Origin of the sequence: Acinetobacter sp. TSRC1-2 (genome assembly GCF_049895885.1) — a bacterium.
GTDB lineage: Bacteria > Pseudomonadota > Gammaproteobacteria > Pseudomonadales > Moraxellaceae > Acinetobacter.
The window spans coordinates 57672-115342 of the sequence record NZ_JAFCTF010000007.1 but is presented as its reverse complement, the minus strand read 5'-3'; the positions used below and the strand labels follow the sequence as shown (position 1 = coordinate 115342).

The 57671-nt window shown below is 37.6% G+C and carries 57 protein-coding genes (2 of these 57 cut by a window edge); 36 read left to right on the top strand and 21 right to left on the bottom strand.

Annotated features, from left to right (window positions below; all coding sequences use genetic code 11):
* The 4 genes in view from bioA to bioD are tightly spaced (at most 9 nt apart) and all read left to right on the top strand, a layout consistent with a single transcriptional unit that may run on beyond the window.
* Window positions 1–619, top strand: partial view of an adenosylmethionine--8-amino-7-oxononanoate transaminase gene (gene bioA, locus ACP69Y_RS09325; RefSeq protein WP_425918120.1) — the end only. 707 nt of this gene lie to the left of the window's left edge; 619 of the gene's 1326 nt are visible here — the last part of the coding sequence; its start codon lies off the left edge, out of view; its stop codon occupies window positions 617–619.
* Window positions 616–1773, top strand: coding sequence for an 8-amino-7-oxononanoate synthase (locus ACP69Y_RS09320; RefSeq protein WP_425918118.1), 1158 nt, complete (start codon window positions 616–618; stop codon window positions 1771–1773). Before bioA ends, ACP69Y_RS09320 begins: the two co-directional genes overlap by 4 nt.
* Window positions 1774–1782: 9 nt before the next feature.
* Window positions 1783–2553, top strand: a complete 771-nt coding sequence (gene bioC / locus ACP69Y_RS09315) for a malonyl-ACP O-methyltransferase BioC (RefSeq protein ID WP_425918116.1) — start codon at window positions 1783–1785, stop codon at window positions 2551–2553.
* Window positions 2550–3200: a dethiobiotin synthase gene (bioD, locus tag ACP69Y_RS09310; protein ID WP_425918114.1), complete on the top strand. Its 651-nt coding sequence runs from the start codon at window positions 2550–2552 to the stop codon at window positions 3198–3200. Before bioC ends, bioD begins: the two co-directional genes overlap by 4 nt.
* 75 nt (window positions 3201–3275) lie before the next feature.
* On the opposite strand, the gene rluB is transcribed toward bioD, so the two are convergent.
* Genes rluB through ACP69Y_RS09295 form a run of 3 tightly spaced genes read right to left on the bottom strand, consistent with a single transcriptional unit; the run spans window position 3276 to window position 5808 of the window.
* Window positions 3276–4385, bottom strand: coding sequence for a 23S rRNA pseudouridine(2605) synthase RluB (gene rluB, locus ACP69Y_RS09305; RefSeq protein WP_425918112.1), 1110 nt, complete (start codon window positions 4383–4385; stop codon window positions 3276–3278).
* 41 nt (window positions 4386–4426) lie between these two features.
* Window positions 4427–5017 carry an SMC-Scp complex subunit ScpB gene (gene scpB / locus ACP69Y_RS09300; RefSeq protein ID WP_425918110.1) on the bottom strand — a complete coding sequence of 197 codons (591 nt, stop codon included), beginning with the start codon at window positions 5015–5017 and terminating at the stop codon, window positions 4427–4429.
* Window positions 5014–5808 carry a segregation and condensation protein A gene (locus ACP69Y_RS09295; RefSeq protein WP_425918106.1) on the bottom strand — a complete coding sequence of 265 codons (795 nt, stop codon included), beginning with the start codon at window positions 5806–5808 and terminating at the stop codon, window positions 5014–5016. Before ACP69Y_RS09295 ends, scpB begins: the two co-directional genes overlap by 4 nt.
* A 668-nt stretch (window positions 5809–6476) precedes the next feature.
* Here ACP69Y_RS09295 and ACP69Y_RS09290 point away from each other — a divergent pair.
* Both ACP69Y_RS09290 and ACP69Y_RS09285 read left to right on the top strand, forming a co-directional pair.
* The gene (locus ACP69Y_RS09290) at window positions 6477–6812 is read left to right on the top strand and encodes a GNAT family N-acetyltransferase (RefSeq protein WP_425918104.1); all 336 of its coding nucleotides are present in this window, start codon (window positions 6477–6479) and stop codon (window positions 6810–6812) included.
* Between the two features lie 116 nt (window positions 6813–6928).
* Entirely contained in the window at window positions 6929–7387 is a 459-nt protein-coding gene (locus tag ACP69Y_RS09285) for a hypothetical protein (protein WP_425918102.1), read from the top strand.
* A gap of 127 nt (window positions 7388–7514) precedes the next feature.
* Here ACP69Y_RS09285 and ACP69Y_RS09280 read toward each other — a convergent pair whose 3' ends face one another.
* The gene (locus ACP69Y_RS09280) at window positions 7515–8132 is read right to left on the bottom strand and encodes an L-threonylcarbamoyladenylate synthase (protein ID WP_424620131.1); all 618 of its coding nucleotides are present in this window, start codon (window positions 8130–8132) and stop codon (window positions 7515–7517) included.
* Between the two features lie 84 nt (window positions 8133–8216).
* Window positions 8217–8879 (bottom strand): elongation factor P hydroxylase, encoded by a 663-nt coding sequence (locus ACP69Y_RS09275; RefSeq protein ID WP_425918100.1) that lies wholly within the window; start codon window positions 8877–8879, stop codon window positions 8217–8219.
* Window positions 8880–8976: 97 nt separating this feature from the next.
* Here ACP69Y_RS09275 and ACP69Y_RS09270 point away from each other — a divergent pair, with 97 nt between their 5' ends.
* From ACP69Y_RS09270 to lysM, 6 genes are all read left to right on the top strand, one after another.
* A complete protein-coding gene (locus ACP69Y_RS09270; protein ID WP_425918098.1) occupies window positions 8977–9534 on the top strand; it encodes a YceD family protein in 558 nt (185 codons plus the stop codon).
* Window positions 9535–9610: 76 nt separating this feature from the next.
* Complete coding sequence (gene rpmF / locus ACP69Y_RS09265) at window positions 9611–9796, top strand: 50S ribosomal protein L32 (RefSeq protein ID WP_067870197.1); 186 nt, start codon at window positions 9611–9613, stop codon at window positions 9794–9796.
* Window positions 9797–9952: 156 nt separating this feature from the next.
* Window positions 9953–10939: an ACP S-malonyltransferase gene (gene fabD, locus ACP69Y_RS09260; protein ID WP_425918096.1), complete on the top strand. Its 987-nt coding sequence runs from the start codon at window positions 9953–9955 to the stop codon at window positions 10937–10939.
* Entirely contained in the window at window positions 10936–11670 is a 735-nt protein-coding gene (fabG, locus tag ACP69Y_RS09255; RefSeq protein ID WP_424620138.1) for a 3-oxoacyl-ACP reductase FabG, read from the top strand. Before fabD ends, fabG begins: the two co-directional genes overlap by 4 nt.
* 86 nt (window positions 11671–11756) lie before the next feature.
* Window positions 11757–11993, top strand: coding sequence for an acyl carrier protein (acpP, locus tag ACP69Y_RS09250; RefSeq protein WP_004651013.1), 237 nt, complete (start codon window positions 11757–11759; stop codon window positions 11991–11993).
* Window positions 11994–12189: 196 nt separating this feature from the next.
* Window positions 12190–12672, top strand: a complete 483-nt coding sequence (lysM, locus tag ACP69Y_RS09245; protein ID WP_425918094.1) for a peptidoglycan-binding protein LysM — start codon at window positions 12190–12192, stop codon at window positions 12670–12672.
* Between the two features lie 42 nt (window positions 12673–12714).
* Here the strand turns inward: lysM and ACP69Y_RS09240 are convergent, their stop codons facing one another.
* A complete protein-coding gene (locus tag ACP69Y_RS09240; protein ID WP_425918092.1) occupies window positions 12715–13302 on the bottom strand; it encodes a hypothetical protein in 588 nt (195 codons plus the stop codon).
* 439 nt (window positions 13303–13741) lie between these two features.
* Between ACP69Y_RS09240 and rutD the strand changes: the two genes are divergently transcribed.
* The 8 genes from rutD (at window position 13742) to ACP69Y_RS09200 (ending at window position 20785) form a co-directional block, all read left to right on the top strand.
* A complete protein-coding gene (rutD, locus tag ACP69Y_RS09235) occupies window positions 13742–14563 on the top strand; it encodes a pyrimidine utilization protein D (protein WP_425918090.1) in 822 nt (273 codons plus the stop codon).
* 338 nt (window positions 14564–14901) lie between these two features.
* A complete protein-coding gene (rutA, locus tag ACP69Y_RS09230) occupies window positions 14902–16017 on the top strand; it encodes a pyrimidine utilization protein A (RefSeq protein WP_425918089.1) in 1116 nt (371 codons plus the stop codon).
* On the top strand, window positions 16014–16775 hold the full coding sequence (gene rutB / locus ACP69Y_RS09225; RefSeq protein ID WP_425918087.1) for a pyrimidine utilization protein B: 762 nt from the start codon (window positions 16014–16016) through the stop codon (window positions 16773–16775). The genes rutA and rutB overlap by 4 nt, the downstream gene beginning before the upstream one ends.
* Window positions 16776–16795: 20 nt before the next feature.
* Complete coding sequence (gene rutC / locus ACP69Y_RS09220; protein WP_425918085.1) at window positions 16796–17176, top strand: pyrimidine utilization protein C; 381 nt, start codon at window positions 16796–16798, stop codon at window positions 17174–17176.
* Between the two features lie 170 nt (window positions 17177–17346).
* Window positions 17347–17856 carry an NADH-dependent FMN reductase RutF gene (gene rutF / locus ACP69Y_RS09215; protein ID WP_425918191.1) on the top strand — a complete coding sequence of 170 codons (510 nt, stop codon included), beginning with the start codon at window positions 17347–17349 and terminating at the stop codon, window positions 17854–17856.
* 33 nt (window positions 17857–17889) lie between these two features.
* Window positions 17890–19245 carry a pyrimidine utilization transport protein G gene (gene rutG, locus ACP69Y_RS09210; protein ID WP_425918083.1) on the top strand — a complete coding sequence of 452 codons (1356 nt, stop codon included), beginning with the start codon at window positions 17890–17892 and terminating at the stop codon, window positions 19243–19245.
* 9 nt (window positions 19246–19254) lie between these two features.
* Entirely contained in the window at window positions 19255–20127 is an 873-nt protein-coding gene (locus ACP69Y_RS09205; protein ID WP_425918081.1) for an NAD(P)-dependent oxidoreductase, read from the top strand.
* Between the two features lie 244 nt (window positions 20128–20371).
* Window positions 20372–20785 (top strand): TM2 domain-containing protein, encoded by a 414-nt coding sequence (locus ACP69Y_RS09200; RefSeq protein WP_425918079.1) that lies wholly within the window; start codon window positions 20372–20374, stop codon window positions 20783–20785.
* A gap of 209 nt (window positions 20786–20994) precedes the next feature.
* Here the strand turns inward: ACP69Y_RS09200 and ACP69Y_RS09195 are convergent, their stop codons facing one another.
* The 4 genes from ACP69Y_RS09195 to ACP69Y_RS09180 form a co-directional block, all read right to left on the bottom strand.
* Window positions 20995–21603 carry a DUF805 domain-containing protein gene (locus ACP69Y_RS09195; RefSeq protein WP_425918077.1) on the bottom strand — a complete coding sequence of 203 codons (609 nt, stop codon included), beginning with the start codon at window positions 21601–21603 and terminating at the stop codon, window positions 20995–20997.
* Between the two features lie 539 nt (window positions 21604–22142).
* Window positions 22143–24134 (bottom strand): hypothetical protein, encoded by a 1992-nt coding sequence (locus ACP69Y_RS09190; protein WP_425918075.1) that lies wholly within the window; start codon window positions 24132–24134, stop codon window positions 22143–22145.
* Complete coding sequence (locus ACP69Y_RS09185) at window positions 24131–24814, bottom strand: hypothetical protein (protein ID WP_425918073.1); 684 nt, start codon at window positions 24812–24814, stop codon at window positions 24131–24133. Before ACP69Y_RS09185 ends, ACP69Y_RS09190 begins: the two co-directional genes overlap by 4 nt.
* A gap of 43 nt (window positions 24815–24857) precedes the next feature.
* Window positions 24858–26510 carry a VPA1262 family N-terminal domain-containing protein gene (locus ACP69Y_RS09180; protein WP_425918071.1) on the bottom strand — a complete coding sequence of 551 codons (1653 nt, stop codon included), beginning with the start codon at window positions 26508–26510 and terminating at the stop codon, window positions 24858–24860.
* Between the two features lie 140 nt (window positions 26511–26650).
* Here ACP69Y_RS09180 and ACP69Y_RS09175 point away from each other — a divergent pair, with 140 nt between their 5' ends.
* From ACP69Y_RS09175 to ACP69Y_RS09150, 6 genes are read left to right on the top strand one after another with little or no spacing between them, the layout of a single operon-like run.
* Entirely contained in the window at window positions 26651–26923 is a 273-nt protein-coding gene (locus ACP69Y_RS09175) for a hypothetical protein (protein ID WP_425918069.1), read from the top strand.
* A 1-nt stretch (window position 26924) separates the two neighbouring features.
* Window positions 26925–28346, top strand: a complete 1422-nt coding sequence (gene hxsB, locus ACP69Y_RS09170) for a His-Xaa-Ser system radical SAM maturase HxsB (protein ID WP_425918067.1) — start codon at window positions 26925–26927, stop codon at window positions 28344–28346.
* A 29-nt stretch (window positions 28347–28375) separates the two neighbouring features.
* Complete coding sequence (gene hxsC, locus ACP69Y_RS09165; RefSeq protein ID WP_425918065.1) at window positions 28376–29539, top strand: His-Xaa-Ser system radical SAM maturase HxsC; 1164 nt, start codon at window positions 28376–28378, stop codon at window positions 29537–29539.
* Between the two features lie 55 nt (window positions 29540–29594).
* Entirely contained in the window at window positions 29595–30257 is a 663-nt protein-coding gene (gene hxsA / locus ACP69Y_RS09160) for a His-Xaa-Ser repeat protein HxsA (RefSeq protein WP_425918063.1), read from the top strand.
* 23 nt (window positions 30258–30280) lie between these two features.
* A complete protein-coding gene (locus ACP69Y_RS09155) occupies window positions 30281–30727 on the top strand; it encodes a hypothetical protein (RefSeq protein ID WP_425918062.1) in 447 nt (148 codons plus the stop codon).
* 2 nt (window positions 30728–30729) lie between these two features.
* Entirely contained in the window at window positions 30730–31227 is a 498-nt protein-coding gene (locus ACP69Y_RS09150; RefSeq protein WP_425918058.1) for a hypothetical protein, read from the top strand.
* A gap of 26 nt (window positions 31228–31253) precedes the next feature.
* Here the strand turns inward: ACP69Y_RS09150 and ACP69Y_RS09145 are convergent, their stop codons facing one another.
* The 5 genes from ACP69Y_RS09145 to ACP69Y_RS09125 form a co-directional block, all read right to left on the bottom strand.
* On the bottom strand, window positions 31254–33209 hold the full coding sequence (locus ACP69Y_RS09145) for a TniQ family protein (protein ID WP_425918056.1): 1956 nt from the start codon (window positions 33207–33209) through the stop codon (window positions 31254–31256).
* Window positions 33210–33220: 11 nt separating this feature from the next.
* A complete protein-coding gene (locus tag ACP69Y_RS09140) occupies window positions 33221–34162 on the bottom strand; it encodes a TniB family NTP-binding protein (RefSeq protein ID WP_425918054.1) in 942 nt (313 codons plus the stop codon).
* Entirely contained in the window at window positions 34149–36029 is a 1881-nt protein-coding gene (locus tag ACP69Y_RS09135) for a Mu transposase C-terminal domain-containing protein (RefSeq protein ID WP_425918052.1), read from the bottom strand. The genes ACP69Y_RS09140 and ACP69Y_RS09135 overlap by 14 nt, the downstream gene beginning before the upstream one ends.
* A gap of 1 nt (window position 36030) precedes the next feature.
* The gene (locus ACP69Y_RS09130) at window positions 36031–36735 is read right to left on the bottom strand and encodes a TnsA endonuclease N-terminal domain-containing protein (protein ID WP_425918050.1); all 705 of its coding nucleotides are present in this window, start codon (window positions 36733–36735) and stop codon (window positions 36031–36033) included.
* A 241-nt stretch (window positions 36736–36976) separates the two neighbouring features.
* Window positions 36977–37243 carry a hypothetical protein gene (locus ACP69Y_RS09125; RefSeq protein ID WP_004753992.1) on the bottom strand — a complete coding sequence of 89 codons (267 nt, stop codon included), beginning with the start codon at window positions 37241–37243 and terminating at the stop codon, window positions 36977–36979.
* A 164-nt stretch (window positions 37244–37407) separates the two neighbouring features.
* Here ACP69Y_RS09125 and ACP69Y_RS09120 point away from each other — a divergent pair, with 164 nt between their 5' ends.
* Entirely contained in the window at window positions 37408–38277 is an 870-nt protein-coding gene (locus ACP69Y_RS09120; protein WP_425918048.1) for a hypothetical protein, read from the top strand.
* A 65-nt stretch (window positions 38278–38342) separates the two neighbouring features.
* Here ACP69Y_RS09120 and ACP69Y_RS09115 read toward each other — a convergent pair whose 3' ends face one another.
* Window positions 38343–38585, bottom strand: a complete 243-nt coding sequence (locus tag ACP69Y_RS09115) for a transposase (RefSeq protein WP_425918046.1) — start codon at window positions 38583–38585, stop codon at window positions 38343–38345.
* Window positions 38586–38703: 118 nt separating this feature from the next.
* On the opposite strand from ACP69Y_RS09115, the gene ACP69Y_RS09110 reads away from it, so the two are divergent.
* Window positions 38704–38952 carry a helix-turn-helix domain-containing protein gene (locus ACP69Y_RS09110; RefSeq protein WP_425918044.1) on the top strand — a complete coding sequence of 83 codons (249 nt, stop codon included), beginning with the start codon at window positions 38704–38706 and terminating at the stop codon, window positions 38950–38952.
* 19 nt (window positions 38953–38971) lie between these two features.
* On the opposite strand, the gene ACP69Y_RS09105 is transcribed toward ACP69Y_RS09110, so the two are convergent.
* From ACP69Y_RS09105 to ACP69Y_RS09090, 4 genes are all read right to left on the bottom strand, one after another.
* A complete protein-coding gene (locus ACP69Y_RS09105) occupies window positions 38972–42745 on the bottom strand; it encodes a hypothetical protein (protein ID WP_425918042.1) in 3774 nt (1257 codons plus the stop codon).
* 224 nt (window positions 42746–42969) lie between these two features.
* Window positions 42970–44253 (bottom strand): ribonucleotide-diphosphate reductase subunit beta, encoded by a 1284-nt coding sequence (locus ACP69Y_RS09100; RefSeq protein ID WP_425918040.1) that lies wholly within the window; start codon window positions 44251–44253, stop codon window positions 42970–42972.
* A 143-nt stretch (window positions 44254–44396) separates the two neighbouring features.
* A complete protein-coding gene (locus ACP69Y_RS09095; RefSeq protein WP_425918038.1) occupies window positions 44397–44528 on the bottom strand; it encodes a preprotein translocase subunit YajC in 132 nt (43 codons plus the stop codon).
* 186 nt (window positions 44529–44714) lie between these two features.
* Window positions 44715–47549, bottom strand: coding sequence for a ribonucleoside-diphosphate reductase subunit alpha (locus tag ACP69Y_RS09090; RefSeq protein WP_425918036.1), 2835 nt, complete (start codon window positions 47547–47549; stop codon window positions 44715–44717).
* A 589-nt stretch (window positions 47550–48138) separates the two neighbouring features.
* Here ACP69Y_RS09090 and bfmR point away from each other — a divergent pair.
* A complete protein-coding gene (gene bfmR / locus ACP69Y_RS09085) occupies window positions 48139–48855 on the top strand; it encodes a response regulator transcription factor BfmR (RefSeq protein WP_067870229.1) in 717 nt (238 codons plus the stop codon).
* A 31-nt stretch (window positions 48856–48886) separates the two neighbouring features.
* A complete protein-coding gene (bfmS, locus tag ACP69Y_RS09080) occupies window positions 48887–50545 on the top strand; it encodes a sensor histidine kinase BfmS (RefSeq protein ID WP_425918034.1) in 1659 nt (552 codons plus the stop codon).
* A gap of 44 nt (window positions 50546–50589) precedes the next feature.
* Here the strand turns inward: bfmS and ACP69Y_RS09075 are convergent, their stop codons facing one another.
* Window positions 50590–50946, bottom strand: a complete 357-nt coding sequence (locus ACP69Y_RS09075) for a hypothetical protein (RefSeq protein ID WP_425918033.1) — start codon at window positions 50944–50946, stop codon at window positions 50590–50592.
* Window positions 50947–51568: 622 nt separating this feature from the next.
* Between ACP69Y_RS09075 and ndhC the strand changes: the two genes are divergently transcribed.
* The 6 genes from ndhC to nuoG form a co-directional block, all read left to right on the top strand.
* Complete coding sequence (gene ndhC / locus ACP69Y_RS09070; protein ID WP_131214226.1) at window positions 51569–52117, top strand: NADH-quinone oxidoreductase subunit A; 549 nt, start codon at window positions 51569–51571, stop codon at window positions 52115–52117.
* A gap of 6 nt (window positions 52118–52123) precedes the next feature.
* Entirely contained in the window at window positions 52124–52801 is a 678-nt protein-coding gene (locus ACP69Y_RS09065) for a NuoB/complex I 20 kDa subunit family protein (protein WP_086199188.1), read from the top strand.
* An 88-nt stretch (window positions 52802–52889) separates the two neighbouring features.
* Window positions 52890–54677 (top strand): NADH-quinone oxidoreductase subunit C/D, encoded by a 1788-nt coding sequence (gene nuoC, locus ACP69Y_RS09060; protein ID WP_425918031.1) that lies wholly within the window; start codon window positions 52890–52892, stop codon window positions 54675–54677.
* Between the two features lie 14 nt (window positions 54678–54691).
* Window positions 54692–55201: an NADH-quinone oxidoreductase subunit NuoE gene (gene nuoE / locus ACP69Y_RS09055; protein WP_425918030.1), complete on the top strand. Its 510-nt coding sequence runs from the start codon at window positions 54692–54694 to the stop codon at window positions 55199–55201.
* Window positions 55198–56529 (top strand): NADH-quinone oxidoreductase subunit NuoF, encoded by a 1332-nt coding sequence (nuoF, locus tag ACP69Y_RS09050; protein ID WP_425918028.1) that lies wholly within the window; start codon window positions 55198–55200, stop codon window positions 56527–56529. Before nuoE ends, nuoF begins: the two co-directional genes overlap by 4 nt.
* A gap of 11 nt (window positions 56530–56540) precedes the next feature.
* Window positions 56541–57671, top strand: the start of a protein-coding gene (gene nuoG / locus ACP69Y_RS09045; protein ID WP_425918026.1) for an NADH-quinone oxidoreductase subunit NuoG. The gene runs 1554 nt beyond the window's last position; 1131 of the gene's 2685 nt are visible here — the first part of the coding sequence; the start codon lies at window positions 56541–56543; its stop codon lies off the right edge, out of view.

Here is a 57671-nt window from a genome sequence, read left to right as displayed (position 1 = left end):
TCCTGAATATTTACGTCAAGCCAAATTACTCTGTGAAAAATACCACGTGCTGTTAATTTTTGATGAAATTGCTACGGGTTTTGGGCGTACCGGCAAGCTGTTTGCATGGGAACATGCACAAGTTGAACCGGATATTATGTGCATCGGAAAAGGATTAACTGGCGGTTATATGACGCTTTCGGCAACCTTAACGACAAAGCATGTTGCGGAAACCATTAGCCAAGGTGAGGCGAGTGTGTTTATGCATGGTCCAACCTTTATGGCCAATCCACTGGCATGTGCGGTCGCATTGAAAAGTACCGAAGTTTTATTGGCACAAGATTGGCAAGCGAATATTCAACGTATTGAAAAACAATTAGATCAGCATTTACAGCCTCTGTCACAACTTGATTATGTACAGGATGTGCGGATACTGGGCGCCATTGGCGTGGTTGAACTGAGCTTTAATGTCGATATGAAAACCCTGCAACAAAAGTTTGTTAAGCGCGGTATCTGGATACGTCCATTTGGTAAATTGGTTTATGTGATGCCACCGTACGTAATTAGTGAGCAAGAGCTGAATACTTTGCTAGAACAATTGGTTGATGTGGTTGAGCAGATGCAAGAGGTTTCAGCATGAAACTGTTGGAGAGCTATGCAGCAAAACTGGATGAATTAAAGCAACAGGGCAATCTGCGCCAATTTACTTCCAATGTTCAGCATGGTCGTATGATCGAAATTAATGGTCAGAAGATGCTCAATCTTTCATCCAATGATTATTTGGGTTTGGCCTCTGACTTGAGTTTACGTGAGCAGTTTTTTGATGAAACACCAAATGAGCTGCGTATCATGAGTTCATCATCTTCACGTTTATTGACCGGTAATTTTCCTGAATATGAACAGCTAGAGGCCAGCTTAAGTCAGGCTTTTTATGGCCGCGCTGCGCTGTTATTTAACAGTGGTTATCATATGAATATCGGAATTCTACCTGCGCTGAGTGACAGTAAAACACTCATCCTGGCCGATAAATTGATACATGCCAGCATGATTGACGGTATCCGCTTATCTACGGCCAAATATGTGCGTTACCGCCATAATGACCTACATCATCTAACCCAACTTTTGCAAAAGTATCATGCAGATGAATCATTTGATCGCATTATTGTGGTGACTGAATCCATTTTTAGTATGGATGGTGATGAAACAGATTTGGCTGAACTGGTTCGGATTAAAAAGCAATTTTCTAAAGTCATGCTCTATGTTGATGAAGCGCATGCCATTGGTGTTCGAGGCGAGCAAGGCTTAGGATGTGCTGAACAATATGCTGTCATTGAGGATATTGATTTACTGGTGGGGACATTTGGTAAAGCGCTTGCATCCGTTGGAGGCTATCTGATTTGTCATCCGATCATCCGTGAATATTTGATTAATTCAATGCGTCCGCTGATTTTCAGTACTGCGCAGCCACCGATCTGTATGGCTTGGACCGATTTTATTTTTCAAAAAGTTTTAACTTTAAAAAATGAGCGCCAGCATTTAAAGAATATTAGTCAGTCCCTACAGCAAGCGGTTTTAAGTAAAGGTTTTGATTGTCCGTCAACCTCACATATTGTCCCAGTGATTATCGGGGAATCACAAAAAACCGTAGATAAAGCAATGCAGTTACAGCAGGCCGGTTTTTACATCATGCCTGTTCGTCCACCGACTGTACCCAAGCATGGCTCAAGATTACGTATTTCACTGACTACACAAATTAGCCAAACTGACCTTGATCAGCTTGTGACATTGTTGTGAGTTTGCAGGGTGAATATTGATAAATTACAAGTCGCGCAGCGCTTTGAGAAAGCAGGGCAAAGCTATACTCAACATGCAGTAGTGCAAAAACAGATTTGCCAGAATTTAATTCGGTTGATGCAAGAACATTTATCCACAAACAGTTTAGATTGTGTTTTTGAAATTGGCTGTGGTTCGGGAAATTTAAGTCATTTGCTGATGCAGCATTTTGCAATCAGACAACTGTTTTTAAATGACCTGTATCCTGAAGTTCAGCAGCATTTTCAAGCCAAAGAAAATTTGCAATGGCTGATTGGTGATGTAGAACAACTGAATTTTCCACAATCACTTGATCTGATTACGTCCAGTTCAGCTTTACAATGGATTGGTGATCTGGATGCTGTTTTTAAAAAATGTTCTGAAACTTTAACGCAGCAAGGATATTTGTGTTTTTCGATTTTTGGTCAACAGAATTTAAAAGAAATTAAGGCATTGACTGGACAGGGTTTGGATTATCTAAGTATTGAATCTATTCAGCAAAAGTTGATGCAGCGGGATTTTGAAATTTTACATCTTTCAGAAGGTATGGAAACATTAGCTTTTTCACATCCTAAAGAAGTACTGCAACATTTAAAAGCCACAGGCGTTACTGCAACCGCATCGCAGCATCGCTGGACCAAACAGTCGTTACAGCAGTTCTATCAAGATTATTTGCAATTTTCAGAAATTGAGCAGAGTGGTCGACGCCATTATCAGCTGAGTTATCATCCTATTTACTGTATTGCACGGAGCAAGCCATGACCGCAGCGGTTTATTTTATTAGTGGTATTGATACCAGTATTGGCAAGACCTATACCACGGGTTATCTGGCAAAGTTATGGAATGAGCAGGGCAAAAAAACCATTACCCAAAAGCTGATCCAAACCGGCAATACTGATATTTCTGAAGATATCGAACGGCACCGTGACATTATGCAGATGGGCTGGTTTCCGGAAGATGAAAGCAAACTCACGATGCCAGAAATTTTTACTTATCCCGCATCACCACATTTGGCGACTAAAATTGATGGTCGTGAAATTGATTTTCAGAAAATTGAAGATGCCACTCAGCAACTGGCTAATAAATATGAAGTGGTTTTGCTCGAAGGTGCTGGTGGCTTGATGGTGCCTTTAACCACAGAATTACTGACGATTGATTATGTAGCAAAAAAGAAATTTCCTGTAATTTTGGTCAGTTCGGGGCGTTTGGGCAGTATTAACCATACTTTACTGAGCTTGGAGGCTTTGAAAAGCCGTGGCTTGGAACTTTACGCTTTGGCCTATAACCTAAATGACGAATCACAAGATGAGCTTATTTCTAAAGATACCTCAGAATATTTAAAAGCATATTTGGCGAAAAATTTTCCACATGCACAATGGATGGATATACCCGTTTTACCGTCCTTTTAATCCTTTTTCATGCAAAGCGGAAATAATGGAAGCCATAAAAAACCACTCGAATGAGTGGTTTTTTTACTTTAGAAATTAAAACTTCTTAAAGCCTTTATTGATGCCGAATGGTTTGCGTGGTGCATTTTCATCACGGCGTTCACGTTGGCCATAAGTCACTTGGTTACCAAAGTTTTCCGGGCGACGTTCGCGCTGTGTAGATGTATTGGCAGTAGTGTCTTGGCGAGTTTCACGCTGCGCATATGTACCTTTGCTATTGTCTTGACGACGTTGACCAGAGCCATTTGGGTTTTCACGACGTTCACGGTTGAAAGCTGGCTTTTGAACTTCTTCTTCGTTATCACGACGTTGCTGACGTAAATAACCACCACGACGTGCTGCCATTGGTTTTTCTTGCATACGTTCGTTACGACGTTTTGCCATACCGAACAAGCCCGTACCTTGACGCGGTTTTAACTCAACCGATTTGGTCAAGTTGTCGATGTCGCCTTTATCAAGCTCCATCCAGCGACCTGTACGAAGTTCGCGAGGTAAAATGACAGTGCCATAACGGGTACGAAGCAAGCGGCTAACTTTAAGACCTTGAGATTCGAAAATACGACGAACTTCGCGGTTACGACCTTCTTTTACCACCACTTGATACCAGCGGTTAATCCCTTCACCACCAATTTCAGAGAATGATTCAAATTTTGCCGGACCATCATCCAGAACAACGCCATTGGTCATATTGTTTTTAAGTTGTGGTGTTACTTCACCCATCACACGCACAGCATATTCACGTTCAATTTCGTTTGAAGGGTGCATTAGGCGATTCGCCAACTCACCATCATTCGTGAACAATAAAAGACCAGTCGAGTTAATATCCAGACGGCCGACCATCACCCAGCGATCACCTGGAATTGCTGGAAGCTGTTCGAATACGGTCGGACGTGATTCAGGGTCATTGCGTGAACAAATTTCACCTTCTGGTTTGTAGTAAATCAGAACACGACGACGAATTTCGTCTTCAATTTGGAATTGGACTTTACGACCATCGATGCGAAGCTCATCACCTGGTTCAATGCGTTCACCCACTTGGGCAACACGTCCGTTGATACTAACACGACCAGCGGCAATGACTTCTTCCATATAACGGCGAGAACCCAAACCAACGCGTGCAAGTACCTTTTGTAATTTTTCACTCATGACAGCATAACCTTAGAAATTATCATCAACAGTTCACCTATCTATGACTTCGGTGCGTGAGCATCGAGTACCATAAAAGCTTCCTTGGCATCCTGCAGGGGAGGCAATTGACCTAAAGACGCCAGGCCAAAAGCATTTAAGAATTGTGGCGTTGTAACTAACAACGCGGGTTTTCCCGGTAGTTCTCTAAAACCGGACTCTTTAATCCAGTTCCAGTCAAACAACGATCTCAGTATCTGACTATTATTTGAAACTCCACGAATTTGTTCAATATCTGCTCGGGTTACTGGTTGATGGTAAGCAATCACAGCAATGGTTTCGAGCATGGTTGGCGATAAGCGAGTTGGTCGCTCTGGCCAAACTTGGGTAATGATATTACGATATTTAGCACGAACCTGAAAACGGAAACCTTGTGCTGTTTCCACCAGTTCGATCGATCTGCCATGTTGTAGCATAGCAAGTTGTTGCAAGAATTGACGCAATTCTTGTTTAGAATATAGATTCTGGAACGCTTCTTTTAAACGTGCAAGTGAAACTGCTGCTTCACTTGCAAAAATAATTGCTTCCAGTTGCATCAAAACTTCATGTTGGTTATCAGCGACAGATAAAGGAGAAGCTTGATGATCAATCATGCGAGTACTCCTTGAATCGCAAGTGGCGCTTCAATACCTGTCGCAATAATATTCACTTTTTGTTGACGGGTCAGTTCTAAAATGGCCATAAAGGTGACCACCATCCCCATACGTCCCTGACTCGGTTTCAATAAGGCTTGAAAATGTAGAATTTCACCGGAGCCTAAACGATTTTCAATAAAGGCAATCCGTTCTTCAAGCAGTACCGGTTCTTGTAAAATTTGATGGGTCATCGGTTCTGGTCGGTTAAACACGCAAAATAAAGCATCACGTAAAAGACCAATATTATAGCCTTCATTATTCTGTGCAATCTGACCTAAACTGACATTGGTGGGGAAGGTATCGCGTTCTAAAACGGGCATTTGCCCCAGACGTTCAGCTGCCTGTTTTACCCGTAAATAAGTTTCCAGACGATCAATGAGTTGTTGTTTTGGATCTTTTTCAATCACAATGGATGTATTTGCTTTGGGTAGCAGCAAGCGTGATTTAAGATCGGCCAATAACGCCGCCATCACCATATAGTCAGCTGTTAATTCAATATTGAGTGACTTCATTGCATCCATATAGGACAAATACTGGGCTGCAATCGGCGCAATATCTAGTTGTAATAAGTTAAAACCGCTTTTTTGAATCAGATAAATCAGAAAGTCGAGTGGTCCTTCGAAATGCTCTAATAGAATTTCAAATGCTGCAGGAGGAATATACAAATCCTCTGGAATAGATTCTTGCCACTCATCCAAAACACGGATGGGTGAAGCTTGCTCCATAGGATTATGGATCGGTTGATTCATTACAGTTATAGGCCACGCGAATTTTCAAAGGCATGAAGATGCTATTTCAGATCAGCTTTCAGGATAGGTGCTGTGTGAAGAGAAAAAGCACATAATTAATCTGCGTAGTCTAAAGGAAAATGACCTTCAAATAAATTACAAAAGCTAACAAATGACAAAAAAACCTAAAATAAATAGGGATTTTTTATTGAAGGGAAAATAATGTAATTGATGTCATTGTTAAATATGTATTTTTTACTGGTATAAAACAAATTTTTTACGCAATATAAAATTAAGAAACTGGGGTGTGATCAAAGATGAAAAATTATCAAAAAGTACAAGAAAATGAATAGGGTCAAATTATCGGTATACCTGTGTCCACTTCTTTAGTAGTGCATCTTTTAGCAAAAAATCTATATGGGATAGGGTCACATTACATGATTTTTCTGTAACTACACTCAATGAAGAGCATTTTCAGCAAATTTGGCAATGTGTAAATATGGAAGTGGATCGCAGTTGTTGGACCTATTTGCCTGATTCAGGCTTTAAAACTGAAGATGAATTACGAATCGCTCTAGGCAATTGTTTTGGCTTTAAGGGAAGCATCCATTATTTAATTAAAGTTAATGCTAGGGTGGCGGGATGGGTGAGGGTTAATTAATCAATCTCCTGCGGATCAGGTCATAGAAATGGGTAATGTTTATTTTTCGCATCAAATGAAACAGTCTACCGCCTCGACCGAAGTGATCTATTTATTATTGCAAGCATGTTTTGAGCAAGGCTTTCGCCGGGTTGAGTGGAAATGCGATGAATTGAATCAACCGTCAAAACGTGCGGCTGCACGGTTTGGATTTCAGTATGAAGGAACCTTTCGTCAACACCGTATAGTAAAAGGTCGAAACCGCAATACGGCATGGTTTTCAATATTAGATGAAGAATGGATCAATCTTCAAGAAGCTTATCAGAATGAGTTCGAGCTAAATAATCTTGATGCAGAGGGAGAACAGAAAAAAGTGTTTAACTAACTTACAAACTCAATAAAAAAAATAACATAACAATAGGTTTTGTCATTAAGTAAAATAAAAAAGAGTGATACGGTTGGCATAATAATAATTTTTTGATAAGTATAAGTAGACTGAGAATGAATATTAAATTTGTGATTACAGGTGTATTTATCATTGCAGTGTTATTTGGAGGGATTGAACTGTATTGGAAGCATAAGTTTCAGCAGCAAGTGCGTGAGACATTAAAAAATATCCGTATGGATGATACGATGCGCCAGCAAATGAAGAGTACAGGATTGCCGATCAATGATGGGGATATCTTAAATCACTATCCCAATATTATTACTTATATGTATTTGACAGAATTTAATGGTAAACAAGTTCCGGATCCTATAAAAAACAGTGTCAATCAGCTCGGCTGTTCAATTCTGGAGAAGTTAAAAGGACAGAAACCGGATATGGTAGATGCTTATTTAACGGTCTATAAAGACGATAACGTGACGGCAACTTATATTATTCAGAATAAATTTAGACAAGAAATTTATCAGACCAAGCAAACTCTTACTGAATGTCCAAATTTCAATCAAGCTGTATAAACCAATGCAATCACATTTACAGAGACATCTGAATATCGCTCGTCTCTGAGAAAACGTTGACATGCAATAAAAAAATGGAAGAGTGGCGCTTGATTTATTCTGTATTCAAGGATGCAGAATAAAGGGCTTATTCAAAAGCGCTTACATCTCCGACACCACGACGGATCACTTCCGGATGCTCACCGGATAAATCAACAATACTGGTGGTATTTAAAATTCCTAGACCTCCATCCACAAACACATCAATCCGTTTACCCAGTTCCATTTCAATATCATATGGATCATCTAAAGGCTCTGTATGATTGGGAAGAATCAGCGTACTGGTCAACAGGGGTTCATCCAATTCCTTCAATAACATTCGACAAATCGGATTACTCGGAATACGCAGTCCGATGGTTTTCTTTTTTGGATGCATCAGTCGTTTGGGGACTTCACTGGTTGCAGGTAATATAAAGGTGGTTACAGCAGGGGTATTATTTTTCAGCAACCGATACATGGCATTGTCCACCTTGGCATAGGTGGCAATATCGGATAAATCACAACACAGAATGGCATATTGATGCTTCGGTCCTAAGCCACGAATTTGTGCAATACGCTCCATGGCATTTTTATTGCCGATTTGGCAACCAATTGCATATGCGGCATCGGTCGGGTAGACCACCACGTCACCGGCTCGGATACGTTCTACCGCCTGAGTGATTAAACGGGGTTGAGGATTATCAGGATGTACTCTTAAATGAAGCATATTTATTTTCTCCCGACTTGTTTTTAGACATTATCTGTTGATTTTACAAAGTCTTGCAATCATGCTTTGATGCGTTTATGTAATTCAATCCAGAATTTCGCGTTGAAACTCATCACTTTGTAATGTTTTGCCACCTCTAACACAGGCACAGATACACTGAATAAAGCGTGCTGCATCGCGGGGAAGTTGGGCTTCGCCATTAAAATATTGCTGAACTTGGGCATATACATTGTCTTTAAAAGTTGCGCCATCACCGCTATCACCGGTTAAATTATCTAAAGATACGCGGAATTTTCGATCGAAAGCTTGAGAGAATAACCATTCAATGGCTTGCGGTTTAATTTCCACCTGTTCAAATAATGCTTGTTGATCAGCAGTTCGACCATCCGGGGCATACCAATAGCCCAAGTCTGCCACTAAGCGTCTTTGCTCGCCGGCAATGCTCCAGTGGCTGATCTCGTGTAACGCACTATTAAAGAAACCATGCGCAAACTGAATGCGGGCAGGGATGTCTTTATTCGCTGGAAAATATTCAGGTTCAAAATCACCACGAACAAGCGTCACATTTAGGTGGGAAAACCAGTGATTAAAGTGTAGTATAAGCCAATCTACTTGTTGAACTTCTGTTTGCAAATTAGCCCACGGTGAAAGTTGCACATGGTCTAAAAAAACCGCGGAATCTGAGGTTGAATGAGTGGTAAACCGTAATGAAGTAGTGACTTCAGGTTGCGGCTGCAACTGATGCATGACTTGTATTACCCAAATGATCTGTCTAAATAAGTACAAAATTGTATCTTAATCTTTGACAGAGTACCCATGAATTTGTAGAATTGCCGCCTTAATTATGTCAGCAAATACCTTTCCGGCACAGATTGAGCCGTTTAAATGGGCTGAACAAGGCTTTACATGGTCAGGTACCCTGCCATTGTCTCGCTTTGTTCGTATTTCCCGTGAAGCTGTTGGATCAATTGATCATCAATTGATTAACATAGACTGTAAGCTATCAATGGATGCGTATCATCGTATCGTATGGTTAGATGGTCATGTTGAAACGAAAGTTCCAATGGAATGTCAACGTTGTTTGAATACCGTTGAAATTCCTCTCGTTTCAGACTTTCATTTAGCGCTTGTGGATGATGAATCACTGATAGAGCGCTTGGATGAGGATGCTGATTTCATCGTCCTAGGTGAGAGTGAAGCAACGACCAAAGGTAGCTTTGATGCACCTGCGACAGCTGATTTACTCGCACTGATAGAAGATGAATTGTTATTGTTGATGCCTTTGTCTCCTAGACATGACGTTTGTGAGCATAAGCATCAACCTGCTGCTGATGACATTGCCGAAGAAAAACGGGATAATCCGTTTGGTGTTTTGGCAGGTTTGAAGGGCAAACTTAACTAATTTTTGTGTTATACTGTAAAGTATAAGACAACTGAATTTGTTCTGATCCATTTTTCGATCTTTGTAAGGAGCCATCATGGCCGTTCAGCAAAACCGTAAAAGTCGCTCTCGCCGTGACATGCGCCGTTCACATGACGCTTTAACCGAGAATGCATTAACTGTAGACCAAACATCTGGTGAAATTCACCGTCGTCACCACGTGACTAAAGATGGCATCTACCGTGGTCGTCAATTATTCGCTAAAGCAGCTGCTGCTGAATAATTGGTGATATTAAGCGTCAAGCTTAGTAGAAAAAATGGGAGCGAAAGCTCCCTTTTTTTGTTGCCGTTTTTTGTTGTATTTGGCAATTACCAAAACAAAAATTAAGTGTTAAATTTCGCTTCGTAAAAGAGCTTAGACTCATGAAAGGATTTTGATATGTCTGCTAAACGACTCGAGCAAGCAGCTCAAGCGATAAAAACTGCATTTGTTTTTCCTGGTCAAGGTTCACAGAAAGTTGGCATGTTAGCTGAACTTGCAGAACAGTTTAGTGGTGTGACCGACACTTTTGCCGAAGCTTCAGAAGCGATTGGTTTTGATTTATGGCACATTGCCCAAAGTGGTGAAGGGTTAAACCAAACAGAATTTACACAGCCTGTATTGCTGACTGCAAGTATTGCCTTGTGGCGTGTGTGGTTGGAATTGGGTGGTGTTGCACCAAAATATCTTGCAGGTCACTCATTGGGTGAATATAGCGCATTGGTTGCAGCTGGAGCGATGAGTTTAGGCGATGCCGTTAAACTGGTACATTTACGCGGTAAACTTATGCAAGAAGCTGTTCCACAAGGACAGGGTGCGATGGCCGCTATTTTGGGCCTCGAAGATGCCAAGGTGATTGAGCTTTGTGAGCAAGTCAATGCACAGGCGAACGGTTCAGTAGAAGCCGCAAATTACAATGCACAAGGTCAAGTGGTCATTGCTGGTGATAAAGCAGCAGTAGAAGCGGTAATGGCTGCGGCAAAAGAACAGTCAGGTAAAGCGATTGCCTTACCGGTCTCTGTTCCATCACATTGTTCACTGATGAAACCTGCTGCGGAAAAGTTTGCGGCAGCTTTGGAACAAACTGCCATTGAGCTACCTGACCTTCCTGTAATACAAAATGTGAACGCAGAAATCGCAACTGATGTGGCAGGCTTGCGTCAGGCATTGACTGCACAATTGTATCAATCAGTGCAATGGACCAAGACCATGCAGTACCTGCAAGATCAAGGTGTAGAGTATGTGGTTGAATGTGGTCCGGGTAATGTCCTTGCCAATCTTGCAAAGCGTTTGCCAAATATTAAAAAAGCATTTCCACTGGACAGTAATAGCCGTCTAGAAGATGCATTAAATGCCATTTTAGTGGCTGAAGGGAAAATTGCATGACACAAGAACGTAAAGTCGCCTTGGTAACAGGTGCGAGCAGAGGGATTGGAGCAGCCATCGCTCAGCAATTAATTCAAGACGGTTATTTTGTCGTTGGTACGGCAACTTCCGAAGCAGGCGCAGAAAAATTATCTGCAAGTTTTGCTGAAAATGGGGCCGGTGCGATGCTTGATGTACGAGATGCTGCTGCCATTGATGCCTTAGTTACAGATATTGAACAAAAATATGGTCCTGTTTTGGCACTCGTCAATAATGCCGGAATTACCAAAGATAATTTGTTACTACGTATGTCTGAAGATGACTGGGATGACATTCTCAATATTCATCTGAAAGCCGTATATCGTCTATCTAAGCGTGTTTTAAAAGGCATGACCAAAGCACGTTTTGGACGCATTATTAATATCAGTTCTGTCGTTGCCCACTTTGCAAATCCGGGACAAGCCAACTATTCTGCTGCAAAAGCAGGTATAGAAGCGTTTGGCCGTAGCCTTGCAAAAGAAATGGGTAGTCGCCAAATTACTGTGAACGCTGTTGCACCAGGTTTTATTGCAACAGAAATGACAGAACAGTTAAGTGAAGAAATTCGTAAGAAAATGAGTGAACAAGTGGCATTGAACCGTTTAGGGGATCCACAAGATATCGCAAATGCAGTGAGCTTTCTGGCTAGCGAGAAAGCGAATTACATTACTGGTACTGTTTTACATGTGAATGGCGGTCTATACATGAGCTAATTAGCTGATGTATAAACTTTCAAAAAATTAGATATTCAATTAAACTAACGGCATTAAAAACGCCACAAGCAATGAGGAGAATTCCTGTGAGCGATATCGAACTACGTATCAAACAAGCGGTTGCAGAACAACTTGGTCTTAAAGCTGAAGAGATTAAAAACGAAGCATCTTTTATGGATGACTTAGGTGCTGACTCTTTGGACTTAGTTGAGCTTGTTATGTCTTTCGAAAATGATTTTGACATCACTATCCCTGATGAAGATTCTAACGAAATCACAACTGTTCAATCAGCTATTGACTATGTTTCTAAGAAACTAGGTTAATTGTTGTTTCAGCTTTGCTGAAAATGAAAGCCACCTTTTAGGTGGCTTTTTTAATGAAAAATTAAAATGCTTGTTGGGTCTTTTATTACATACCGTTACCTTTACATGACCAAAGAGCATCTTTTTGAAGCAGAATTTTAGGTATAAAAATAGAACACTATTTTTAATAGCATAAATAACAAGATGGAGAACTAAAATGGGTCTTTTTGATTTTATAAAAGGTATTGGTAAAAAAAATACTGCACCAGCAGAACCACAGGCAACTCCAGCAGCTTCAACTACTCCAGCAGAGCCCTCTGCACAAGAAATCGCAAATAAACTACTCGGACATATCAAGGCTTTGGGCTTACCTATAACCGGTTTATCTGTGAGTTATAACAGCACTTCTGATCTGGCGACCCTTAAAGGGCAAGTGCAAAGCCAGGCAGACCGTGAAAAAATTGTATTGGCGGTAGGGAATGTGGATCATGTCGCAAAAGTTGATGATCAGATGACTGTTGCGACGCCTGAACCTGCAAGTAAGTTTTATACAGTTAAATCGGGCGATACCCTGTCTAAAATTTCAAAGGCATATTATGGTGATACCAATCAATATAACAAAATTTTTGAAGCTAACCGTCCATTGTTAAAAGACGCTGATGATATTTATCCAGGACAAGTACTTCGTATTCCTGCTTAAGTAGAGAATAATAAAAAAAGGCGCTATGAGCGCCTTTTTTTATTAAAATTTGTGCTGTAATTTTCTTCTGGCAAGTTGTTCTCTGCCTAGAAAGAATTTAGGATTTAAATAATAATGCTGCATTAAAATCTGGATCAGTTGTTGTCGGTTGTCTTTGTTTAACATATTCAGATCAAGATGTGCCATTTTATATTTCTTTCGAAACTCAGGTTTTAAAATAAAACCGATAGAGCACTTTTTTTGGTCTAATGCCTTTGTTGTGAGCGGCTTAAGCACACGATACCTTGAGGCATGCGAGGAATAAAGCTGGGCTTTGAACAACATATTATGCTGCACCATGTTATTGAGCTTTATTCCCATACTTTGTATGGAGATAGTCTGGCGGCTAACTACAAGTTTTATGTTCATGGCAATACAAGCCAGCAGAATGATCAGTATCACTAATAACCAACCCGACAGGGGTTGATGTAATAAATACTGAATCAGACTACTAAGATCTTGAACCCTATTGAAGCTACTGAGTGAGTGCTGTGCTAAAACAATAAATAGCGCAGGGATGAAGATCAGCCCAATAAAATAACGCGGCAGATAGTGACATTGAAATAGTGGATCTTCAGTTGCTATGTCCATGAACCATCACCTTTCAAGAAAAGTATAGGTAGGAATCGCCATTTCTAGCGCACTGACTGTTCTATTACCAGACAGTGAGTGTTGGGGGGGTGTTATAAATTTGACTCCAATTAAATTGCATATTAATTTTTTGATGCTTGTTTTAGCATCTTCTTTTCTTACATTTTTTCTTTTATTCGTCTTTGTTGTATTCATCTATTTTAAGTTTTTGGTTTGACTTGGGTTTAGCTATTTTTGTTGTAGATTTGAGTATGAAAGTAAATCTTGTTAGGCAATTTTTTAGATTCAAATTTTTACTTTTTCTTGTTTTTATAAAATTTTATTCTCTATATTTTACTGCAACGTGGATTTGATATTGATGAGATAGACTCAGTTTATTTGATTATTTAGGCACAATTCTTGCTGTTTGTTATTAAATTTATTTTAATGAATGGTAAAAATGAGCTATCAAATTCATCGATGTACAGGAAATTCAGCAGCTGAGTATATAATTTTAGCTTCAGGTTTGGGGGGGCATGGCAGTTTCTGGAAACCTCAAATTGCAGCTTTAACAGAACATTTTCATGTTCTAACTTATGACCAGGAAGGTTGTCATGCCGCTTCAGCTCTTCTGCCAGATAAGTATTCAATTACTAGTCTGGCATTGCAGTTACTGGAAATTATAAAATTAGAAAAAATTCAGTGTTTTCATTTTATTGGACATGCGATTGGCGCGTTTATTGGTGCAGAACTGGCTATATTAATAATGTCATCTGAAATAAAACTATTAAGTTTGACTTGTATTAACTCCTGGGATGAACTCGATCCGCATACCCAAAAATGCTTCGAAGCACGAGTTCATTTATTAAAATCCGCAGGTGCTGAAGCCTATGTGCGAGCACAGGGGCTATTTCTATATCCACCCGCCTGGATTTCAAAAAATCATCAGCATTTAAATACGCTGGAAAATATTCAGCTTGAAGATTTCCCACCGGTTCAAAATGTACTGAAACGTATTCAAGCTGTTCAACAATTTAAAATCAACAATCAGCATATACAAGCATTGCTGCATAGCCAACTGCATTTCATTGCCAATCAGGATGACTTTTTAGTGCCAGTCCACAAGTCGAGTGATCTACAACAGCGACTCGGTCATGGGCAACTCAGTGTGCTTGTTACAGGGGCACATGCATCTACAGTTACACAGCCAGAGTTATTAAACAAAACCATGCTGCAATTTTTTCACAATCATTTTTTAAAAGTGGTTTCATTCTCGAATTAAGCAGGCTTATTTATAGCAATAACCGGTAAATTTTTTATCAAACCGTGATTTTAAGATCACGGTTTTTTATTAATTTTTACCTAGAAAATTCCAGCATTACTCAAAAATTAATTTATCAAATTTTTAAGATTATGCATTTTTTTGGAGCCCTTATCGCTATAACAGTGCACATGCTTTATTGATTATTTTACTGTTTGTTAAAATAATATATTTATAAAATATTGAAAAATATAAATTAAATATAGTTGGCATAGCATTTGCTAAATATTAATTATAAAAAATCAAGTTGAATGCTTGAAGCATATTTATAACCAAATGGTAAAAATGAGGTGTTAATAATGAAAATAGGTGTCTTTTGTCCAATCGGAAATAATGGCTGGTTGCTGTCTGAAAATGCACCGCAATATAAACCTAGTTTTGAAATGAACAAGCAAATTGTGCAACGTGCAGAACATTATGGTTTTGACTTTGCACTCTCGATGATCAAGCTACGTGGCTTTGGCGGGAAAACCGAATTTTGGGACCATAACCTCGAAACATTTACCTTAATGGCGGGTCTTGCTGCGGTGACCAGCAAAATTAAAATTTATGCCACAGCGGCAACTTTGGTTATGCCGCCTGCAATTGTGGCACGCATGGCTTCCACCATTGACTCCATTTCCAATGGTCGTTTCGGTCTGAATGTGGTGACTGGCTGGCAAGCACCTGAATATAAACAAATGGGCATGTGGCCGGGTGATGAATACTTTGCGAAACGTTATGACTATTTATCTGAATATGTCGAAATTTTACGTGAGCTTTGGGCGACTGGACAATCGGACTTTAAAGGCGAACATTTCCAAATGGATGATTGCCGCGTAAGTCCAGTTCCACAAGCCGATATGAAAATCATTTGTGCAGGGCAGTCCGATACGGGGCTAGAGTTTTCGGCTAAATATGCAGACTACAACTTTGTCTTTGGTAAAGGTCTAAATACACCTAAGGCTTATGCAGATATTAATGATCGCTTAAAGGTACATACCGATAAAACCGGCCGTGATGTGCAAACTTATGTGTTGTTCATGGTCATTGCGGCAGAGACCGATGAAGAGGCTTTTGCAAAATGGCAAAGCTATAACGATGGGGCAGATGTCGAGGCGATTAACTGGCTGATGAACCAAGGCGGTAAAGATACCAAATCTGGTGCAGATACCAATATTCGTCAAATGGCATCCAGTGTGTCACCCGTCAATATCAATATGGGCACCCTTGTGGGGTCTTTTGAAAATGTCGCAAAAATGCTGGATGAAATTGGTGAAATCGAAGGAACTGAAGGCATTCTTTTAACTTTTGATGATTTTATTCAAGGCGTAGAAGATTTCGGGCAAAAAATTCAACCGCTCATGAAATGTCGTGAGCATATTGTAGTTGAAGGTGAAGCAACTCAAGTTTCAGTCTTGGAGAAGTCAGCATGAATACCAATAAATCTTTAGAAAATGTGGTTTGTGCAGGATTTACTCAAGCCGCTGGCACTGGAAAAGTGTTAAAGGCAGAACCTGAAGCGATTCAACTGGCAGCTGAGCAAACCGCTTTAATCGTGATTGATATGCAAAATGCCTATACCTCAAAAGGCGGCTATTTAGACTTGGCAGGTTTTGATGTTTCAAAAAACAAGCCTGTAGTGGAGAACATAAAAAAAGCAGTCGATGCCGCGCATGCTTCAAACATTCAAGTGATTTATTTCAAAAATGGCTGGGATGATCAATATGTCGAAGCGGGTGGTATCAATTCCCCGAATTTTCATAAATCCAATGCCTTAAAAACTATGCGTAAGCATCCTGAATTACATGGGAAATTACTCGCGAAAGGTGGCTGGGACTTTGAGCTGATTGATGAACTTAAACCTTTGGCCCAAGACATTGTGATTGAAAAACCCCGTTATAGCGGTTTCTTTAATACCGCTTTGGACAGCATGCTCCGCAGCAAAGGCATTCGTAATCTGGTTTTTGTCGGGATTGCCACCAATGTTTGTGTGGAATCGACGTTAAGAGATGGCTTTTTTCTTGAGTATTTTGGTGTTGCACTGGACGATGCCTGTTATCAGGCAGGGCCGAGGGAAGCGCATGCAGCCAGTTTATATAATATTAAAACCTTTTTTGGCTGGGTATCCGATACGCAGAACTTTGTCGAAACCTTTCAATCAAAATCACAAATCTTAGAAAAATCAGCTTAAGTCGTTATAGGGGAAAACACATGCCTAAAGAAATTATTTTACCAGCAGGCACCGGTAAGCCACTTGCACCGTATGTTCCTGCCACCAAAGCGGACAATATTGTTTATGTGTCGGGCACTTTGGCCTTTGACGAAAATAACAATGTCGTACATGTAGGGGATGCAGCCGCACAAACCCGTCATATTTTGGAAACCATCAAAAAAGTCATTGAAACTGCGGGTGGGACGATGGATGACGTGACCTTTAATCATGTCTTCGTTAAAGACTGGGCCGATTATGCCGCCATTAATACAGTCTATGCGGAGTATTTTTCGGGGGATAAACCGGCACGTTATTGCGTACAAACGGGCCTGGTGAAACCGGATGCTTTAGTTGAAATTGCATCTATCGCGCATGTTTAAATTAAGAAACTTCTCAAAAAAGATGTAATTTTGATATCAATAAAGGACAAAACTGAAATTCAAATTGAATAATGAACAGTTGAATTTCAGTGATGGAGGTGGTGATGAACAGCAAAATCATATCGGTTCAATCGACAAAAGATTTAGTACAACATGCGCAAAGTTTTCAAATGACGGCTCATGAAGCGCATACAGAAATTGATCAGGCAACTTTTAGACAGGGCATGTCCAATTTGGGTGCAGCGGTCAATGTGATTACCACAGATGGTGCAGCAGGTCAGGCAGGTTTTACCGCTTCTGCAGTGTGTAGTGTCACCGATTCACCGCCGACTGTGTTGGTTTGTTTAAACCGTTCGGCCTCAGTATTTGAAACCTTTAAATGCAATCAGGTGCTTTGCGTAAATACCCTCGCTGCACATCATGCTGAATTATCAAATATCTTTGGTGGAAAAACGCCCATGTCGGAACGATTCTTGCGTGGAAAATGGTCGACATTGCTCACACAGGCACCAGTTTTAGAGGATGCACTGGTGTCATTTGATTGTGAGGTGGTACAAAGCATGTCAGTCGGCAGTCATGATGTACTGATTTGTCAGGTCAAAGCCATGAAACAAAATCAAGGTATGAATGCATTGATGTATTTCAATCGTGCATATTGCGAGCCACAACCTATGAACTAATCCAACATTCCTAATTGAGGGGAGGGGAAACCCATGCAAAAAAAAGAATCGTGGTTTCCGGAATTTAAGCCTTATCAAGGCAATTTAGATACAACACCTGTGCAAATAGATGAATATTTACCTGCGGGGAAAAGTATTGTTTTAGGACTGCAACATGCTTTTGCCATGTTTGGCGCAACGGTGCTTGCACCTTTGTTGATGGGTTTCGATCCGAACTTGACCATTTTAATTACCGGTATTGGGACCATTTTATTTTTTCTGATTACCGGCGGCCGCATGCCGAGTTATCTGGGGTCGAGCTTTGCTTTTATTGGTGCAGTTGCTGCAGCAACCGGTTATGCCGGTGCAGGATCTAATCCTAATCTTGCCTTGGCACTTGGCGGAACTATGGTCTGTGGCTTGATTTATGCCGGTATTGGTTTAATTGTCATGAAAACCGGTACCCGCTGGATTGAAAAGCTGATGCCACCGATTGTGACGGGCGCAATTGTCATGATCATTGGTTTGAATCTCGCGCCAGTGACCATTAAAAGTGTATCTGCTAGTTCATTCGATACATGGATGGCAGTGGTCACCATTATCTGTATCAGCGTAGTGGCAGTGTTTACTCGTGGGATGGTGCGACGTTTATTGCTTCTACTCGGTCTTGTAGCTGCCTATTTCATTTATTTCCTAATGACCAATGTCATGGGTTTCGGTACACCGATTAATTTTAGCATTATTTCAGACGCGGCCTGGATTGGTTTGCCGACTTTGCATAGTCCTGTTTTTAACGCCAATGCCATTTTATTGATTGCACCTGTCGCACTGATTTTAGTGGCTGAAAACTTGGGTCACTTTAAAGCGGTATCGGGGATGACCGGCAAAAACTTGGACCCATATATGGGCCGTGCATTCTTTGCAGATGGTGTATGTACTTCAATGTCAGCATCGGTTGGTGGTACAGGTATGACCACGTATGCAGAAAATATTGGCGTGATGGCGGTAACTAAAGTTTATTCAACTACAGTATTTGTCATTGCTGGTGTGTTCGCGATTTTACTCGGTCTTTCACCTAAATTTGGTGCCGTGATTAGTACCATTCCTGTGGCATTATTGGGCGGTGCATCCATTATGGTATTTGGTTTAATTACTGTGGCTGGCGCAAAAATCTGGATCGATAACAAAATAGATTTCAGCAAAAACAGCACCTTAATTATTGCTGCGGTGAGCCTGATTATGGGAGCGGGTAACTTTAGCTTGAAAATTGGCATCTTCGATTTAGGCGGTATTGGTACTGCAACTTTAGCGGCGATTGCCCTGAATCTATTTTTGAATCGTGGTGAAGATGCAACCAGTCCAGCCTGTGTAGATACCGAAAATTCAGTTACACCAGTCACACATCCATAGGAGTTCATTTTGAGTCAGACAATTGCATTTATTGGACTCGGGGCAATGGGATGGCATATGGCTTCCCATCTTCCTAAACTTGGACATGAAGTCTGGGTCTGGAACAGAACCCAGTCCAGGGCAGATCATCATTCAATTAGCTTTCAAACCCAATCTGTCAATATAGAAAAAGCAGTGCAAGCAGATTATATATTTTCATGTTTACCGACCAGTGCGGATGTAGAGCAATTGATTGCAGCGCATCCACCCAAGTCAGGTAGTATCTGGATTGATTGCACCAGTGGTGTTCCACAATCCGCACAACAGTTAAATCAAGCCTTAAAAAAAATAGGGGTTGAATATCTGGATGCACCGGTTTCAGGTCAGACCATCGGCGCTGAAAAAGGCACCTTAACCGTGATGATTGGTGGTGATGTAGCTGCTTTTGACAAAGCCCGACCGATCATTGCTGCATTTTCAGGTCTCATTGAATATGTCGGCGAAAGCGGTTCTGGTTTTGCGGTGAAAGCGATTAACAATACCTTGATGGCCACCCACTTATGGGCGTTGGCAGAAGGTCTCACTGTATTGAAATCTAAGGGCGTGGATTTATCAGCAGCTTTGAACTGTATTAATCATTCCAGTGGTAAAAGCAGTATGTCTGAAAATATTATGGCGCAGCGGGTACTCAGTCGAAGTTTTGATAAAACCTTTGCGCTGGATTTGTTGCAAAAAGATATTGGCATTGCTGTAGAGTTGATTCAGCAAGAGTCATTGCGGCTTCCAAGTATGCATTTAATTCAGCAGCAATTTGCTTTAATTGAGAAGGAATCCGCGAGTCAGTTAGATTTTTCTGCTGCTGTACAAGGTTTGGAAAAGATCAATCAAATCGAGTTGCGATAAATCTGTCACACCTCAGCTTAAACTCTCTATTAAAAAACTCGGATTAAAAAGTCCGGGTTTTTTATTTGAAGTGCTTTTGGCATGAAGTTAGTGAACTGCTCTGTTTTATAAAGTGACATAACAAAAATTATATGTACTGACAGTGGGATATTCTCCGAATAAGCTGCCTCTCGATACCTGTTTTAAATTCGAACAATTAAACCTATAATTTAAAAAGATAATATAAAGAAAACTAAGGGTATATATGAAAGGGCAGATATTAGATTTTTCCATTCAGACCAATTCGGGAGTGATCAGCGGCGATGATCAAAACCGCTATCAGTTTTCTGGGGCACAGTGGCATGGGCAAATTCCACCTGGCCGAGGTCAAAAAGTTGATTTTACCGTGGATGGAACTGGTCAGGCCAATGACATTTATATCCTCAGTTCACCGTCAGTATTTCCTACGCAAGTGGGCGAGAAAAACAGGATTATTGCTGCAATCTTGGCCTTTTTCCTTGGCGGCTTTGGTATTCATAAATTTTATTTGGGGCAAATCGGCTGGGGAATTGTTTATCTCATTTTCTGCTGGACCTTTATTCCGGCAATCGTCGCTTTCATCGAGTTCATTATTTATTTGTGTACCTCAGATGAAGATTTTTCCCGGAAATACGGCTAAATGATTAGGGTTTGTTGACATTTCAGCCATAACCCTACGGGACAGAGACATTTTTTTGCCGCTACTGCGTTATGTCTTATTCATTTAGAATAGCTAAATCTTATAAGTCATGCCTTGTATCGTCTAAAAAATGTCCTCTGTCGCAAGCATCTGTGAAATGTCAACAGACCCTATTCAAAAAGGGCGCTATCGCCCTTTTTTTATTTGCTTTATTTAGCAGGTTGTCCCCATTCATTCGTTTCTTGCTTGGTTTCTGTTGCCAGCCAGACAATTAATAAAATGGTACCAATTAGAGGAATAAGCGCAATTAAGAACCACCAACCTGAGCGACCTGTATCATGCAAGCGTCGAACTGCTGCTGCAAGGCTTGGAATAAAGAGTGCCAATGCTACAATTGCATAAAAGACAAATTCAGTGCCGAGTATGCCATCAATGATTTGAGCAACAACTAAAATAATAAATTGAACCAAGGCAAAGAACCAGTATTCTTTACGACGAGCGCGCCCTGTAAAAGTCGCATAATTTTTTAAACATTTAACAAACCAGTCAATCATATTGAATTGTTCTTCAGCTTTATTCTGATCGGAAAGTTTGTCTAACTGATTGGAAATATTTTGTACAGGGTTACTGTGGCCTAATGCTGTAAAGATTTGAATTGCACTACCAGCATTATCGATATCAAAATCCACACGATCGCCACGAGCAGGTTGGCGTTGTCCACGCCATTCTGCACCGGTAAAATTGTAGCGGTTTTGGTCATCGCCACTGATAATGCCGGTGTTGGTCTGGATTGAAAAATCCAAAATACTTCCTTTCATTTTAACCTCTGTGATTTTATGGGTATTAAGTTGTAAATTTAGTGTTGTTATTCACTTTCATAATAGCAGAACAGTTTAAAAATTAAACTGATTATTTATTCATAAGTTGCTGTATTGCTATTGTTTTTTATATTCATTTTATCTTTTGATAAAAAATCCCGCTACAAGAGCGGGATTTTCTGAATCTCGTCACGCGACACATATGTTGTCATTTTCAACCATCTAAATTCAATAACTTAGAAAAATTGCGACTCATAATGACAATGAATTGCGACACAACCAGTGACATTTTAAGGATAAAGCGACACATCTGATGTCATTTCCTGAAAAGTGGTTTGTTGCATACTTTCTTTGAGCTAGAACTAATTGTTGCTATATAGCTAGAAATAATAGTGATAGGTATCTGAACAATTATCGTTGAACGACATATAAGTTGTTATTTTCAAAACGACTAAGCAATACCTTACCTTATCTAACGACATTCGATGCCACTTTTAAACGACACAACAGATGTCATTTTAATTTTTAGTTCTAAAGCATCATATAGTAATTAAATCTTTAAATTGATTAAGTTGATCTTTATTGAAAGGATATTTTGTGGGGCTAATTGAATTTAAGAAAAAAGCTGTTTGGATGACTTTTTTTAAATCAATTTTTGCATCAAGAATTTTATCCTTTATGATTTGTTGGTTAGATATATTTTCTAATGCAATTTGTATCAAACCTAATAATTCTTCAGGATCATATTCCGCATTTTTTAAAAATTCAGAAAAAGTTAATTTTGCTTCTTTAATATCTATCATATTTTTAGAATCTTTATCGTTCATAATGAAATAATTTTCTAAGAGTAGATGCTTTATTGCTAATAATTGTCTTGCTTTCAGCCATTTTTCTCTATCTATAAAATAATCAATTTGTTGCATTTCATGGGAAGCGTCAATTAATATACTATATAGTTCCATAGCTTTAGAAATATTGTTAATATTTAAATTTATAAGTTGATCAAATGTTGCTAATCCAAATTGAAAGACTAACCACAATAATTTATTAGCTTCAGTACTACTATCATATTTTTTACCTAATTTATTATTATCTGGGTATCCAAATTCCACAATCTCACGAAGTGGGTATGTTAATTCCCATAATTCTTTCCAATTATCTACAGCCGAAGATGATAATACCGATGGTGATACAATATAATTTGCAAAGTCACCAGGGATTTCATTGTTTGCATAAATAAATATTTCTGCCCGTTTTCTTAATTGTTTACCTTTATTCTCATTCCAGTCATCAATAGTTAATTTCCACTCATTTATAAATGAAGTACTATCAGGTAGGGGAATAAATTTACTGTTTGCATGAGAAGCAAGAACACATTGATAAGACCAAGGTTCCCAATCAGAATTCTCAATAATACATTCTGGGGTAGTTAGATTTTTTTCAAATATTGTACGTCCAATTTCTTCAATCAAGTTGTAATCAATAAAAGAGGATGTATGTATATCATTTATATACTTTGTTCCTCTTGATAATAATTGTCTCATTAGCCAAGTCGACCATCGAGCAAATAATGAAGAAGCATCTTCTCTATAAGATAATATTGTTGTTATCTCTTTGATTAAATTAATACTATGCTTTTTAATTTGTTGTTCTTGCTCTTTTCTTTGATTCTCTGTGAAAGACACGTTAGGGGAATATCTTTCGGATTTTAATAATTGATCACGTGCAACAACTAATGCTAAAGGTAGAAGGTAAGATCCATTCCACTTTGTATTACTATTGAACGCTATGGGTAAAATATTAACTAGCTTTTTCCATTCATTGAAATCTTCATATATACCTGTTGCAAAAAAAGCTGCATCGACAATATATGGATTTTGAATTTCTTGCAGAGTATTAATGAATTTCTCAGGGGAAAGTTTCCATAATACTTGAAATAGAGGATATTCTTCATAGTCCCAAGTTGAATTACCTCTTAAGCCCCACCAAATTTCATCCAGTTTCTTTGTTTCAGATAGGTTCTTCCAATTACTTAGTAGATTGTTACGTTGCTCATTTCTACGATCATATTCTGAACTTAATTCATGGTTGTCTAATGCGAAGATAACTTCTAATGCCACTTTAATATATGCCTCTTCAGCTTTTAAATGAAACTCACTAAAAACTGGTAAGGCTTCAATGAGCCAACAATCTAAATGCCATTTATCATTACTTATTTTTCTAATATTTTTCCATGTTTCAAGTGATGGGCTTTTAAAAAGGGCTTCTGCTCTAACTATCTGTATTAAATTATCGATATTTTCTTCACCTAATTGCATTTCTAGAATGAGATCATAAATTTTAATTTTAAGATCTGATAAATTCGTACAATCGGTGATGATCCAATCTACAATTTTAGTGAATGATACTGGCATTGGATATGGGAGTTTACTTAAAAAATGAGATAGATCTTGTATATGAGAATTTGATGAATTATCTAGAATATCCTGATTAGAATGCGCTTGTTCTTTTACCCAATTTAATTTTGTCATGTTTTACTTCCTAATTGACATTTATTCCAAACTAACTCAAAAAACTCAATAGCACCGTGATCTGAAGCATTCCATCCACGTGTCGCTGCATTTACAGATGAATGAAAACCTCCAACTGTTGCACCAAAATGCCAAAGCTCATTATCAATAATCGCAAATCGATCATGTATATAATTAAAGTTTTTAGTGAGAGTAAAAAGTATTTCTATATTGCAACCATCTCCTTTTTTTGAGTTCAATCTTTCATTATTAATTAGTACTTCAAAATCTTTAAATTTTTCCACAATTTCATTATTAATTTTTTCGTCATTACCATGATTAGTTGTTAGTATTTTTATATCAGATGCAAGCATTTCAGGGTGTATTAGCCAATTAATGATTATATCTATTCGATCATTTTGTGTACCTTTGTCAGGATTTAAAAAATAAGGATCAATTATCCAAATTCGTTCAAATGCATTTGAAATGGCTTTTCCAAATGAATTTAAAGGATGGGCACGTTCATTTATTGAATTTCTTAGTACAATAGCTTCAAGATTTGGAAAACAACTACTATCATTATTAATAGTATTATCAAAACTATATCCTTGCTGAACCGGCCATAAAATTTCTTTTTCAGGAATTTTTCTTTCAGGTTTTGATATATCTTGGACTTCTAAGATATTCTTTCTATTAAGCATGTATGTAATTTCCCTAAAGATGAGATAAGAGATAGCCCCTAAGTTATAAACTCTTATTTTTAGTCTCTAAAGAATTAAGTTGTGATTGAAGATAAAAACTAAAATCTTTTGACTTTTCTGTCATTTTATCTAGTTCTTCGAGAACTTCATCGGGATTTGGTAACTTTATAATCATTGATGCACGTGTTCCCAATGTATTTAATGAGTTGCCTAAAAACCAAACTTCATTGTCAATTACTAAAAAACGATCATGTAAGTCTGGAGATTTTCCTTGAAGGACTTTAACTTCAAAGTGAGAGTTTCCAGATAACTTAAACTTATTAATTTCTTTCTCAAATTTTTTAAATTTAGTCATTAATGAAACTTTTGAGAAATTTGGTTCGTTATTATTTTCTGAATCAGAAGATAATTCAAATGCAAGTCTAGAAGTTAGAATTGTCACATGAACTTGATTATTTGTAATTGCTAACAAATATTGTGGAATCTGTAAGACGCCAAAGTAAGGATCAGCAACAATTATACGTTGCCTTGCATTACCTATACGAGTTCTTAAGAATTTCATTGCTTCTTCACGTGTATTTTTACCAAACCATCGTTGATCGTAATGTGCTGCATCGATTACTTTTTGACGTTGCCGGGCTGCAATACCTACTCTTACATTAATATTTGGAGTGAGTAATTCATCACCAATAACACTTGTATTCTCTCTAGTTATTCTATTGACGGAATATTCTATTGATTTAGATTTTGGTGATTCGCTTATAGGAACAGTAACTTTTCTTGTTTCACTTACTATACCCATAGAAAAATTTACAGATCTTATAAAGCCAGTAGGTGCATGGTAATTTAATACACCATGAATTGGATGGGTAATTATATAACCATACGTACCAGAACAGTTACCTTTTTGAATATCAAGAATGCCATCAGCAGGTATTTCGGCTATTTCAAAGTTTGAAAGTAGATATGCTTGTTCATCAAACATTGCTATTTTAAGTTGGTCAAGACTTTGTCCCACGTGTGGTATAAAACGATAAAATATACGTTCACCTGTTTGTTCACTTGCAGGTATTAGAAAGTTGTCAATTTTCCTTATAATTGGATCTGGTACTATTAGACAAATACTGCCTAAATATTCTTGATAATCTTTTAAATTTACATGCAAACGCCTAGCAATAAATTGTATAGATGAATCATCAAGGAAAAATTCTGATACATTTGATATGTTCCCAAACCGACGATGTACTCTAGCTATTGAATTTCCAACAAAAGGGACAGGGTCACTTTCGCTAGTACGAGTTTTAAATAAACTTTCACCCATAGGAAATCCAAGATTTGGCCATATAGGGTCATCTATTAAATTTGATATCTGGATATCAATACCATCTAAATTCGTTTCAATCTCATTTTGTAGGCTTGGTACTGGTGTTTTTGAATTGAATTGAAGTGAACGATACCAATTGATAGCATCTGTCGCATTTAATATCGTTCTACGAAAACAAATTGTCATATTTGTTTTTTTAATTTTATGTTTTTCAAACCCATCCATTTTTGGAGGTGGGTTGCGGTTTGGTGTTAGGAGAGTAACTGTTGCAAACAATAGTTCTCCTTTTTCACCAGGCATTCTCTGTATGGTTGCTAATCTAATTACTGCCCACTTAAAATCATTTAAAAATGCTGCTGAACTATTGTCCATATTTTACCTGGAATATTTGATTCATATTTTGTTTAATTTGTTTGATACTACTAAAGATTTTTCAGATTGAATAGTCAGTTCATTAATATCTAAGTTATTATAAAATTAGGATATAAAAATTATCATTTTATGGGGTAAAAGTGAGTCAAAAACTAATTCTATTTGGCTTTGATATTTATAGTGAAATGTCATTGGATGAAATCGTACAAGCATTGAAATTTTGCCCAATTACATACGAGATAGAGCAATTAGATTCTCAACATTTCTTTTTTAAAGTTGAAGATTCGTATCAAAAAAATTTAATTCTTAATTTCTTAAATGATTTTAAATTACGTCAAGAGTTGGATAAGCAAATTAGTCCACAACAAAAGTCTTTTGTTGACGCAATTATTTTAGCAAGTATAAGTAAGTAAAATGATTTTTAAAAATGTGGAACTAATGCCATTTAACTTTAAACGAATGGCAGATGATAACTATCTCATAACCAGTGTTACAGGCGATTTTGAGTTTATTTCTCAGGATAATTTAAAAAAAATCATTGCTAAAGATGAATCATTAGATTTGGATCTCTATCTCAAATTGAAATCCAAATTCTTTCTGATTAGTCAAAATGCTATTGGTTCAAAGCGAGCTTTAGCCTCAAGATTACACGCAAAGAAATCAACAATTTTAGAAGGAACTTCATTACACATTATTGTTGTGACAATTCAATGTATGCACTCATGTTCTTACTGCCAAGTCAGTCGCCAACAAGCAGGAGATGAGTTCACTATTTCCAGAAAAGATTTACTCTTGTCCTGCGATACTATCTTTGAAAGTACATCAGATACTTTAACAGTGGAGTTCCAAGGGGGAGATCCTTTAATCAAATATGATTTAGTAAAACTTGCGATTGAATACATTACTGAAAAAAACAAAGAGCACAATAGATCTATTCGTTTTGTAGTAACTACAACATTGCACCAGTTAACCTCTGAAATGTGTTTATTTTTCAAAGAACATCAAGTGGTATTGTCTACAAGTATTGATGGTCTTGCAGACTTACACAATAAAAATAGACCGATTGTTAATCGAGATGCTTATGAAAGAACTATTAAAGGCTTAGAGCTAGCACGTCAAGAATTAGGCCAAGACTCAGTTTCTGCATTAATGACGACTACACGTAAAAGCTTGAATTATCCTAATGAGATTGTAGATGCATATGTTCAATTAGGATTTAAGGATATTTTTATTCGTGGTTTGAGTGATTATGGATTTGCTAAGAAGAACTCAAAGCGACTTGCCCCAACTCATGCTGAGTTCTTAGATTTTTATGAGAAAGCATTAGAGCGTGTTATTTATTGGAATGATAGAGGATATGCATTAATAGAAGTCCATTCAGCGATCTTATTAAATAAAATCCTTTCCCCATTTGATCAAGGTTATATTGATCTTCAAAGCCCATCAGGCGCTGGACTGGGGTGTATTGTCTATAACTATGATGGATACGTATACCCCAGTGATGAATCTCGTATGCTAAAAGAAACTGGAGATACTTCCTTACGCTTGGGTAAAATTGGTGAACCTTTATCTCAATTGTTAAGCTCTAATCTACAAAGAAATATCATTACTTCAAGTTTGAATTTTAATGATCCAAGTTGTAGTCAATGTGCTTATCTACCGTATTGTGGGCCTGATCCTATCAGTGCTTATAACGAATTCAAAACGATGACTCCACCAACACATTTAACCAGTCATTGTAAGCGTTACATGGGTTTGTTCGATTTGATATTTAAAAAGTACCAAAATTCTGACAAGTTTAGAAAGTTAGCAAACCAATGGGCCTTTAGTAAGTAGATAAGATGAGAAAAATAAAGCTAGACTCAGTGACAAAACATACTCCACAAATCTTTAGGGTACTTAATCTCGATAACTTGGATGTAGAGTGGTTGCCTAATCAATCTATTTTAGTGCCAGTTACTAGTGTTCAGGAAGTTGAAATTTTTGATCGATATATTCAGGCAGGGCTAGATAATCTTTATTCAATTTATAGCTCTGACTTGCTTGAAAGGGTTGGTGCAAATAATCTCTTTATTCCAGAACAACAAGCACTAGAATCAAATGACGTGGTTGCTATTGATCCATATAAAAAGAACCTAAGCGTACTTTTGAGAGCAAGTGATACTCACCATACTTTGTTTTTAACCAACAGATGTAATAACTATTGCATCATGTGCTCTCAGCCGCCTACTAAGCATGATGATTCATGGTTAGTACAACAAGCACTAGAAATCATTGATCATCTCAGCTATGAACCAATGAATATTGGCTTAACGGGTGGTGAGCCATTACTACTTGATGAACAGTTAAGACTAATCATTGATACTATTCATAATAAATTTCCTTCAACTGAGATTGATGTATTAACGAACGGTCGCTTGTTTAGTAATCCTAAGATAGCGGAATCAGTGTTATCTAATCTTGAAACGAAAGTGAATTGGCTTGTCCCATTATATGGTCATGCAGATCTCTTACATGATTTTGTGGTGCAGCAACATTCGGCTTTTGAAGAAACATTAGAAGGTCTATATATCCTCCAGCATTACGTACAGCCGATACAATTAAGAATTGTTTTGGTTAAGCCTGTATTAGAGAACTTAATTGATCTTTGTGCCTATATACGAACCAACCTTCCATTTGTAAAAGAGGTCGCTCTGATTGGATGTGAACCTATCGGTTTTGCACTTGCCAATAAGGAACTTAGCCAAGTTGATATTAAGGATTGGTGGGATCAATTAAATGCAGCGGTAGATTTATTGCTAAGTACTAAAACTCGATTAATTTTGATGAATATTCCACTATGCTGTTTACCCCAAAGCTTATGGCAATATGCAGCAAAAAGTATCTCTGATTGGAAAAATACATATGATGATGTATGTAATACTTGTGAAATTAAAGTTGATTGTTGTGGACTATTTAGTTGGTATAAATCTGGGTGGGTGCCATCTACGTTATCGCCAATTAAACTTGTTGATATTATGAGCACATAAATTGCATAATATATTTTTTAATTAGTATCTTATTATTTTCTGGGGCGGTTGAAACTTGAGTAAATTTATAAAATCGTTAGCTCTTTTTGCTGTATCAGCTCCAATCGTTCATAATAAAGCGGAAGCAATGGCGAATGTGACTGTCGATTCTTATGATAACTTAGAGCCAGTATCAATTCGTCCTCTCAATTATGAGTACGAAAATGTGTTTGCTGCACATCGAAGTCACTCAAGTCATCGTAGCCACTCAAGTCATTCGAGTCATTATTCTGGTACTGGTTATTCGGGCTATTCAAGTTCTAAACTTCCAACCTATTCTGTACCGACTTATAGTGCACCAAGTACGAGTAGTTCATATGCTGGAACTACTTCAACTGCGAAAAAAAGTTCAAATATAACTGTAAAAACATATAGTAATGTACCTACACGGACAGATACAGCCTCTAATCCTTTCTATGGTAACTCTACTTCAGTTAATACTGGAGCAACAGAAGACCCGGTATTGGCTCGTGTGCTACAGGTGAAACGTGTACAAATGTCTTTACTACGACTCGGTTATTATTCTGGAAAAATTGATGGCGATTTGGGTAAGAACACAAGAAAAGCTATTGCAAATTATCAAGTTGATAAAGTATTAACAGTTAATGGTCGAATGACTACAGAATTATTAAATAGTCTAGGAATTCCAGCGGTCAATTTTGTTGAAGACTCTTACTAAGAATTTAGATTCAAAAATAAAAAATGTCAGAATTTCTTAAATTTCTATTCTTGAAGATAGAATGGCTAATAGGATTTAGTGGGCTAATTACTAAGTTTATCATTGGTTTTGGTATATGCCTTATACTTTGCTATTTTATTTATATTGATTATTTTCCAACAGATTTGTCGTTGGGGGATGGTCTTTTATTCTTTCTTATCACAGTTAAATTTTGTTTTGTGTATTTGTTGTTTTTAGGGTCACACTATGCTCTCGGAAATACTTTAGTTGGTATATTAAGTGTATTAAAAAATATATGTATCACCTTGTTTTCTTTTAGAGAAAAGTTAGCCAAAAAATTATTGAATCTTTTTTTTATTAAATTAGATTTGAAAGAAAGTGTTGATCGAATTGGAAAATTTTTTATCAAGTTTTTACTTTCAGTTTTTGGCTTGGCCTTTGTGTTTGCTTTTTATGGTGGAAATTATTGAATTTGATTACAATGATTTTTTTAAGTTTATTACTAAAATTTTGTATTGATAAAATCATAAATCAATTAAAAACAGAAAAATTAAATAATGAAAATTTAACTGAAAATGAGAATGACTATAAAAATAAAAAATTATTGTTAATGTTGGTTTATATTTTAATCGTTCCCAGTGTCGTATATCTTTTTTATGCAGGAAAAGATACAAATATTTTTATTAAGAATACACTAGGTTCTGTACGAGAAGATGATAAAAATAGCCTTATTTATATCAAATTAGTATTCAAAGATTTTTTTCCTGAAGCCAGAATTGGAGAGAAGAAAGGTGAATACATAGAAATTAAAGATGCTGAAGTCTTGTTAAGAGGTGTTGGGAAAAATGCTTTAGTCCAATATACATCTAAAGCTAAAGATCAAAATGGGGATATGGTTTCTATCAAAGTGAAAGTAGAAATTCCAAATGATTCGCTTTTAATTATACGAAGAACGCATAATCAAAAGTGATAATCAATATTATAGACTCAATAAATTTAAGCCATTAGACCTAATACATCAGAACGTTTAAAAAGCCTAATTTTTTTTTCAGTTTTACCAAAATAGTAAGGCTTTATAAGTTCTTGATTCTGTAGGTTAGTGATATGAGAATGACGCATTCCTAAGAGAGAACTTGCCTCAGCACCAGTAATGTATTCTTCTTTTAGCTTTAAAACTTCAGCTAACTCATTCTTATTGATAAGTTTCCAGTAAGTTAGATCTTCAATGTTGAAGAAGCCTGTATGACACCAATATTTTTTCATCCAGTTTATGGGACAATTTAATTGCTTTGCTGCATCTATATAGGAAATATAATTTTCGCTATTGAGTTTGTTCTTCAGACTTAATAGTGAGCTAGCTTCTATTTGAACTGATAAAGGATTATTCTTATCTTTTATAAGAATTCCTTTTTGAACAAGTACAGCAACCTTATTGGGGCTGATTTCTAAGAGTGCGGCAGCATTTTTTAAAGAGTAATAATCTTTACTATGCGATATTTCATTTAAGGCATTTTTTTGCCTTCCAGAACGAGTCGGATAACCTTTAATCATAATTAAGTCATCTGGCTTTACATCTTGGACATCAGTCTTTAAAAAAATATTTATTGCAGTTGAATCTATATGTGGACCATTAGTAGGCCTAATACCTAAAGCCCCTAATTTTTCCACTAGATTAGTTGGAGATGCTTTTAGCTGTGTTGCTAGTGGACTAACGAGTATGTAATTTTCTTTGAATTCATTCACCTTTTCTTTTGAATATTTTTTGAAAGTCTGTGGTCTTTCATTTGTATTCTCTAATTTGAACCATCCACCTTTTGCTAGTTTTCTAGCAATGTCATAATTGATATCTAACAACTTAGCAACATCCTTTAATTGCATACTATCATTGTCTGCGGGTACTTCGATGCTTGTGAGAAGTGCAGATTTAGGCTGAGAATATGTATCAATTAAGAAGCGTTCTATGTCTCTGCTAGCAATATCTCCTTTGTAGAGTTCTTTCTGTCCAAGGTTCAAAAAGTCATTTTCTATCAATTTCTCAAGCTCAAATCGAGAAATATTTAAGATTAGTTGTATTTCATAATTTCTAAGATTTCTGGAAATTCTATTTTCACTAATTCTATATTCTGAAGAATTCTTTTCGGTGATTTTAATATGCTTTTTGAAAAGTTTTTTATGTTTTAGAAATGGTAGCAATAGAATACGTGGATGAGAATTCTCACTTCTATTGTTAATATTTTCACTTAATTTTATGGCAGAAGTCTCTGGGTCAGAAAAATATTCATACACTTTAAAAAAAATATTTTCATTTGTATTGGAATTATCATCTTTTAAGAAAGAATTGAATGCTTTCCAGCATGATGCAAAATCTGAAAAAAATTTATTTGAACTATGAGTCAGTATGTCAAGAAACCAATAGACACTTTCCATTGATTTTACCTTCTGTACAGGTCCTTTATCTAATTTAAAACCGCAGCGAGAACAGTTTAGAACCCCTGTTTTGGGGAGAAGAAAATTCTTACATTGAGGACAAGAATAAATTAACAAACAAGAATGTATAGGACATGCATGAATAGGCTTTAATGTCCATATTTTTCTAAGATATGCTTTTTCAGAAAGACAAGTGGGACAGTAGCGTAAACCTTCTAATTCTAATAATTCATGGGGGACTTCAATTGTTCCAATCATTATAGGAGATCTATTGGTTGGCCTTGATCTTTCAAAAGCTAGAAATTTATAAGAACTATCAAGATTTAATGCTTCTAAAACTTGAGTGAAGCGTTTCATATCAGAAATATGATAATTCAAAGACTGACGAATGATAGATTTATACTTTTCTTTGCCTATTAAATTAAAAATTGAACTATGTGCATTGAGTTCTGCTGTTCTTAACAAGAAACTCATTGGTGACTCATCTTCATGAGGTATTGCTTGTATTAAAAGAGGATTTTGCATAATTCTGACTATTAAATTAATGAAATGATTTGTGGAATGTTCATTTCAAATGGATTTTTATTTTGTTTGCTGATGTAGAGCGTAATGCCTAATTTCCATGCATAACTGAAATCAAGGGGAGTTATTACTTGCCTATTATCATGTAAAGCATGTGCGATACTTTCTCTAATCAGGCTCATTACGTATGAGTGATAGCCTTTTGTTGCTAGTTGAATTTGCATGCCTACGAGCTGGCTATTTAGAGGTGGTGAGAAAGTGATATTTTGCTTATTGAGTGTTCTTGCAACTTCAGCAAGAAATGCATACATGCTTCCGCCATTTGAAGGATCGACAGTTAATGGATTGAGGTGGTAGATGAATGGAAATCTACGTGCAATCTGGCTATCAACTTGAAGTAGCGGGACAAACTCAGGTAAGCCAACTAAACAAAAACTAATTCCAGTTCGGTTTACTAGAGTTTTAAGCCAATTTCCAGTAGTTCGATTCATTCTTGTAGAGGTCGGTTTACGCTCAAATAAATGGTGGAATTCATCTAAGAATATAAGCTTAGTTTCGCATTGTGCTAGTAAATAAATCAGTCTGCTAGTTAGGTATTCAGTAGTACCATATCCATTCTCATAAGTTGGATCACCGAGCTCTTTGAGCATTGTTATTGCTAAGGCTTTAACTGTGGCAGGCGATGGCACTTCTACATAACATACAGGGATGATATTTTTCTTATGATCCTTCTCAATTTTTTCTGTACGAGGCATAAGACTCAAGATTGTTTTACAGAGGGTTGTTTTTCCAAGTCCTCCTTCAGCAAGAAGCATACATCCAACTGGTTCACTAAATGAAATACTTCTTTTTACGCAATCTTGTATGCCTGTGAAGGCCATCATGAATTCATTTGAAGTAATAACAATATTGTTAATAGAACGAATTTTTTCAAAACGATTCTCAAATTTTTCCATGTTTAAAAACCTCCAATGAACCAAATTGATTAATTGGTGTGGGTACATTTATTGTGGAAACAGCTTGTTCAGCAATATCCTTGTCTTTTGAGAATAGTTGTTCTTCGATCCTCTGTAGCTGCTTGGGAAGCTCAAGAGTAAGTGGTTTCAATCTTGGCTTTCGTCTCACAAGATTAGTTTGAATCTCATGCATAAGTTTATACAGATAATATAAATCGGACATCGGACCAATTTTTTGTTTATCAGATCGAGATTGGATTTTTTTTAGTTTTTGAACTTCAAGATGGGTTGCTCGTGTTAATCCAAATGTATAGTCTTGATTGGTTGAATCTGCTTGAATGATTACATCTTTCTTGTCGGGATTAATGATAAAAACTTCATTTAAATTTAAATCATCTATAAGCACGGTAACTTTTTTTATGCCTTTAGCTTGTAGTGTAGTTAGAGCATGTGAAAAATAACTAATACCATCTACACGTACTTGACCGTGATTAATGCTTCTTTCAATAGGCCTACGGCATAAAATTTTTGCATCTATATCTGTAAGAAAACTCGGTCGTATATCTTCAATGGCATCTTGCCACATGATGATAGGTGAACGTCCTGTCGTGTGATGGATAGATCGGTGATAAACCTCATGAATCCAAGTATCTATATATTGTTTTAATTGTTCTAAAGTTAATTGTGCAATTTTACTTGAATTATATTCACCTCTATCCGTTGGATTAGAAAAAGTTGTACCCGGTAGTTTTTGTATAATTCCATGTGTGAGCGTACTAAAAAAACGTTCAATATGAGGTTTGTTATTAGGTGTACCTACTTGGGAAGGAGTCAAAGTAATTTTCAGCTGTTCACATACTCGTTCGAGAGCATTGTTTTTAAACTCCACACCATTATCTGGAATGACGATACTTGGGATTCCTCCTGGTAATTTTTGGTTTGGCCGAGTAATCATATCTTTGATAACTTCTAATGTAGTTGCAGCACTAGGGGGATACATATTGATATAAGTGCCAACAATGGCTCTAGAGTAGATGTCAATTGCACATGCGAGAAATGGTCGGCCTAAGGCAAGTTTCGTCTCCGGATCAATAACGATTAGATCTAAATAGTGTGTATCAATTTCGACCATATAAAGAGCGAATGGACTAATGATACTTTTGCCAGCAGCTTGAAATTTTTTCTTCGCTATTCGGGATCCTTTTTTCATTTTAAATTCAATATAAGGATCCAATTTTTTGATATGTCGCTGGATACTACGAAGTGTTGGCAACTGTTCTAATGGGATGCCTTGCTCCATGAATCGACCAAGCATATAGGCTTGTACGTCTTTACCACTTCTGTATTCAGGCTTTAAATAGATTTCATTAATTGCTTGATTTAGAATTTGATAAATTTCAGGAGAGAATCGTAAACTACGATTACCTGAATATTTATTTTGCAAGCTCAGTTTATTCTGAGAAGAATTTTTATATTTATTGATCCATCTTGCCACAGTACGGCACGAAGGTGGGTTAAGGTCATTAATGTCGGAAGCTATTTGGGGGATTAATTCGGAAAGCAGATTAATACTTGTAGGGTGCTCCAATAGTTGTAATGCATTAATAACATAGCGCTCTTTGCGATGAAGTTCTAAACTATATTTTGGGTTGATTATGAGTTTCTCAGGTGAAAATACACATAAAATTTCGCCTAATTTATAGCGGCTTTCGAATTCGTTGGGTGTTATTGAAAATGACTTTCCACCAGCTATAGCAGCATACCGAATAGCATTATAGGTTATAGATCCGATTTCAAAAATATAAACAGGATGTGCTTTAAAATAAAAACGAAAACCAGGTTGAGGTATAAAAAGAGAGTTTTCCATATTAATAGACCTTTCGACTATTCATATTTTCTGAGCGGAGCTTAATTTTTTTATGAAAAAACAAGTAGTCAGCTAATTCTTGTTTGAGTCCTATTGATTCAAGTGCTCTATATACTTGAGTTGATTTATCAAATTCCTTGATTGTTAATTGGTCTAAAGCATAATTAATTTCGGAGGTATTCCAGTTGAATCGGTGCCCTCTTTGATACCAGTAAAGTAGCTGAGAAATTTCTGACTCACTTGGTAAGTCTATGTAATCTATTAGCTTAAAAGTAATATCAATCGAGTGGAGTTGATCAGATAGTATTGCAAAGCGATTTAAATCATCTGTTGATAGTGATGCTATGGATGGTTTGACTTCATGAACTTCATAATTACCTTCTTTGGTTTGAACCAAAAAATCTGGAAAACAGTACTGTTCATTGGTAAGTAAAATTTTTAATGCTTGTGAGCGATAATTTATGATGTTTGGATTTTGTTCTAAGCTGATTGCATGAGCTAGCTCAAGTCGGCTTTCTAATGGTATTGCTCCACAACACTTTTCACTCGGGAATAGGGAAGTTCGACGACCAAAAGAACCTTGATGGATTTTTCGTTGACCATGTAGTGTAGCTGCTACATTTGCTGTTGATTCGAAGGCAATCCTGATTTGTTCAAGGATATTTATTTGAATATCAGTTTTTGAAAAAACTGTTTTATAAGACATATCTGTTTATCCAGAAGTAATCCTATTCTCAATAGATATTTGAGAATGAGTTAATCTGTACTATTACGATTGAATAGCACTTACTTGACTGGTGACGATATAGAGAAGATACTATGATTCTCAGGTCTTTATATGCTTCTATATAAAGTCACGAACGGATCCTTTTTAGGGTCCGTTTTTTATTGATTTTTGGTTTAGTTTTTCATGATGACTCCATAATAATTTTTTGAAAAATGAAAATTTAGTGGTTATGGTTCGGATCTAAAGATGAGTTTCTTTGGTTTGCTAGCCATGTAGCAACATCTTTTACTAACGCATATTTTCCACGACGATTTGGGAAAGTGAAAATAGGAATAGGAACAGTTTTACGTGTTAATGCTTGACGAAAAGCATCTGTGGTTTTGTAACCTAAAGCAATTCTTAGAGCATCATCAGCTATTAGTGGGCCGTAACGGTCAAATAGCTCTTTTTCTATTGTTGTTGCATCAACGATGAAATGGTTTTGCATAGGTTGTCTTGTATTGTCCTGTCACAACAGAAGCATATATCTTTTAAAAAAAGTTGTGTAGAAAGTAAAAAAAGCTCAATCTTTTACTCTATACAAATTTCTAATTTATTGTTTTTAAATTATAAATAACTATAACTAGGATTTTTTTTGAGATTGACTAAAAAATGAAAAATACAAAAATGGAAAAAAGAAGTGAGTTAGATATCGTTCGAGTTTCATTATGGTATTGGTATATCAGGGTCAATTTATCTAAAAATTCAGATTATCAAATTGAAAAAGTAATTGAGCCAGATGCTTTTAATAAAAATAAGCATGGTGATGCTTATCATAATAATAAATGGCGAGGTTATCGCTTAGGTAAACATACTCCAAGTCCTATACTTATAGGCCAAGCAGAATCTCATGTACAAGGCAGCTCTATGCTTCTTAAACATACTCTTTGGCAAGTCATGAATAACTCCATTAGTATTGAATCGCTGTTAAGTGATGAACTTAGAAATCTATCGTGGGAAGTCCAACGTATTCTTTATAAAGCTAATAAATATGATTGTGGAAGTTTATTAGTCTCTAACCTATCTAAAAGAAAATTGCGCCAGTTAGAATATCTCGCTGGATTAGATGCGTTGGCTGCACAGATAATTTTTTTTAAACTAGCTGTTGATAGAGCAGAGGATACTTTTGTAATAAGCCAGTCTATTTATAGGACTCTACTTATTATCTGTACTGAACTTCCATTCTTTAATTATCGTGAACACTTTATTTCATTAATTAATTCGAACGTTTTCTCTTTAGTTAACTCAACAAAGCAAGTATTGGGTAAAAATTTTGTGGATAGTTTTTCGAAAAATGTCAGAATTTTGATAAACCTTTTGTTATCAATGGAAGATAAGGGTGAGCTGGGTATTACAAGAAAGGAAAGTGTAAGAGCATTATCAGATTTATTGCATGAGAAGCAGGTTATAAGTCTGTTTGACGGGGCTAATATTTTGACAATAGATGCTATATGGGATGCTTCGAATGCAAATTATCTTTGAAATTTACATTCGAGATTTTTAACGAGAGCTATTGAATCGTGAAATGAATAGGTGCATTAAAAGCTCTACCGTTCTAGACGCTTAGATAATTTTTCTTCCGCATACATCTGCTTTAGAGCTAAATTTTCCTGTTCTAACATATTCAGTCGAGTAAAAATCTGTTCATCGATATCTAAATAGCTAGCTTTCCAACGGTAGAAAGTAGCGACACTTATTTTATACTCTTGGCACAGTTGTTCGACAGTTGCACCTGCTAAATTCTTTTTAACAATACTGTTGATTTGAGCTACAGAAAATTTTTGTTTCACAGTGAATTCCTAAACTATCGTTCAATCATTATCCAAAAGAAAAATTTCAGTAAACAGATAGGGTTAAATTAAAAATATCCTATTTTGGGATATTTTTAATTGTAACTGATATTGAGCCATGCGCTCAATACACGATCCTAGGTATCAAGACCTAATTAAGAAACTGATAGAACTTCGTGAGTCCAAAAATGTGACTCAGGTTGAGCTTGCACGTCTTTTGAATAAACCTCAATCGTATGTTTCCAAAGTTGAAATTTTAGAAAGAAGACTTGATGTAATTGAATTAATGGATTGGTTGGGTGCTTTAAGTGCAGAATTTGATGAGTTAAATCTTAAAGGAATTTTGGCTATTTCACCGAATGTATAAAATAGCCAAATTAAATTAATTAGGATTTTGTTGTAAAAGTTATCGTAGATTTTGATTTTGTTCCAAGTAATGATTTTTTTTCATGGACTCTAACTCGATTAATATAACCAATTTTTCTAAGTGCTTCTGTTAGATCTTCATTCATTTCACTATGACTTAACGTGTGATTTCCTGCTATAGAAATCAAGCTATAAGGTTCATCTAACATCTTTAATAATATAGAAATATTGGAGTGATCAAGATTAGAAACTTCTGGAATAAGAAATTTAACTCTGGTTTGTGTTGACAAGGTTTTTACAAAATAGTTGTTGATATATTCTATTGGAATATATTTTCCATTGGCTTTAAATATTTGATTAATTGTGCTTTGAACGTTTGATTCTTGATAAAAATTAATTCCAAGTTTTTCAACTATTATTAGTTTCTGTGCATCAGTAAGTTCTGATGATTGAAGAAGTAATTCATATTCGGGTTTTTCTAAAAGTATTTCTTCATTGAGTTCTATGCAGTCTGTACTTAAATTTCGGACAACAATATCTCTGACATAATCAGGAGAAATTTTTCGCAAATTTTCAACATTATTAGAAGTTAATGAAAGTACTTTCTCACGTATCAATAGAGAAATCTTAGATTTAGATAAATTTGTTATATTAAGTGAGTCATAATCGAACATTCTTGCGATAATTATAGCTTCGTAAGCAATTTCTGAAAATGAGTCAGATTCAAGAAGTGCAATTTCAAATTCATTAGTAATTTCTGGAGTACTTTTTTTACTTTCAGAATCCGAGATTTCTTGTTCTTTTAGTAATTCATTATTTTTATCAATATAGTTAAAAATTACCTCATCTAATGTACTATCATTATGCTTATAATATGAAATCAAAGAATCCCAGGTAGGTTTTACTTTGTTCTCAGATAAAATTGGTTTCCAAAATTGGGCTTCGCGAATATAGGAAATTAAGTCAATTTGAACTTCATTGTTTTCAATTAACCATATTTTATGAGAATCATCTAAATTTAGTTTATTGATTAAACCTATGAAGTAGTGTTCATATTCATTCAGTTTATGAGTTGAGGTATATAAAATTTTTTCAAAATATTGATTAATTTTATTTTCAATTTGACTTTTTAAATACATTGGTGAAAAGTTCATTGAAATACTATAAGGCATTAATTTAAATTGATTTTTTATTTCATTGTGATTTTTATCTTCATTATTTAAAAGTATAATTTGTAATATCATTTTTTCATTAAATTCAAAATATTCATTTCTACATATTTCATTAAATATACTTAAATCATTTTGATTATTACAATCCAAATACTCGAATATTGGTTTAATAAGCTGTAGAAAGTTAAGAATTTCTTGCTCAGTACTATAGGTATCTTTGATGTATTCGATAAAATTACTTTTAGAAGACAGATAGTTTTTTAGAATGTCATCTTTGTTAAGTAAAGGAATATTTTCTTTTTCTAAATTTTTTAATATCAGTAGAAGATAACTTTCGACTTTTTCATCTGTCATTGACGTATGCATATGCTCAAAAATATTCTGCCAACTTTTAACTATTTTACTAATGAATAGGGATAAATTTTCTCCTCTATCTATATATTCGAAAATGAACTGAATTGAACGCTCATCCTGATTTGATAGTAATATGAATAAATTGTTGTAATGATCTTTAAAACGAATCTTATTTACAAGTATAAAATCTAATAAATTGAAATTTAGAATGCTTGTATGTGAAAACTGTCTCGGTGTTAAATATTTTTTTAATATGTTTTCTAAATTGGTTAAATTTATATCAAATTCTGAGTTTACATGGTTTATAACACGTTGTGCATAATCTCTTTCAGTAATCGTTATAACACTGCCAACGAAAAGTGAAATATAGTGGGAATAGTGCTCATCTATATAACCCTCTCTAATTAAAAATTGAAGAAGATGAGGATATCTTTCAGAATTAAAGAATTCTTCATTAGTATCTATGCTAAGTAACTCTTTCAATGTACTTAGCTTAATGTTATTTCTTTTGTTAATCAAAATCTGCTTTTTATCTAATAATTTCTCTCTATTTTTTGCGGTTTTATTTTTTATCCTAGCTTCTCTATCCTTGTATGAAAGTGTGCTATGAACTATATTTTCAATACTTTCAAAAGTAAATTTAATATCTTGATTGTTTTCAATTTTAAACGTTGTATTTTGTGCATTATTTTGTACTTCTATAATCCATTCGAGGTTTGTTGAATTCCTTATGATGTCAAAGTTTTCATCTAATGTGAGATCATTTTGGTCTAGATATCTATCATCAGCTTTAAGTCGTACTAAATATGGAATATTTTGGACATAATCATACCTATTGCTGATCTTGGTAATATGTGGATATCTTGTCAATATTTCATAGATATATAATTTTCTTAATTCTGTAATACTTTGAATTTTTTCTAATTCAGATGCTTGAATTTCGTCTTCTAAAGCCCTTATTTCTTGATTAATTTCCTCTAATTTGCTTTCAGCTATATGCCATTTTCTATTTTCGAAAATTTCATATATTTCACCTTTATTGGAGTGTAGGTTAGCAAAATCAGCAGGGTAGTAATTTTTATAGATAATTAATGCGAGTAGATTATTTTTGTTTAGATTAGGATTTTTTAGTTTTTTAACATAAAGTTTAAACTCATTAAAAATATTTGTTACGAGCCTCATATCATCAAAATATAATGAAACCTGATTTATAAAAACGTCTTCTATTTCTTTATGTAATTGAATATCAATTTCTTCATTAATAAATTTTTCCCGAATCAACTCATAAGCATTTGCGGGGTTTATGACTGGAATAATTGGAACAATAAAGTCAAAAAACTTAGAGCGATCTTTATCTTGAAACATGTTATCTCTAATAGCATATAAAAATACTATAGGACGATTTACTTGTTTTGAATTATTGATAAGAGTATTGAGTTCTCTCAGTCGAATAAAAATTTCTGAATTCTCAAAGCGATCCAGATCTTCAATTACGATTACATCGAAATCAGTTCTCTCAAAGAAATATAAAATTTCATCTAAGTGCTTATTTAGTATAGATTCTGCTTTATCATTATTTAATGTGATTTCAGTATCTTGAAACTTTAATTTAAGTTCTTTTAGCTTTTCAATATATTTTATTCCATTGAATAATCCAATTATGCAGCATAGTAAAAATAATAAAGGAAATGTTTCCTTTATGAATATTTCTTGAATTAATGAAATACCAAACTTTTCTAGATAAATGTTTTCGGGGGAAAATACAATAAGTGTCAGTAATATCCAACTTAAAATAAAAAATGTATTGAGTAATATCTTTGTATTTTTAACACTCACAATCCGCTTAAGCCTTGAACGAGGCAAGGTTTTTTGATCTACAGAATAAAAGAGTTGTTGTAATATACTTTTTTCTATAGCTTCAGTTTCAATATCTTTGTTATTTTCACCTTCAATTTCTAATTGATCTTTAAATGTTGCTAGCGATATATTTAAGTATTTCCATTGTGGATTCTGTTTTTGAAAAGTTTGTAAAACACTACTTTTACCTGAACCATATGCTCCAGTTACAGCAATGTTGTTGGTTTTATTCTGTGATAATGCAAATTTAAGCATATCGGAATAAGCATTATCTTCATCTGCGTTAGTAATTGGTGTTAAAGACAAATATTGATCTTTAGAGATTATTTGAGGAGATGAATGAATTTCTTTAATTTTTGCATAAGTTATTTTTAGTTCATTCCAGATTTTTTGGCGCTTATCTTTTGACATTTAAATAGTCTCGTCCCTAACACGTATTTAATTTTGCAAGTATTTTAGCCTTTTCATTGCTTTAACATCTATGTGTAATATAAATATTTAATTAAAGACTAGATTGCATCTTTTAAAAAAAACCGCCATGAATGGCGGTTTTCTCAATGACAACTTATGTGTCGCGCAATGACATTTTATGTGTCGCAAATGACAACTTATGTGTCGCGTGACGAATCTCTCAATTACCAGCTTAAAGCACCACCGGTTTGGTAATCAGTTACGCGAGTTTCAAAGAAGTTTTTCTCTTTACGCAAGTCCATCATTTCTGACATCCACTGGAATGGATTGTTCACACCAGCAAATTGTTCAGGCAAGCCAAGTTGTGCTAAACGACGGTTTGCAATGAACTTCAAGTATTCTTCCATCATTGCAGCATTCATGCCGAGTACACCGCGTGGCATGGTGTCACGTGCGTATTCGATTTCAAGCATCGTGCCTTCAAGAATCATTTGAATGATTTCTTCTTGGAATTCAGCTGTCCAAAGACTTGGGTTTTCATTCTTGATTTGGTTAATCATGTCGATACCAAAGTTCAAGTGCATTGATTCATCACGTAGGATGTACTGGAATTGCTCAGCAACACCATTCATCTTGTTACGACGACCCATAGACAGGATTTGGCTGAAACCACAGTAGAAGAAGATGCCTTCAAGTACACAGTAGAATGCGATCAAGTTGCGAAGCAAGATTTGGTCGTTTTCAGGCGTACCGGTTTTGAAAGTAGGATCACTTAAAGATTGAGTATATTTCAGACCCCAAGCCGCTTTACGTGCTACGGACGGTACTTCGCGGTACATGTTGAAGACTTCGCCTTCATCCATGCCTAAAGATTCGATACAGTATTGGTAAGCATGCGTGTGAATCGCTTCTTCAAATGCTTGACGCAAGATGTACTGACGGCATTCAGGGTTGGTAATGTGACGGTAAATTGCCAATACCAAATTGTTTGCAACCAATGAATCGGCAGTCGAGAAGAAACCAAGTGAACGCATAACAATAGTTCGTTCATCTTCGGTTAAGCCGTTTTCAGACTTCCAAAGTGCGATGTCATGGTTCATGTTGACTTCTTGCGGCATCCAGTGGTTGGCACAACCGTCTAGATATTTTTGCCAAGCCCATTCGTATTTGAACGGCACAAGCTGGTTTAAGTCAGCACGACAGTTGATCATGGCTTTATCATCAACCTGTACGCGCTGTGCGCCCATTTCAAGCTCTTCTAGGCCTGGAGCAACATCAAGTGTTTCTAAGGCAGCAGATGCTCTTGCCAGTGAATCGGCTGAATGTTTTGTTCGACCTTTACTGGTTGCAACGGGTTGTGCAATTGCCACATCCGACGATGTGTTGTGTGCATCAGATACCATCTGCGTATCAGCCGCTTTTTGCGGGTTGATGGACGCAGACTTGTGTTCAGGTGCAGCCGGTTTTTGCGAATCATCTTCGAAATCGTCCCAACTTAGGATAGACATATCAATTCTCTCTACGTTGCTTTATATCTTTTATGAGACATTCAGCTTGGCTGAGATGTCTTACTATACGCTTAAATTGTGTAAGCAAAATTAAGTTTTGCCGATGAAAGCACTAAACTTGTTCGATAGAGCAGATACCCACACTACTTATTTTGCTTGCGCTGTTGTGCTCGAACCTTAACAAATGCATAGGTAAGAGGTACGTAAAAACAAACAATAAAGGAAATAACCAAGGTCGCAAGACCTAACATATAGTTATGAGTCATATGGAGCATGGTCTTTTCCTTTTCCTTTTCCTTTTCCTTTTACTTGTAATAATTAGTTTTATCTATGGGTTGGAATAAAAGCCTCATTAAGAGGCTGATATTCCGTAGATTGGTATAATTAAAATTTAATTACTGCAATCAAAGCTGTTAATGCGATTACAAAAATAATCACTAGCCCCATAGATGAGTTTTCCATTACTGACAAGCTTCACAATCAGGATTGTCAATTGAACAAGCCAATGGCACTGGAGCTGCTTGAGCAAAATCATCTTCCGCTACTGCTTCAGGTTTTTTCACTTCTTCAACCACAGGTGCGCTAGTGATAACAGCAGGCCCCATATTTGATTTTACTGCGTTTAATGCACCGGTGTTAATGGTCGATTTTTCTGTAGAAGTCGCACCCAAGGCACGAAGGTAATACGTCGTTTTAAGACCACGTAACCAAGCCATTTTGTAAGTCATGTCCAGTTTCTTACCGTTTGCACCAGAGATGTAAAGGTTAAGAGACTGTGCCTGATCAATCCATTTTTGACGGCGTGATGCAGCATCCACAATCCAGCGTGGCTCAACTTCGAACGCAGTCGCGAAGATGGCTTTAAGCTCTTCAGGAATACGCGAAATCTTCTGAACAGAACCTTCAAAGTGTTTAAGGTCATTCACCATCACTGAATCCCAAAGACCGCGATCTTTTAACGCACGTACAAGGTACGGGTTGATTACTGTGAATTCACCAGAAAGGTTCGATTTCACATACAGGTTTTGGAAAGTCGGTTCGATTGACTGAGAAACACCACAAATGTTCGAAATGGTTGCAGTTGGAGCAATCGCCATGACGTTCGAGTTACGCATACCGTCTTTTTGAACTTTGCTACGTAAAGTATCCCAATCCAGACGAGTGGTACGGTCAACTTCGAACATGCGTTCTGGACGTGATTTTGCAACGAGATCTAAAGAGTCGATTGGCAAGATACCTTGATCCCAAAGTGATCCTTTAAATGTCTCATACGTACCGCGTTCAACAGCCAAATCGCTTGAAGTTGAAATAGCGTAGTAGCTGATCACTTCCATCGATTCATCGGCAAAATCAACCGCAGCATCAGAACCGTAAGCCAAGTTCATTTCATACAATGCATCCTGGAAACCCATAATGCCCATACCAACTGGACGATGCTTCATGTTTGAAGTACGTGCTTGTGGTACTGCGTAGTAGTTGATGTCAATCACGTTATCAAGCATACGAACAGCAGTTTTTACTGTACGCGCCAGTTTTTCACGATCTAACACACCACCTTGAACGTGTTGTACAAGGTTGATTGAACCGAGGTTACATACCGCGATTTCATCTTCATTGGTATTTAACGTAATTTCTGTACACAAGTTAGATGAATGCACTACGCCCACGTGTTGTTGTGGTGAACGCAAGTTACATACGTCTTTAAATGTAATCCACGGGTGACCAGTTTCAAACAGCATAGACAGCATTTTGCGCCACAAATCTTTTGCACGAATAACTTTGTGCAACATGTTTGTTTCTTTGGCAATGCCTTCGTAATAAGCATAACGTTCAGCGAATTCTGCACCTATTAAATCATGAAGATCAGGTGTTTCAGAAGGCGTGAACAGGGTCCATTCACCATCTTCAAATACACGTTGCATGAACAAATCTGGAACCCAGTTTGCAGTATTCATATCGTGGGTACGGCGACGGTCATCACCGGTATTTTTACGCAGTTCCAGGAATTCTTCGATGTCCAAGTGCCAAGTTTCAAGGTAAGCACACACTGCACCTTTACGTTTACCACCTTGGTTTACTGCAACAGCAGTATCGTTAGCAACTTTAAGGAATGGAACAACACCTTGAGACTTACCGTTGGTTCCTTTGATGTATGAGTTCAAGGCACGAACTGGTGTCCAGTCATTGCCTAAACCGCCCGCCCATTTAGACAACATTGCGTTATCACGCATTGCGCCATAAATGTTGTACAGGTCATCACCAATGGTGGTTAAGTAACAGCTAGACAACTGCGGACGTAAAGTGCCCGAGTTAAATAGGGTAGGTGTTGAAGCCATATAGTCAAAGCTAGACAACAAGTTATAGAACTCAATCGCACGATCTTCACGGTTTTCTTCATTAAGTGACAGACCCATTGAAACGCGCATAAAGAACAATTGCGGTAATTCAAAACGGATGCCATTTGAATGGATGAAGTAACGGTCAAATAATGTTTGCAGACCTAAGTATGTGAACTGGTTTGAGCGTTCTGGTTGAATCGCACCGGCCAATTTAGCAAGGTCAAAGTTAAGCAATTCTGGAGACAGAAGATCAAGCTCGATCCCTTTCTTCAAGAAGGTTTCTAAAGCATCACCTTCGTTGGTGTCTGTAGACAGACCCAAAAACTCTAAACCTGTAGCAACCAGATTGTCACGAAGTAAACGTGCAGTCACATAAGTATAATTCGGTTCTTGTTCAATACGGGTACGGGTCGCCATCATCATGGTGGTTGAGATGTCAGACTCTTTTACGCCGTTATACAAGTTCTTGATGGTTTCATCGACGATTGCTTGAACGTCAATTCCTTCCAGGCCTTCAGCAGCTTTTTCTACATGTGCTTTTAGTGCACCTAAATCAAGCGGTTGAAGCTGACCATTTGCAGCGGTAATTTGCAAAGTAGGATGATGGTGCGCGCCAGTTTGTTTGCGTGCATCAGAGCGTTGTTCGCGGTAGATGACATACGCACGCGCAACTTTCTGTTCACCTGTACGCATAAGCGCAAGTTCAACTTGGTCTTGAATTTCTTCAATGTGAATCGTGCCACCTGATGGTAAACGACGGTTAAAAGTATTCATCACCATTTCGGTAAGTTGTTCTATACGATCATGAATACGGCTTGAATCAGCGCTTTGTTGACCTTCTACAGCCAAGAAAGCTTTACCTATCGCGACAGAGATTTTCTCTGCATCAAAAGTAGCAACATCACCGGTGCGTTTAATCACCTGAAGTTGACCAGGAATTGAAGTGATTACGCTCATGTGGGCATAGCTCCATTGTCATCTATTGTTATGTGTGTGGACCGTTTGAACTGGACGAAATCTCATCTCAGTATTTGAGGATTAAACACAAGAACTAGTGGTTTAAAATCGAATTGAACACAAGATACGGGAAAAATGAGCTTAGATCAATATTGACATTTTAGTAAAAATTTTTCTATTTCTTTGCAATATCTCATTGCAAAAAAATCTCTATTTTTATGTTTCTTGTATAAGCCTGATTAGACAGGGGTCTAGCATAACAAAGCTTGAATTAAGTGCTTATAGATAACCTTGTGGATAAGTTAAAAGAGTGCGATTAATTACTCATATTCTGAACAAAATGGCAAAATGTATATAAAAGCATCATTTTGTAACATAATATGTCAAAAAAGTAGCTAGAAGCTGCATTAAATTTGAAAATATCAATCAATTCAAGGCTTAATAAAAATATAACAAAAAACTACTTTGATGTATCAGTTTGGTGAATGCTATCTTGTTTACAATGTAAACGTGTGTATATTGCTGAATATATTAAAGCGTATCCACCGGATTTTTAAGGATACCTTAATCCATATAACAGGGGCATTTTATGAGCCAAGAAGAAAAGTTACCTAAAATTTTAATTGTTGAAGACGATGAGCGTCTTGCACGTTTGACTCAAGAATACCTGATTCGTAATGGATTAGAAGTTGGGGTAGAACCTGACGGTAATCGCGCAATCCGTCGTATCATTGCTGAACAACCAGATCTGGTGGTACTGGATGTGATGTTGCCAGGTGCAGATGGTTTAACCATTTGTCGTGAAGTTCGTCCACATTATCATCAACCGATTCTGATGTTGACTGCACGTACCGAAGATATGGACCAGGTTTTGGGTCTGGAAATGGGTGCGGATGACTATGTAGCCAAACCCGTTCAGCCACGTGTTCTCTTAGCGCGTATCCGTGCATTACTACGTCGTACCGATAAAGTACCGGAAGATGAAGTTGCACAACGTATCGAATTCGATGACCTTGTGATTGATAACGGTGGCCGTTCGGTGACTTTAAATGGTGAGTTGGTTGATTTCACCAGTGCTGAATATGACTTGTTGTGGTTATTGGCTTCAAATGCCGGTCGCATTCTATCTCGTGAAGATATTTTTGAGCGTCTGCGCGGTATTGAATATGATGGTCAAGACCGTTCAATCGATGTGCGTATTTCACGTATTCGTCCAAAAATTGGTGATGATCCTGAAAATCCGAAACGTATTAAAACAGTACGTAGTAAAGGCTATTTATTCGTTAAAGAAACCAACGGTCTTTAATAGTTGTACCTAATTTTTGTAGGACATCCTCTTGTTTAAACACAGTATATTCTTGCGTATTTATGCGGGGTTAGTAATTTTAGTCGCTTTGGTGGCGGTATTCGGCTACCTGTTGGTTCAGATTATTAATTACCAGCGCGCGCAGGAATATCGTGAGTCTTTAACCGATGGGGTGTCTTATATTATTAGTGAAGGCATCGCGCGACAGCCAAATGAGCAACAGAAAAAAGACTGGGTTTCTGATGCTTCAGATTTGCTTGAGCTGCCTATTTATTATGTAGATTCAAATAAAGTTGATTTATCGCGTGCTGAGCAAAAACGAATTAGTGATCGCAAAGCTGCGGTTCGTTATGATGCACAAAACTCGATTGCTTACGTGATTATTGGCTTGAAAGATGATCCAAAACATTTGCTTTATATAAAAGTAGACAAAATTGGGGAGCGCCAAATGAAAGCGTTGCCCATTTTTATTCTGGATTATCTGGTGTATTACCCAGGACAAGAAAAAGAATATTTGGCAAAAATTCAATCGAATTTTTCCTATCCCATTCAAATTGAAAAAGTTCAAAACCTGCCACTTGATTCCGAACAGATAGGTCGACTTCGATTAGATCACAGTATTATTTTATATCGTGATAATGCCTCGGTGCGTGGAACCACAATTTCAATTGTTTCACCTATGCCAAGTTCACCTTCTGAGGTGCTGGTACTGGGTCCGGTACCGTTATTTAACTGGATGCCTTTCCAGCTTGCAGCCGGGATTACCTTGCTTAGCTTATTTGTGTTGAGTTTAGGGGTGTATGGTCTGCTTGTGCCAATGCAGCGTCGTTTGCGTGAAGTCAATTATGCCTTGCATCGAATGAAGTCGGGTGATATGACCTTGCGTTTACCGATTGATGGTACCGATGAAATGGCAAGTCTGGCGACGAATTACAACAGTATGTCAGATCATATTCAGCGTTTGATTGAGGCGCAGCGTGAATTGATGCGCGCGGTTTCACATGAATTACGTACACCTGTGGCACGTATCCGTTTTGGTATGGAAATGCTGGCAGAAGAAGATGACTATGAATATCGTTTGCAACAGGTTGAACAGATTGATAAGGATATTGAAGCGCTGAACACCTTGATTGACGAAATTATGACCTATGCAAAACTCGAACAGGGCACCCCTTCTTTAGATTTTGAAAAAATTACCTTATTTGAAGTTTTGGATCAAGTGGTGGTCGAAACTGAAGCGCTAAAAACACAAAAAGAAATTGAGTTACGAGTAGCGCAACCTAACATTGTGGTGGATGCGGAGCGCCGTTACCTGCACCGTGTTGTGCAAAACTTGGTTGGCAATGCGATTCGCTACTGTGATAACAAGATAATTGTGAGTGGCGGCATTAATGAGGAAGGTCTAGCTTATGTGCAAGTTGAAGATGATGGTGCAGGTATTCCCGAAGAAGAGCGGAAGCGTATTTTTGAAGCCTTTGCACGTCTAGATGACAGTCGTACCCGTGCTTCTGGTGGTTATGGTTTGGGGTTGTCTATTGTAAGTCGTATTGCTTACTGGTTTGGCGGTAATATTGATGTTGATAAAAGCCCGATTTTGGGTGGGGCGCGTTTTACCATGACATGGCCTGTACAAAGATTTAATAAATCAAACAAGAAAATAGGCATGACCAAAGACGGCATAGAGTCTTAGGTCATGAAATAAAAAAAGCACCAGATTCGGTGCTTTTTTATCGCTTACTCGTGAAGAGTGGCATCGGGTTCAATAACCGGTTTTCCTTGTTTCAGGCTTTCTAGCGCATCAGCATTGAAGTCGAGTAACAAGGAATTATTTTTAGGGTCGATCGCATAATCGCTAATCAGTTTTTGATCGCCATTTAATGTTTCAACTTTATATTGATCTGCAAGATTTAAAATAGCATCCAGATTTGTGGTGGCAGAAGCAAAATCTTGGCGGAAAAGTTCATAAATATCGCGAAGGTCGAAAATTGCATTCTGCGCATCCGGATGTTTTTCAATATAGCCTTCCACATGACGCACTAAGAGCTGTGCAAAGAAAAAATATTCAGATTCGTGTTTGTATTCTAAGCCCATGTGTTTGTTCCTTATTCTTTGTCCTACGGATACAGATAGGAATAGCATAAATAGGGTGGCATATCATCATGAGATGCATTGGAGTTGCAAAAAAACACACAAATCTATAATGCAAAGTCGTGTTTGTTGCCTTATATAGATGTTAGGGCTTTAAAAAAATACATTAAAAAAGCGTTCCCATATTCATCATGGCATTGTTGAAAGCACTGATCTTTATGGAAGAGATAAAACAATAATGATTTAGATGTAAGAGGGGGAGTTGGAAAAATTTTTGCCAAAGTTTGATTATTTTGCGCCAAGTGAAAATGTGCTTGAATAAATAAATGGCACCAGAATTTGGATTTTTCTGGGAAATATAAGCCTGGATTACATAAATTTGAAAAAAATAATCAATTTTCTTTTTTTGATTTGATAAAGCGATTGCTAGATAAACAATAGGGCTTAAGCTTTGAAAAAAAAGCAAACTGACTAAAGAATCATCCAAAAGACTAAGACTTATAAGCTAGCAAGTGAAATCATAAATCAGGTACAATTGGCGGGATTAATTTTGTGTTTGGTGTATTAGAAGGCCAATACATACATTCTTTGTTAATAAATTAGGCCTGCCAGGAGTTATCCCCGCATGAGTGCCATTACTCCATACGATTGGGCAATTATTGCCTTCGTGATCGGCGTTACATTTCTTTGCGTCTTTATGCTCACAGTTCCTTTACTCCTTGGGGGTAAATCATGGGGCCGTGCGAAGCAAGAGCAATTTGAGTCAGGTGTGGTAGGTGCTGGTGGAGCACGCATCCGCTTGTCTGCTAAATTCTACTTGGTTGCGATTTTCTTTGTAGTATTTGACTTAGAAGCACTTTATCTCTACGCATGGGCTACATCGGTTCGTGAGGTAGGTTGGTTCGGTTTTACCACTGTGGTCATTTTTGTAGTCGATTTATTGATTGCGTTGATTTATGCAGTGAAAGTAGGCGCATTAAATTGGGCGCCAACGGATCGTCGCAAATCAGCAGCTATGCAACCGAAAATCGGTTCAGCAAATATGAACCTTGCAGACATTACTCGCTTTAACTCTATCGAAGAGTTGGTCATGGACCCTACAGGTCAAATTCCAGCTCAATCTTCTGGTCGCGTGAAAGCAAAAACACCGGCTACATCATCTATTAAGGAGTAACTCGGGATGAAATATACATTAACCCGTGCGAATCCGGATGCTGATCAATATCCACTTCAGGAGCGTCAGATCGTAACCGATCCGCTTGAAGAAGAAGTGAATAAAAATGTATTCATGACTCGTTTAGAGGACGTGATGCATACAGCTGTAAACTGGGGCCGTAAGAACTCTGTATGGCCTTTTAACTTTGGTACATCGTGCTGTTATGTAGAATATGCAACCACCTTAACCGGTGTGCATGATATGTCACGTTTCGGTGCCGAAGTTATTCGTGCTTCACCGCGTCAGGCGGATTTAATGATTGTTGCAGGGACTTGCTTCGTGAAGATGGCACCTGTAATTCAGCGTTTATACGAGCAAATGTTAGAGCCTAAATGGGTGATTTCAATGGGCGCTTGTGCAAACTCTGGCGGTATGTATGACATCTATTCAGTTGTACAGGGTGTAGATAAAATCATTCCTGTCGATGTGTACATCCCAGGTTGCCCACCACGCCCCGAAGCATTATTGCAAGCATTAATGTTGTTACAAGACCAAATTCAATTAGAGCGCCGTCCACTTTCCGCGGTGATTGGTGATGATCTTCAGCCAGTATATAAGCCAAAGATGCAGCCAGAACGTGACCGTAAGAATGCTGAACGTATTGCAGTGAAAAACTTACGCTCTATGGATGAAATTAAATAATTTTAACGATGAAATATTGATGCACCCGGTCTGGGTGTAATTGTCGTTAAAGTTGACTTGAATTTGTATTAAATAGGAAGCCAAGCCAATGGCTGAAACTGACATTGCTATGCCAGAATCAACTCCAGTTGATTCACGCCCAGCATTTGCAATTGTAGAAGAGCTCAAAACCAAGTTTGGTGAGAACTTCTACGTGCAAGCGACTTTTGAAGATTTTCCAACGGTCTGGGTTGAGCGCGCACGTGTACAAGACGTTTTAATGTTCTTGCGGAAAGTCGCACGTCCATACGTGATGTTGTTCGACTTGTCGGCGGTAGATGAGCGTTTACGTACGCACCGTGACGGTTTGCCTGCGTCAGACTTTACCGTGTTCTATCACTTGTTGTCGCTCGAGCGTAACAGTGATATTCGTATTAAAGTTGCGTTGAATGAGAATGATCTCAATCTTCCAACAGCAACCAACATTTGGCCAAATGCCAACTGGTACGAACGCGAAGCATACGATATGTTCGGCATTAATTTCGAAGGGCATCCAATGCTCCGTCGTATTTTGTTGCCAACCTATTGGGAAGGTCACCCACTTCGTAAAGAATATTCTGCACGTGCGACTGAATATACGCCGTATATGCAGAACCAGGCGAAACAGGATTTTGAGCAAGAACACTTGCGCTTTGTTCCTGAAGACTGGGGTCTAAAACGCGGTAATGCCGATGAAGACTTCATGTTCCTGAACTTGGGTCCGAACCATCCCTCTGCGCATGGTGCATTCCGTGTCATCTTGCAGTTAGATGGTGAAGAAGTGAAAGACTGTGTGCCTGACATCGGTTATCACCACCGCGGCGTGGAGAAGATGGCTGAACGTCAAACCTGGCATTCATTCATTCCTTATACCGACCGTGTTGACTACTTGGGTGGTTGTGCGCAAAACATGCCTTATGTGATGGGTGTGGAGCAAATGGCAGGAATCACTGTTCCTGACCGTGCACAATGTATCCGTGTCATGATGTCTGAATTGTTCCGTATCAATAACCACTTATTGTATATCGGTACTGCAATTCAAGATGCCGGCGGTATGACGCCAGTATTCTATATGTTCGCCGATCGTCAAAAAATCTATGACGCCATCGAAGCGATCACGGGTTACCGTATGCACCCGGCATGGTTCCGTATTGGCGGTACTGCGCACGACCTTCCAAATAACTGGCAGCACCTCATTCGTGAAATTCTCGAATGGATGCCGAAGCGTATGAACGAATACTACACAGCAGCACTTAGAAACTCTGTGTTTATTGGTCGTACCCGTAATGTTGCACAATACGATGCAAAATCTGCATTGGCTTGGGGTGTAACAGGTACTGGTCTGCGTGCTACAGGTATTGATTTCGATGTTCGTAAATACCGTCCTTATAGCGGTTATGAAAATTACGACTTCGAAGTGCCTTTAGAATATGAAGGGGATGCTTATGCGCGTGTTCTGGTTCACTTCCGTGAAATTGAAGAATCGCTCAAAATCGTCCAGCAATGTTTAGATAACATGCCTTCTGGTGCTTATAAAGCGGATCATCCATTGGCTGTTCCACCGCCAAAAGACAAGACATTACAAGATATTGAAACTTTGATTACGCACTTCTTGAGCGTGTCATGGGGTCCTGTTATGCCTGCAGGTGAAGCTTCTGTGATGGCAGAAGTGGTGAAAGGTGCGTCGAACTACTATTTGACTTCAGACAAGTCAACCATGAGTTACCGTACCCGTATTCGTACACCAACCTTCACGCATTTACAGCAAATGCCTTCCGTGATTAACGGCAGTCTTGTATCTGACTTGATCATTTATTTAGCGACTATTGACGTCGTTATGGCTGACGTGGATCGCTAAGGGGTAAACGTATTATGATGATTTTGACTGATAAAAAGCCACGTGTGAATGTTGAAGGGATTTTAACCTCGGAAGAAATTCACGATATCGAACATCACATTGGACATTATCCGTATCCGCGTGCGGCATGTTTGGATGCATTGAAATGCGTTCAACGCCGTAATGGTTGGGTGGATGATGCACAAATGAATGCGATTGCACAAATGCTCTCCATGAGTGTTGCGGACTTGGAAGGTGTTGCTACTTTCTATAACCGTATCTACCGTCAACCAGTAGGTCGCAACGTAATTTTGCTATGTGATTCAATTGCATGCTTCTTGATGGGTGCTGAAACTTTGGCTGAAGCGTTCCAACGCGAGCTTGGTATTCAATTTGGTCAAACCACCGCTGATGGTCGTTTCACGATTTTGCCAATCTGCTGCCTAGGTAACTGTGACAAAGGTCCAACCCTAATGATTAATGAAGATACTCACGGATTGGTTGAAGTATCTTCAGTTAAACAGTTATTGGAGAAGTATCTATGAATACTGAACCAAAACCAATTTATGGCGACGGTAACCCAGAGACTCATCCATTAACTTGGCGTTTAAGTAAACAAGCCAATGTTCGTAATGCTGATGATTATGAAGCGCTTGAAGGTTATGCAGGCTTTAAAAAAGCCATTGCCATGAAACCGGCTGAAGTGCTTGATGTGGTTAAAGCGGCGACTGTAAAAGGTCGTGGCGGTGCAGGTTTCCCGGCAGGGATTAAATGGTCATTGATGGCGCCAAATGATGGTGGCCCACGTTACCTGATCTGTAATGCCGATGAAATGGAACCGGGTACCTTCAAAGACCGTTTGTTGATGGAAGATCTTCCACACCAATTGATTGAAGGGATGTTGATTGCTGCTTATACATTAGAAGCAACTCAAGGTTATATATTCATCCGTGGTGAATACATCGAAGCTGCGAAGTACTTAAACGAAGCACTTGAGCAGGTTCGTGCCAAAGGTTACCTGGGTGAAAACATTCTGGGAACAGGCTGGAACTTCGAGATGCATGTGCATACCGGTGCGGGTCGTTATATTTGCGGTGAAGAAACTGCATTGATTAACTCGCTTGAAGGTCGCCGTGCCAATCCACGTACCAAACCACCATTCCCGCAAGTTGCAGGTGCTTGGGGTCGTCCTACCATTGTCAATAACGTAGAGACCTACAACAACTTGCCGGCAATCATACTGCGTGGTCCTGAATGGTATGTTGGCTTATCTGCGGGTAAATCGAAAGATCCAGGTACGAAAATTTATGGCGCATCAGGCAAGGTGAAATTCCCAGGTCTTTGGGAGCTTCCTTTTGGTACGACAGCGCGTGAAGTGATTGAAGATCATGCCGGTGGTATGCGTGATGGTCTTACATTAAAAGCATGGTTACCGGGTGGTGCTTCTACAGACTTCTTGGCTGCTGAACACATTGATCTGCCAATGGATGCCGAAAGCATCATGAAAGCAGGCTCACGTTTAGGAACTTGTTTGTTAATGGTGGTTGATGAAACCCAATGTATGGTTTCAGCGACACGTAACTTAGAAGAATTCTTTGCGCGTGAATCATGTGGTTTCTGTACTCCATGTCGTGATGGCCTACCTTGGGCAGTGAAAGCGCTTAAAGCTTTAGAGAATGGCGAAGGTAAGCAGGAAGATATCGATCACTTACAAGAGTTAACGCGTAAGTTGTGGATTGGTAAAACTTTCTGTGCACACGCACCGGGTGCAATGGAACCGCTTATGGGCGCACTCAAACATTTCCGTAGCGAGTTTGAAGCAAAAGTGACGAATCGTCCTGCTGCTCAAGCTAGCAACGCAGAACAAGTTTAAGGAATTCGACTATGGCTACAATTCATGTCGATGGAAAAGACTACGAAGTAAATGGCTCGGAAAACTTGCTACAAGCATGTTTGTCTTTGGGTCTGGATATTCCATACTTTTGTTGGCATCCATCCTTAGGTTCAGTTGGTTCTTGCCGTCAATGTGCCGTGACTCAATACGCGAATCCAGAAGATACGCGTGGTCGTTTAGTCATGTCATGTATGACGCCTGCATCTGACAATACCTATATCTCGATTGAAGACAAAGAAGCGAAGGATTTCCGTGCTTCGATTGTCGAATTCTTGATGACCAACCACCCGCACGACTGTCCAGTTTGTGAAGAGGGTGGTCACTGTCATTTACAAGATATGACTGTGATGACACAGCACGACCGTCGTCGCTACCGTTTCACCAAACGTACCCATTACAATCAGGAGCTAGGCTCATTCATTTCACACGAAATGAACCGTTGTATCGCATGTTACCGTTGTGTTCGTTACTATAATGACTATGCAGGCGGTACAGACTTTGGTGTGTATGCGAGCGCTTCTCGAGTTTACTTCGGTCGTCCTGAATCAGGTACCTTAGAATCTGAATTCTCTGGTAACTTGACTGAAGTTTGTCCGACGGGTGTATTTACCGATAAAACCCACTCAGAGCGCTATAACCGTAAATGGGACATGCAGTATGCGCCAAGCGTATGCCACGGCTGTTCTTCAGGTTGTAACATCTCTCCGGGTGAGCGTTATGGTGAAATCCGCCGCGTAGAAAACCGCTTTAATGGTGACGTTAACCAATACTTCCTTTGCGATAAAGGTCGTTTCGGTACCGGTTATGTAAACCGTGAAGATCGTCCGCGTCAGCCACAGTTCCGTTCAGGTGGAAATGTGACTACAGTTTCTGTAGATCAGGCGCTTGATACCGTGATTGCAAATATTCAAGGCAAAAAAGTTTTGGGTATTGGTTCTCCACGTGCATCTCTTGAATCTAACTTCGCGCTTCGTGAATTGGTCGGTCAAGAGAACTATTCAACAGGTTTGTCTCAAAAAGAACAAAATCTAGTTGAACTTGCTGCATCGATCATGCAAACCGAGGGTGTTTATAACCCGACGATGCGTGAAATCGAAAGCTATGATGCTGTATTGATTTTG

Bases quoted from the DNA above. Each gene is read 5' to 3' on its own strand.
- fabG (WP_424620138.1), top strand. From the start codon at position 10,936: ATGACACAAGAACGTAAAGTCGCCTTGGTAACAGGTGCGAGCAGAGGG.
- ACP69Y_RS09075 (WP_425918033.1), bottom strand. From the start codon at position 50,946: ATGGGCTTAGAATACAAACACGAATCTGAATATTTTTTCTTTGCACAG.
- bfmR (WP_067870229.1), top strand. From the start codon at position 48,139: ATGAGCCAAGAAGAAAAGTTACCTAAAATTTTAATTGTTGAAGACGAT.
- rpmF (WP_067870197.1), top strand. From the start codon at position 9,611: ATGGCCGTTCAGCAAAACCGTAAAAGTCGCTCTCGCCGTGACATGCGC.
- ACP69Y_RS09190 (WP_425918075.1), bottom strand. From the start codon at position 24,134: ATGACAAAATTAAATTGGGTAAAAGAACAAGCGCATTCTAATCAGGAT.
- ACP69Y_RS09280 (WP_424620131.1), bottom strand. From the start codon at position 8,132: ATGCTTCATTTAAGAGTACATCCTGATAATCCTCAACCCCGTTTAATC.
- ACP69Y_RS09155 (WP_425918062.1), top strand. From the start codon at position 30,281: ATGTCAGAATTTCTTAAATTTCTATTCTTGAAGATAGAATGGCTAATA.
- ACP69Y_RS09100 (WP_425918040.1), bottom strand. From the start codon at position 44,253: ATGTCTATCCTAAGTTGGGACGATTTCGAAGATGATTCGCAAAAACCG.
- rutF (WP_425918191.1), top strand. From the start codon at position 17,347: ATGACGGCTCATGAAGCGCATACAGAAATTGATCAGGCAACTTTTAGA.
- fabD (WP_425918096.1), top strand. From the start codon at position 9,953: ATGTCTGCTAAACGACTCGAGCAAGCAGCTCAAGCGATAAAAACTGCA.
- ACP69Y_RS09110 (WP_425918044.1), top strand. From the start codon at position 38,704: ATGCGCTCAATACACGATCCTAGGTATCAAGACCTAATTAAGAAACTG.
- ACP69Y_RS09120 (WP_425918048.1), top strand. From the start codon at position 37,408: ATGAAAAATACAAAAATGGAAAAAAGAAGTGAGTTAGATATCGTTCGA.
- lysM (WP_425918094.1), top strand. From the start codon at position 12,190: ATGGGTCTTTTTGATTTTATAAAAGGTATTGGTAAAAAAAATACTGCA.
- ACP69Y_RS09200 (WP_425918079.1), top strand. From the start codon at position 20,372: ATGAAAGGGCAGATATTAGATTTTTCCATTCAGACCAATTCGGGAGTG.
- ACP69Y_RS09065 (WP_086199188.1), top strand. From the start codon at position 52,124: ATGAAATATACATTAACCCGTGCGAATCCGGATGCTGATCAATATCCA.
- rutG (WP_425918083.1), top strand. From the start codon at position 17,890: ATGCAAAAAAAAGAATCGTGGTTTCCGGAATTTAAGCCTTATCAAGGC.
- ACP69Y_RS09320 (WP_425918118.1), top strand. From the start codon at position 616: ATGAAACTGTTGGAGAGCTATGCAGCAAAACTGGATGAATTAAAGCAA.
- ACP69Y_RS09195 (WP_425918077.1), bottom strand. From the start codon at position 21,603: ATGAAAGGAAGTATTTTGGATTTTTCAATCCAGACCAACACCGGCATT.
- bioD (WP_425918114.1), top strand. From the start codon at position 2,550: ATGACCGCAGCGGTTTATTTTATTAGTGGTATTGATACCAGTATTGGC.
- nuoC (WP_425918031.1), top strand. From the start codon at position 52,890: ATGGCTGAAACTGACATTGCTATGCCAGAATCAACTCCAGTTGATTCA.
- ACP69Y_RS09270 (WP_425918098.1), top strand. From the start codon at position 8,977: ATGTCAGCAAATACCTTTCCGGCACAGATTGAGCCGTTTAAATGGGCT.
- ACP69Y_RS09275 (WP_425918100.1), bottom strand. From the start codon at position 8,879: ATGCATCAGTTGCAGCCGCAACCTGAAGTCACTACTTCATTACGGTTT.
- ACP69Y_RS09140 (WP_425918054.1), bottom strand. From the start codon at position 34,162: ATGGAAAAATTTGAGAATCGTTTTGAAAAAATTCGTTCTATTAACAAT.
- rluB (WP_425918112.1), bottom strand. From the start codon at position 4,385: ATGAGTGAAAAATTACAAAAGGTACTTGCACGCGTTGGTTTGGGTTCT.
- ACP69Y_RS09185 (WP_425918073.1), bottom strand. From the start codon at position 24,814: ATGCTTAATAGAAAGAATATCTTAGAAGTCCAAGATATATCAAAACCT.
- ACP69Y_RS09135 (WP_425918052.1), bottom strand. From the start codon at position 36,029: ATGGAAAACTCTCTTTTTATACCTCAACCTGGTTTTCGTTTTTATTTT.
- scpB (WP_425918110.1), bottom strand. From the start codon at position 5,017: ATGATTGATCATCAAGCTTCTCCTTTATCTGTCGCTGATAACCAACAT.
- rutC (WP_425918085.1), top strand. From the start codon at position 16,796: ATGCCTAAAGAAATTATTTTACCAGCAGGCACCGGTAAGCCACTTGCA.
- ndhC (WP_131214226.1), top strand. From the start codon at position 51,569: ATGAGTGCCATTACTCCATACGATTGGGCAATTATTGCCTTCGTGATC.
- ACP69Y_RS09295 (WP_425918106.1), bottom strand. From the start codon at position 5,808: ATGAATCAACCGATCCATAATCCTATGGAGCAAGCTTCACCCATCCGT.
- ACP69Y_RS09180 (WP_425918071.1), bottom strand. From the start codon at position 26,510: ATGGACAATAGTTCAGCAGCATTTTTAAATGATTTTAAGTGGGCAGTA.
- hxsB (WP_425918067.1), top strand. From the start codon at position 26,925: ATGATTTTTAAAAATGTGGAACTAATGCCATTTAACTTTAAACGAATG.
- ACP69Y_RS09125 (WP_004753992.1), bottom strand. From the start codon at position 37,243: ATGCAAAACCATTTCATCGTTGATGCAACAACAATAGAAAAAGAGCTA.
- ACP69Y_RS09095 (WP_425918038.1), bottom strand. From the start codon at position 44,528: ATGCTCCATATGACTCATAACTATATGTTAGGTCTTGCGACCTTGGTT.
- ACP69Y_RS09105 (WP_425918042.1), bottom strand. From the start codon at position 42,745: ATGTCAAAAGATAAGCGCCAAAAAATCTGGAATGAACTAAAAATAACT.
- rutD (WP_425918090.1), top strand. From the start codon at position 13,742: ATGAGCTATCAAATTCATCGATGTACAGGAAATTCAGCAGCTGAGTAT.
- nuoE (WP_425918030.1), top strand. From the start codon at position 54,692: ATGATGATTTTGACTGATAAAAAGCCACGTGTGAATGTTGAAGGGATT.
- ACP69Y_RS09130 (WP_425918050.1), bottom strand. From the start codon at position 36,735: ATGTCTTATAAAACAGTTTTTTCAAAAACTGATATTCAAATAAATATC.
- rutA (WP_425918089.1), top strand. From the start codon at position 14,902: ATGAAAATAGGTGTCTTTTGTCCAATCGGAAATAATGGCTGGTTGCTG.
- ACP69Y_RS09290 (WP_425918104.1), top strand. From the start codon at position 6,477: ATGGGTAATGTTTATTTTTCGCATCAAATGAAACAGTCTACCGCCTCG.
- ACP69Y_RS09145 (WP_425918056.1), bottom strand. From the start codon at position 33,209: ATGCAAAATCCTCTTTTAATACAAGCAATACCTCATGAAGATGAGTCA.
- ACP69Y_RS09240 (WP_425918092.1), bottom strand. From the start codon at position 13,302: ATGGACATAGCAACTGAAGATCCACTATTTCAATGTCACTATCTGCCG.
- ACP69Y_RS09090 (WP_425918036.1), bottom strand. From the start codon at position 47,549: ATGAGCGTAATCACTTCAATTCCTGGTCAACTTCAGGTGATTAAACGC.
- rutB (WP_425918087.1), top strand. From the start codon at position 16,014: ATGAATACCAATAAATCTTTAGAAAATGTGGTTTGTGCAGGATTTACT.
- nuoF (WP_425918028.1), top strand. From the start codon at position 55,198: ATGAATACTGAACCAAAACCAATTTATGGCGACGGTAACCCAGAGACT.
- ACP69Y_RS09285 (WP_425918102.1), top strand. From the start codon at position 6,929: ATGAATATTAAATTTGTGATTACAGGTGTATTTATCATTGCAGTGTTA.